Genomic DNA, 55,091 nt, shown 5'->3' on the forward strand with positions numbered 1-55,091 from the left:
GCGGCGTTCGACAGCGACGGTGCCGAGGTCGGCGCCGACGCCTTCCTCGGCCGCCTCGGCCTCACCGCCGTCGCCTCAGACCGCTTCTCCCTCGGAGCGTCCTACCAGGCCGAAATCCGCGACAACCTAACCGCCCACACCTTCGCCGCACAGGCTAGCTTCCGGTTCTGACGGCGGGGGGGCGGCGACCTCGCGCCCACCGCTTGCTGGGCGCGCAACGGAATGCGGGGATCGGCTGAATCGCCGACCGGCGGTCAGCCGCCAATCGCATCGAAGGCGGTTGCCGCGCGCATGGTCTCGATGAAGTCCCGGGCGAGCCGGGTCGGCATCCAGTCGATCCGCGCCGTCATGCCGACGGGCCGAAACGCGCGGTCAGGCGCCCGTTGGCACGATAGAGGGCCAGGGCGTGCAGGAGGGTGTTGTCCGGCACCCGTTGCCGGATCGTCGCGAAAGCGCGAGCGTTCCCGATGAGGTCGGGGTGACGTGGCGAGGAGCCGCTTGCGGTCCGCCGCGAATTCGTCCGGCAGTCGTATAAACCGGTTTGTCGTCCGGACTTTTTATTCTCTTTTCAAAACCTTGATCGATGGGCGCCCGTTGATGGTGGAGCGAAGCATATCGCACCAGCCTCGGTCCCAAACTGTCATTGGCGCGCCGTTCTGGCCGTTTGCACCATTCGCGACCGGACGCGAAATTTATAGACCAGTTGACCGGATTAATTATTGACCGACGCGTCGGTTTAAGAATAGCATCTGGTTCGATCTGATCCGGAAGCAGCAAAGAACAATCGTGCCGGATCCAGCCCTGGGAGGGACTATGACCAATTTGCGTGCTGCCGGCTGGGTGCTGGCCACTTCGATCGCGGCAGCAATGATGCCGGCGACGGTTCAGGCGCAGGACGTCACCCTAAGAATGTCCAACTGGCTTCCGGAGGGGCAGACGCTGCGGGTCCAGGCGATCGAGCCGTGGATCGCAGAAGTCGAGAAAGTCACCGAAGGGCGGGTGAAGATCGACGTGCCGCCGAAGGTGATCGGTTCGGTGCCCGCGCAGTTTGACGTGGTCAGCGATGGCCAGGCGGACCTCGCCCTTTGGGTGAATGGCTACACCCCGGGCCGCTTTGTGATTTCCGAGATTTTCGAGCTTCCGTTCATCAATGATGATCCCGAAGAATATTCGGCCGTCATGTACAAATTCTATCAGGATAAGATTGCCCAATACGATGAGTATGCGGGCACGCATGTTCTGATGCTCTTCTCGCCGGGCTCAGGGCCGATCTTCAACACGGTTCGACCGGTCGAGAAGGTGGCGGATCTCGAAGGCCTGAAGCTGCGCAGTCCGCAGCCGGTGGTGACCGAGGCGCTCCAGATCCTTGGCGCGGTGCCGATCTCCAAGCCGGTCTCCGAGCTCTATGAGCTGATCTCCTCGAAGGTCGTCGACGGAACCGTTCTGCCGATGGAATCGGTCGTCGCCTTCAAGCTCAACGATCTCCTTTCCTACGGGACGGGAATTCCCGGCGGTCTCTACAACACGGTGCTGGTGCTCGGTATCAACGTGGATAGCTGGGACCGGATCTCCGAGGCTGATCAGAAGGCGATCACGGCTATCTCCGGAGAGAAATTCGCCCGCGCCGCCGGCGGTGCCTACAAGCACAGCAGTGAGGCGGCGAAACAGAAGATGGTCGCCGAAGGCATGAACTTCATCACCGCCGATGACGCGTTCGTCGCTGACCTGAAGCAGAAGCTCGCGCCGATCGAGCAGTCGTGGATCGATCATGCCAAGGAGCGAGGCGTCGAAGACCCCGCCGCCCTGCTTGCCGAGTTGCGCAAGGTCGCGGGCGGCAAAGCCGACTGACGCCGAGACGCCGGTCTCGTGCCGCGCGTCGACGGGAGAAATGGCGTGATCGTTCAGCGTGTGCTCGCAGCCCTCGCCAGTTGCTGCCTGGTGGCCTTGATGACGGTGGTGGTCGTCGACGTCGTCGGGCGCAATCTGCTCTCTCATCCCCTGCTCGGCGCGACCGAGATCCAGGAGATCCTGATCGGTGGGGTCGTGTTTCTCGGGTATCCGATCCTCGCGCTCCGTGAGAAGCACATTACGGTCGATCTGGTCTCGGCCGGCCCGGTGCTCCGTCTGGTCCAGCGTCTCCTGACGGCTCTCCTGGGAACCGCGCTGTTCGCCCTGATTGCCTGGCGACTCTGGATCCAGGCCGGACGGGTGGCGCGCTACGGCGAGACCATGGGTGTTCTGGCGGTGCCGATGTGGATTGTCCTGACCGGCGTCAGCGTGCTCGCCGCGGTCACCGCGGTCTTTTTCCTCCTCTCCATCGCAACGGCGGTTCGAGAGTCTGCCGCAGCGGGCGGCTTCGAGTAAGCGGCGCAGGCAGATGGAAATCGCAGTTCTCGGATTCGTCTGCGTCTTCGCGTTGATCTTCTTCCAGATCCCGATCGCCCTCGCCCTCGCGACGGTTGGGATCGTCGGCTACGGTGCAGTGGTGGGGGTCAAGCCGACCCTCGGCATGATCGCCACCACCACCCAGGACAACACGCTCGTCTATTCGCTGACCGTCCTGCCCCTGTTTATCCTGATGGGCAACGTCGTCGCCGGCGCCCGGATCTCCAACGATCTCTATCGGGCGGCTCAGGTGCTGGTCGGCCGGCGCCGCGGTGCGCTGGCGCTTGCGACGGTCGTTTCCTGCGGCGGCTTCGGGGCGGTGACCGGATCGAGCACGGCCACCGCCGCGACCATGGGGCAGGTCGCGATCCCGTCCATGCGCGAGTGCGGCTACGCCGATTCCCTATCGGCCGCGTCCGTGGCCGCCGGCGGAACGCTCGGCATCCTGATCCCGCCGTCCATCATTCTCGTCATCTACGGCGTCGCCACCCAGACCCATATCGGCGAGCTCTTCGCCGCCGGGCTGATCCCCGGTCTTGTGGGCGTGGTCGGCTACATGCTCGCCGTCGTCTGGACGGTCTGGCGGGATCCCTCGAAAGCGCCGCTCGCTCCGGCGATCGCCCGCACCGAGATGGGGCCGCTCTTCAAGGGGATCATGCCGGTCGTCTTCCTGTTCGCCCTGGTGATGGGCGGCATCTATTCCGGTCTCTTCACGGCAACCGAGGCCGCCGGCATCGGGGCACTCGGAGCGTTGTTCCTCGCCGTCGTCCGCCGGAGCCTCACCCTCCGTGATTTCTGGCGCATCCTTGCTCAGACGGTGGAGGTCACCTGCTCGCTGTTTGCGATCATCCTCGGGGCGGCCTTCTTCGCCGAGTTCATCAACCTCTCCGGCATCCACGAGGGGCTTCGGGAGTTCATCGGCCACAGCGGCCTTCCACCCGCCGCCGTGGTGGCCGTGATCATCCTCGTCTACATCTTTCTCGGCTGCGTGTTGGAAAGCCTGTCGATCATCCTCCTCACCATTCCGATCTTCTTTCCAGTCATCGTTTCGCTCGGATACGATCCGGTCTGGTTCGGCATTCTCGTCGTGGTGGTCACGGAGATCGGGCTGATCACGCCGCCGATCGGGGTCAACCTCTTCATCATCCGTGCGGTCTTTCCCGACATCCCGATGCGATCGGTCATCTCCGGCGTGATGCCGTTCATCGTCGCGGACCTCTTCCGCGTAACCCTCATCGCGGCGCTTCCGGTGCTGTCACTCTGGCTGCCGACATTGCTGTTCCGATAGGAACGGACCGAGGACCATGTTGCAGACGAAGACCCCCCAATCCTGGCGCACCGACGCTCTCGCCGACCGGCTTGCGGATTTCATCGCGACCGAGGGTGGCAGGGAAGTTCGGGTCTCCAATCTGAAGCGCTTCACGGCCGGGTTCTCGTGGGTGACGATCCGCTTTGCGGCGACCTTTGAGGACGGCGAGACGCTGGACCTGATCCTCCGGATAGGCGACCCGAATGGACTGCTGGCTCCCTACAAGGCACGGCCGGAATATCTTCTCCTGCGGTCCCTTTATGGAACCCCGCAACTGCCCGTCGCGAAGCCGTACTGGTACACCGAGGATGCCACCATCATCGGAGCGCCGTTCCTGATCAGCGCGTGCGTAAGGGGGGAGACGCCGCTTCCTGTCTGGACCAGCGACGTCGAGGCCGACGCCAGGGGAGATCGCACGGCGCTCCTCGACGACTTCGTCGACGCGCTGGTCGCGATACACGCCTTTTCCTGGCGGGATAGCCCGTTGAAGGAGCTCGCCCGCGACCTGGAGGACAGCGCCGCCACCGCGTCGGAGGTGGAGCGGTGGGCGACCTTCGCTGCGTCCCCGGTGGACGATCCGAAGGGCCTTGCCATGCATTTTGCCAGCGAATGGCTGAAGGCGCACGCGCGCCCGGCCGCAACTGTCGGCCTCGCGCATGGCGACTACCGGGTCGGCAACTTCATGGCCGAGGGTGGTCGCATCACGGCGATCCTCGACTGGGAGCTCGCGCACATCGGCGATCCGCACGAGGATCTCGCCTGGGTCGGCATGCGGACGTTCGGGGGCACCGACAAGCTGATCGGCGGGCTGTTCGACAGGGCGGAGTTCTACCGCCGCTATCAGGAACGTTCGGGTCGGACGATCGACTGGGAGGCGATCCGGTATTTCGAGGTGCTCGCCCAGTTCAAGATGTCCGCGATCCTCGTCGGCGCGGAGCGGCGGCTGAAGGAAGGGGCCGTCCACGACGTGCGGCTCGGGGTCATGAGCCTGCAGATGTCGCGCACCCTGATGGGGCTCATGAGCATGATCAAGGCGGCCGGGTGATGCGGAAGATCTCCGAATATACCGAGGCCATCCGCGCTGCCCTGCAGCGGGATGTGCTGGGCGAGCTTTCCAGCGAGCATGCCCGTTCCCAGCTCCTCGGGGCGATCGACGTTCTCGACAAGCTCGAGGGCCTCGTCGAGTGGTCGCCGGAGATGCTCGACGAGCAGATTGCGGCGCTCAGCGCAGGCTCGGCACGGCTTTCTGCGCAGACACACGGTCTTCCCGGGCCGCGCCCGGCAGGCAAGGGCGCCGTCGACCCGGGCAGTCCGGAGGCGCGTCTCGGCGTCGAGGCAGGCCTGGTTCGCGACTGGGTTGACTGGCTCTATGCGCACCGCGCCGAGCTCGATCCGGAAACCTCCAGGGCGCTGGAACGGGTCATCCGCGACGTCATCCAGGCCACGCTGGCGGCCGAACGGCGACGCATCCAGGCGTCGAACTACTCGTCGATGACGTAAGAAGCCAAAAAGCAATTCAAGAGGAAACGCGATGCTTTCCCCGCAGGACGACTTTATCGGTCACCAGCTCCCCACGACCTTCAACCACGTGGCCACCAGCGATGACCGCTGGACGGAACGCTACTGGTATTCCGGGATGCCGATCGCGACTGGCGATGTGCTGCTCGACATGGGGCTCGGCTTCTATCCCAACAAGAACGTCATGGACGCCTTCGCCGGCCTCACGGTCGACAACGTCCAGCACACTTACCGGGCCTCGCGCCGGCTTGGCCGGACGCCGCTCGATACCAGCGTCGGTGCGGTGCGGTTCGAGATCGTCGAAGGCCTCAAGCGCCACCGGGTGACCCTGGCGGAGAACCCGAGCGGACTGACCTTCGATCTGGAATTTCTCGCCAGCTTTCCCGGGACCCAGGAAGGTCAGAGTTTCCGGCGCAGGCACGGCCGCGTCGAGGAGGATCTCACCCGGATGGCCCAGTTCGGTCGCTGGCAGGGCTGGATCTCGCTCGGCGAGAGGCGCTGGGAGATCGATCCGGAGGCGTGGTGGGCCCAGCGCGACCATTCCTGGGGTGTCCGATCGGTCCACCAGACCGACATCGACAGCCATCTTCCGGTGCAACGGCATTCGAACTTCTTCTGGTTCTGGCTGACCTATCAGTTCGAAGATTTCGGACTGGCGCTGTTCCTGAAGGAACGCAGCCCCGACAAGCAGATGTACTTCTCGGGCATCGAGATCGGCCGGGACGGTAAGGAGCGCCACGTCGAGCGGGTGGAGCACGACATGGAATGGCGCGATGATCCGCTCGGCCAGACCTGGAAGGGCGGCAAGCTGCGCCTCCACTACGAGGACGGGGCGACTCGTGAGCTCACCGTCGAAGGTCTTCCGGGGCGGTTCTATCTGAAGGCCGGCGGCTATGGAGGCTTCGAGGGCTGGAATCACGGCGACGACAAAGGGGACCTCTTCCAGACGGCCTACCGTTGGGACCTCACCGATCCGGACACCCGCTCCAGGGCGCGTACCCTCGGCGATCACGCCACCCGCGTCACCACCGACGACGGCCAGGTCGGCTTCGGCATGAGCGAATACGGGGTCGCCGCCGGATACCCGAAGTATCAGGCCGTCCAGTGTCATCCCGCCCTCTGACCGATCGGACCAGCCGGGTGGAGACGAGACGATGCAACTGACCCAGGCCTTGAACCGCGCCGTGCAGACGCGGGGCCCCTTCACCGCAACCATCTTCGGCGAGCGCCGGCGCACCTGGAGGGAGGTTGGCGATCGCGTGCCCCGCGCCGCCGCTGTGCTGCGCAAGCTCGGCGTGGCCCCGGGCGACCGGATCGCCATCCTTGCTCTCAACAGCGACACCTATGTGGAGCTCTTCTTTGCCATCGCCTGGGCGGGTGCTGTTTCCACTCCCCTGAACACGCGATGGGCGGCGGCGGAGCACGTCTACGCGCTGAACGACTGTGGAGCGCGCCTTCTTCTCGTCGACGAGACCTTTGCATTTCTGATCCCGGCCCTCATCGGCAAGACTGGCGTGGAGCGGGTCGTCTATATCGGCGAGGGTCAGGCTCCCGGTGGCGCAGAGGACTACGAGGCGTTGCTGGCGGGCTCCGAGCCGATGGGCGACGGAAGTGGCTTCGGCAACGATCTCTGCTCGATCTGCTACACCGGCGGCACCACCGGGATGCCGAAGGGGGTGATGCTCTCGCACACCAATCTGGTCTTCGCGTCGGTGAACTGGATTGCCTCGCTGCACTTCTCCGAGGACATCACGTTCCTGCATTCGGCCGGCTTCTTCCACCTGGCCGGCTCGATCCCGGCGTTCGCGCTGACGATGGCGGCGGGGACCCATGTCTGCCTGCCGAAGTTCGACGCCGAATTGGCCATGAAGACCATCCAGAAGCACCGGGTGAACTACTGCCTGTTCGTGCCGACGATGATCAACATGATGCTGCACCATCCAAAAGTCGGCGAATACGACTTGTCGAGCCTTCGCTACATCGAATACGGCGCATCGCCGATCTCGGAAAGCCTGGTCGATGCCATCCTGAAACGGCTGCCCGGCTGCGAGTTCATCCAGGGCTACGGGATGACGGAGACCACGGCGCTGACGGTGTCGCTGCCGTGGAAGTACCACTTCGAGCAGGAGGGCTTTCCGAGCAAGCGTACGGCCACCGGCCGCGCGGCCTACGGTATCGACGTGCGAATCGTCGATCCGATGGGCAACGAGCTGCCCCGAGGCCAGCACGGAGAGATCGCCATCCGCGGTCCCCAGGTGATGCTCGGCTACTGGAACAATCCGGAGGAAACCAGGGCGGTGCTCCGCGACGGCTGGATCTTCAGTGGCGACGGCGCCTGCATGGACGAGGATGGGTTCGTCTACATTCTCGATCGCGTGAAGGACATGATCGTCAGCGGGGGCGAGAACATCTACTCCCGCGAGGTGGAGAACGCGATCCAGAGCCATCCCTCGGTCCGCGACGTCGCGGTTATCGCGATTCCCTCGGAGGAGTGGGGCGAGGCGGTGCACGCTGTCGTCGTGTTCAAGGAGGGTCGTTCGGCGACATTCGAGGAGATCCATGCGCATTGCCGGAGCCTCATCGCCGGATACAAGTGCCCGAGAAGCATGGAATTCCGCGACGAGTTGCCGATCTCTGCCGCGGGCAAGTTGCTGAAGGGGGAGCTTCGCAAGCCCTATTGGGAGGGCAGGAGCCGCTCGGTCGGCTGATGGAGGGACTGAGGCGGCTGGCCGCGAGGCAGCACGGCTGCTCCGCATCGCCAGAGCGCCGCATATCCCGCTGGAACCGAGAGGGTCGGATCGAACCAATCGCCGAGCCAGACGACGCCACAGCCATTTCGGAGCGACGGGGCGCGGCTGCCGGATCGGAGAGCGCTTTCGATGAGGAGGAGAAATGCCAAGGGTTCGGGCGCTGGACTACGACGACAAGCTGGAAGCCGTCTGCGACGCGGCCGCCCGGCTCTTCGCCGCCTCAGGCTACCCGACGGCGAAAATGGCGGAGATCGCGGCGGCGTGCGGCGTGTCGAAGTCGATGCTCTACCACTACTTCCCCACCAAGGACGATCTTCTGTTTCACATGATTCAGGAGCATTTGCTCCAGGTGATCGAGGACCTGGAGCAGACCGCGGTCGCAGGAGAGGCTCGGCCGGAAGAGCGGCTCGTTGCCTTCATCCAGACCTTCGTGCGCCGCTCCGCCGGGGCGCGCCAGCGCAATCTGGTCGCGATGAACGATGCCAAGTTTCTGGCGCCGGCTCACCGCAGCGAAATTCGCGTTCTGGAGAGGCGGATCATCGATCTGATCGCGCGTCATCTTCGCAACCTGAACCCTCAGTGCTCCGACAAGCTGCTGAAGATTTTCACCTTCTTTCTGCTCGGGATTCTGAACTGGAGCGATGGCTGGTACGATCCCGAAGGAGAAATCAATCCGGACGAGCTCGCCACCTATATTTCGGAGCTCTATCTACGCGGCTTCTCCCAGATTGTTCTGACCCGCCCGGATACAACGACGTTGCTGTGCGACGACCCATCGTCCTGAGCAAGATCTTCTGCGGCCAGAAGCGGGATTCGAGATGGGGCGGTGCGGGTCGTGCCCCCTTCGCCGGAGAGGCGAAGTGCGGAGATGGCCTGACCGTCCAGCGGTCTTTGTGGTTTCAGATACAAGGAGAGCGGCATGGCGCTTCCGAAGGCGACAGATCGCCAGCCGAGCCACCATCGGGTGATCGACTATCGGAGCTTTCGACGTGCGGACGGCCTCTGGGACATCGAGGCGACCGTCCAGGACACCAAGGCCTACGACTACTACGATCTTGAAAGGGGAACGCTCGCCCCGGGGGACTTCGTCCACGACATCTCAGTGCGGGTCACATTCAAGGATGACATGACCGTCGTCGATGTTGCCGCGAGCATGGATACGGTGCCGTTTTCCTATTGCCTCGGCGGCGCGGACGGGCTTCCGGCGCTGATCGGAGGCAATTTCGGCAAGGGTTGGCGCAAACGGCTGGAAGCGGCGCTGGGCCGGACGCTCGGCTGCACCCATCTGCGCGAGATCCTGTTCGGTGCGGCGACGGTCGCTTTCCAGACGCTTTCGGCAGAGCGCGAACGCCGCGTTGGCACGGTGGATCCCGATCCGGGCAAGATCTCGGACAAGCCGTTTTACCTCGGCGGTTGCCACTCCTTGGCCGAGGGCTCCGCCGTCGTTTTAAAATTCTATCCGCAGTTTTTCGAGGCTGACAGTAACCAGGAAGAATAGGGATCAGGAATGCCGTCGGTGCCGCAAACGCATTCGGGAGGAGGTCGCGCAGGCTCGTCTGCGGCGGGTCCCGAACGCGCCATCACCGATCCGGGTGATCGGACGAGGCTTGCCCAGCACGAAGGACGGGCAGACTGTCGTTCTGGCCGTGCAGATGGCATCCCGCGTCGCGCAGGAAATCCAATAACATCAATGATGGAAGCAGGGTTTGGTGCCGGTTGAGGGACTCGAACCCCCGACCTTCGGTTTACAAAACCGCTGCTCTACCAGCTGAGCTAAACCGGCCGCCGCACGGCACCTATCACAGGCCGTGCGCGTTTGCACCTGGAAGGTGCGGTCATTGCGCGTCGAGCAGCCGGCTGCCGGCATAGAGCGCCAGCACGCAGGCGTTCGACACGTTGAGGGACTTGATCGGCCCCGGCACATCGAGGCGCACGACCTGGTCGCAGGCCGCCTTGACGCCCGGTCGCACGCCCTTGCCCTCCGCGCCGAGCACGAGGGCCAGCCGGTCCGCCCGGTGGGCGGCCTCGATGGGCACCTCGCCGTCGGAGTCGAGCGCCAGCCGCAGAAAGCCATCCTTGCCGAGGCTCTCCAGGGCGCGGGCGAGGTTGACCACGGTGAGCACCTTGATCAGGTCGAGTGCGCCGGAGGCCGCCTTCGCCATCACGCCGCTTTCGGTGGGGCTGTGGCGGGTCGTCGTGATCACCGCGTCGGCGCCGAGCGCGGTGGCCGAGCGCAGGATCGCGCCCACGTTGTGCGGATCGGTGATCTGGTCGAGCAGCACCACCAGCCGCGCGTCGCCGAGGTCCTCGATGTCGCCCGGCGGAAGCGGGTCGGTGTACAGCGCCACGCCCTGGTGGACGGCGTCGCCGCCGACGATCTTGCCGATGCCGCGGGGATCGAGAATCTCGGCCTCGCCGACCGCTCCGCCGATCTCGGCCTCGAGCCGGGCGAGCGCATTGCGGGTGACCAGCAGGCGGCGCCGGGAGCGCGCCGGATTGGCGAGCGCCGCCGCGACCGTATGAAAGCCGTAGATCCAGACCGGCCCCGTGCTGGGCGCGCCGGAACGGGGCGGATAGGCGGATCGGCTGGACTTCTGGCTCATGTCGCTCGGGCTGGGCGGGTTGGCGGGTCGAACGCGGGCGGCCCTCTGCCGGGGTGCCTCGGGCGGGCGTCGCGGCCGGGGATCGCTTGTCTCGCCCGCGCAAGGCCCGTGGCCGGGGGCCAGACACTGCGGTACCGGCTAACCCGCCGCCGTTCAAGCCCGACGCCGTCGCGCGCCCGCCCGCGGCGGGCCGATTCGCCATGCCGCGCGGCTGTCCGGCGCCCGGGCCGCGACGGAATTCCGGCGAGAAGGCAAGCCGTCCGGTGGCCGTCTCCGGCGGGCTGGCAGGGCCGCCGATCCCACGCGACGGGCCGTTGGGGGAGGTGGCACGAACCCGCCTGTGCACGCCGTGCCCGCGGACCGTTGACACGGCGGGGCGGCCTCGCCATAACACCGCCCTCGACGAGGACGCGACGCGTTCCCGTCGCTGGCCGTCAGGCCGGATAGGGCGACACGATCCCCTGGAGGGGTGCCCGAGTGGTTAAAGGGGGCGGACTGTAAATCCGCTGGCTTAGCCTACGTTGGTTCAAATCCAACCCCCTCCACCATTCTCTCCTGATCCTCACATCCTCAGATCTGCCAGACCGCTGCCGGGACCATCCGGCCGGCGCCGCCGCGCGAGGGTGGTCGAGCGGTGCTCAGAGCGGGCAAACGGCCGGCGGAAGGCCATCCCGGTCCGGCTCAGGTCTCGCTCCACACCGCGAGCTCGTTGCCGGCGGGGTCGGTGAAATGGAACCGGCGGCCGCCCGGAAACGCGAAGGCCGGCCTGACGATGGTGCCGCCCGCCTGCGTCACGGCGGACGCGGCGGCGTCCAGATCCTCGGCGTAGATCACCGGCAGCGGCGCCCGGGCCGCATCCGGACTGCCGTCGAAACCGCCGTCCAGCCCTTCGCTGAAGGCCGCGTAGCCAGGTCCGTAGTCGGTGAACGACCATCCGAAGGCCCGGGCGTAGAATGCCTTGACGCTTCCGATCGTCCCGCTTGGGGCACCCAGTTCCAGATAGTCGAGCTTGCCTGTCTTCCGCATGAGCAGACCTCCGTGTCTGATATTTGTTCTACATATGTTCTATAACCGGGATGGGCAGGCGGCAAGGGGCGGCGGGCGGATGGCGGCACAAGCCGGGAGGGGCGCGAGACTCTTTGCTGCGGCGGATTGTCAAGCGGTCGGAATTTCGCTATCTGCGCCCCACGCGACCAGCGGGTGTAGCTCAATGGTAGAGCAGCAGCCTTCCAAGCTGACGACGAGGGTTCGATTCCCTTCACCCGCTCCAATCAACCCGCGGCGGTCCGCCCGTGATCGGCGACGCGCCGGATCTTGATGAGATCGCCGTACCGGCTCACGCGTTTCGCGACCGTTTCTCGCACAAGATCAGACCGATAAGCAGGGGCATCGCCGATGGCGAAGGAAAAGTTTGCTCGCACGAAGCCGCACGTGAACATTGGAACGATCGGTCACGTTGACCACGGCAAGACGTCTCTGACGGCGGCGATCACCAAGGTTCTGGCCGAGACGGGCGGGGCGACGTACAAGGCGTACGATCAGATCGATGCGGCACCGGAAGAGAAGGCGCGCGGCATCACGATCTCGACGGCGCACGTTGAGTACGAGACGGAGAACCGTCACTACGCGCACGTCGACTGCCCGGGCCACGCCGACTACGTGAAGAACATGATCACGGGTGCGGCGCAGATGGACGGCGCGATCCTGGTGTGTTCGGCCGCCGACGGCCCGATGCCGCAGACCCGCGAGCACATCCTGCTCGCCCGTCAGGTCGGCGTTCCGGCGATCGTGGTGTTCCTGAACAAGTGCGACATGGTCGACGACGAGGAGCTCCTGGAGCTTGTCGAGCTCGAGGTTCGCGAGCTGCTGTCGTCCTACGACTTCCCGGGCGACGACATTCCGATCGTGAAGGGGTCCGCGCTGGTGGCGCTCGAGAATGGCGATGCCAAGCTCGGCCACGACGCGATCCTGGAGCTGATGAAGGAAGTCGACGCCTACATCCCGACGCCCGAGCGTCCGATCGACGGCGCGTTCCTGATGCCGATCGAGGACGTGTTCTCGATCTCCGGCCGCGGCACGGTGGTGACCGGCCGCGTCGAGCGCGGCATCGTGAAGGTGGGTGAGGAAGTCGAGATCGTCGGCATCACCGACACCAAGAAGACCACGGTGACCGGCGTCGAGATGTTCCGCAAGCTGCTGGACCAGGGCCAGGCGGGCGACAACATCGGCGCGCTGCTGCGCGGCATCGACCGGGAGAACGTCGAGCGCGGCCAGGTGCTGTGCAAGCCGGGCTCGGTGACGCCGCACAAGAAGTTCAAGGCCGAGGCGTACATCCTGACGAAGGAAGAAGGCGGCCGTCACACGCCGTTCTTCACCAACTACCGGCCGCAGTTCTACTTCCGCACGACGGACGTGACCGGCGTTGTAACGCTGCCGGAGGGCACCGAGATGGTGATGCCGGGCGACAACGTGGAGATCAACGTCGAGCTGATCGTGCCGATCGCGATGGAAGAGAAGCTGCGCTTCGCCATCCGCGAAGGCGGCCGCACCGTGGGCGCCGGCGTCGTCGCCGCCATCCTCGAGTAGACCAAGCGGCATCGTGCCGTGAGACACAGAGGCGCCGGACCGCTCCCGCGGTTCGGCGCCTTTTGCGTTCCGGGGTCACCATGAGGCGGCCCCGCCGACCGGAACGGACCGGCAAGCCGCGGCGGCTCCCGCGGCAACGGAGGGGGAGGGACCATGGAAACGCTTGTCGACACGGTGCAGGGCACGCCCTGGTGGGTGTGGCTGCTGCTCGCCTATCTGATCTTCGTGGGCTGGCTGCGGTCGAAGACCCGGGTGGCGCCGCTGTGGAAGATCTTCATCCTGCCGGCGGTCATCCTGGTGCTCGAGTTCGGCTCGGTTCAGCACCTGATGGACGGCCAGGCGGTGCGCATCCTCGCCTGGGTCGGCGGCCTCGCCGTGGGCATCCTGGTCGGACTGCTGGTGGTGCGGACCATCCGGATCCGGGCCGACCGGCCGCGCGGCCTGGTGGAGGTCCCGGGCAGCTGGAGCTACCTCGCCGCGCTGTTGCTGATCTTCGCGATCAAATATTACTTCGGCTACCGGATGGCGGTCGATCCCGACAGCATGGCCCGGACGGGCTGGGTGATGACCCAGCTGGCCATCACCGGGGCGCTCGCCGGGTGGCTGGTCGGCAGGGCGGGCGGAATCCTGTGGAAATATCTGCGCGCGCCGCACAGCGATCTGGCGGCCCCGGCCACGGCGCCGCGGGTGCCGTGAGGCCTGGGGCGCGGCGGCGGCCGAGGCCCGCGCGCCGTCGTCCGGCCGAGGCGGGTTAGGTCTTGCGCTCGGGATTGAATTGTGGGAATTGCCGAGCGCTGACGCGTGTTCGTCCCCGATCGCGGGGGCGGAACGTTTCCGCGGACTTAGAGTTAGGGGTGTAGCTCAGTTGGTAGAGCGGCGGTCTCCAAAACCGCAGGCCGTGGGTTCGAGTCCCTCCGCCCCTGCCATTTTTCCGAAAGCGGTGATAGACTGTCGCTTCCGGAAAAGCCTGCACCAAGGTGTGGGCAGGCCCCCTGTTCCGCGGATCGCGCGAACTCGGGCGAACGGCCTCTTGTGTTCCGTGGAACCACACGCTAAATAGTTACCGACGGGAAGGCGCGCGGCTGAGCCAGCGCGCCTCTATGTTCTTGTCAAGGCCCGATTCATGGCGAAAACCAATCCGATGCAATTCCTCCAGCAAGTGCGCTCGGAGGTCGGGAAAGTAACATGGCCGACGCGCCGCGAGACGGTGATCACCACGATCATGGTGTTCATCATGGTGGCGTTCGCATCCGTGTTCTTTCTCCTGGTGGACCAGCTGTTGAGCTGGGGCATCGGATTCATTTTTGGTATCGGGCGCTGAGCCCTTTGGGGCGGCGTCGGTCCGACTTCGCCCGCTCCGCAAGACTGGATTGGTGAACGATGGCGAAGCGCTGGTACATCGTCCACGCCTATTCGAATTTCGAAAAGAAGGTTGCCGAAGCGATCCGTGAAAAGGCGCAGGCGACCGGGCTGGATGAACTGTTTGACGAAATCCTCGTCCCCACCGAAAAGGTGGTGGAGGTGCGCCGCGGTCGCCGGGTGGACGCAGAGCGGAAGTTCTTTCCCGGTTACGTTCTCGTGAAGTGCGAGCTGTCGGATCAAGTCTACCATTTGATCAAGAATACCCCTAAGGTCACCGGTTTCCTGGGGGCCGACCTGCGTCCGATGCCGATCTCGGATGCCGAAGCCGATCGGATCCTGCAGCAGGTGTCCGAGGGCGTGGAACGGCCCAAGCCGACGATTTCGTTCGAGGTGGGCGAGCAGGTGCGCGTTTCGGACGGGCCGTTCGCCTCGTTCAGCGGACAGATCGAGGAAGTCGACGAGGAGCGCGCGCGCCTGAAGGTTGCGGTGTCGATCTTCGGTCGACCGACGCCGGTCGAACTCGAGTACGCGCAGGTCGAGAAGCTTTGAGACGGGCGGCCTGAGGGCCGCGCGTCTGTGTGAGAGGGTGGGAGGCGAGAGCCCCGGTTTCGCCGCCGGAGTATCGAACCGCACCACCGCCCGGAGTGACCGGAGGGCGCATGTCGCGATCCGGTCGTCGTGTTTCGGAGAAGGATTGAATGGCGAAGAAGATCGACGGTTACATCAAGCTGCAGGTGCCTGCGGGGTCGGCCACGCCGTCGCCGCCGATCGGCCCGGCGCTGGGTCAGCGCGGCTTGAACATCATGATGTTCTGCAAGGAGTTCAACGCGCGCACCCAGGAGCTGGAGAAATCCGCTCCGTGCCCGACGGTGATCACCTATTTCTCGGACAAGTCGTTCACCTTCGAGGTGAAGCAGCCGCCGGTGTCGCACTTCCTCAAGAAGGCGGCGAAGATCGGTTCCGGGTCGAAGACCCCCGGCCGCTCCTCGGTGGGCTCGGTGACGACTGCCCAGGTCCGCGAGATCGCGGAAGCGAAAATGAAAGACCTGAACGCGCTCGACGTCGACGCGGCCATGAAGATGGTCGAAGGGTCGGCGCAGTCGATGGGTCTGCAGGTGAAGGGCTGATACGATGGCGAAGATCGGAAAGCGTACCCGTTCCGGCCGCGAAGGCATCGACCCGGAAAACCTCTATTCCCTCGAGGACGCGCTGAAGCTGGTGAAGGATCGGGCCAAGGCCAAGTTCGACGAGACCGTCGAATTCGTGATCAATCTCGGCGTCGACCCGCGCCACGCCGACCAGATGGTCCGTGGCGTCTGCGTGCTGCCGAACGGCACCGGCAAGTCCGTCCGCGTCGCCGTGTTCGCCCGTGGCGACAAGGCCGACGAGGCGAAGGCCGCTGGCGCCGACGTGGTCGGTGCGGAGGAACTCGTCGAGCAGGTCCAGTCCGGCACGATCGATTTCGACCGATGCATCGCGACCCCGGACATGATGCCGCTGGTCGGCCGCCTGGGTAAGATCCTCGGCCCGCGCGGCATGATGCCGAACCCGAAGGTCGGCACGGTGACCCAGGACGTGGCGTCCGCGGTCAGCGACGCCAAGGGCGGCGCCGTCGAGTTCCGCGTCGAGAAGGCCGGCATCGTGCATGGCGGCATCGGCAAGGCCTCGTTCGACGAGGCATTGCTTGCCGCCAACATTCGCGCCTTCACCGACGCCGTCATCAAGGCGAAGCCGGCTGGCGCGAAGGGCTCCTACATCAAGCGGATGGCGCTGTCCTCGACCATGGGTCCGGGTGTGCGCGTGGATCCGTCCTCGGTGCTTCAGGCCTGAGACGACTGAGCTTCCCGGCCGGGGCAACCGGCCGGGCGGATCGGCGATCTCCCGACGCTGTCGGGTTATCGTCGGAAACCCTGTCCGAGACTGCAGGTGCCGGTTCGCCGGTCTAAGCCATTTGGGCCTGCACAGACGGGAACGATCCGAGCAATTCCGGCCCGTGTGGCCGGCTTGGGTCGAACCGTTGCGCCTTCGCCCGCGGGTTCGTGGATGAGGGGACAGGTAAACCCTGAGTGTCGTCCGCGGCGCTCGAAGGGACCCGGACATGGTCCGGACCTGTCACCTTCGAGCGTTCCGAACGGCGAAAGGCAACCGGCGACCGGCACGTCTGGTCGCCAACCGGAGATGGCAAGTGGAAAGAGCGGAGAAGCACGAGTTCGTCTCGACGCTCAACACGGTGTTTTCGAACACCGGCGTTGTCGTGGTGGCGCACTATTCGGGCCTCTCGGTATCGCAAATGACGGCTCTGCGCGCGCAGGTCCGTCAGGCGGGCGGGGCCGTTAAGGTCGCGAAGAACCGTCTTGCGAAGCTTGCTCTTCGTGGCACGGAGCTTGAGCACATCACCGAGCTGTTCGAGGGGCCGACCGTGATCGTCTATTCCGACGATCCCGTGGCGGCGCCGAAGGCGGCGGTGGAATTCGCCAAGAAGAACGAGAAGCTCGTTCTCCTCGGCGGCGCGCTTGGCTCCACGAACCTGGATGCGGACGGTGTGAAGGCTCTCGCCACACTGCCGTCGCTCGACGAGCTGCGGGCCAAGCTGGTGGGTATGATTCAGACCCCCGGCACCCGCATCGCGCAGGTTCTCAACGCACCGGCCGGGCAGCTCGCCCGGGTGTTTGGTGCGTACGCCAAGAAGGACGAGGCCGCGTAAGGCGACCGAGATCTCGATAGATAACCATCAGCGGTTCGAACCGGAAGGACTATTGAACTATGGCCGATATGACCAAGCTTGTTGAAGAACTGTCCGCCCTCACCGTCCTCGAGGCGTCCGAGCTTTCGAAGCTCCTCGAGGAAAAGTGGGGCGTCTCTGCGGCTGCTCCGGTGGCTGTCGCCGCCGCTGGCGGTGGTGGCGAAGCCGCCGTCGTCGAAGAGCAGACCGAGTTTGACGTGATCCTCGCCGCCGCCGGCGAGAAGAAGATCAACGTCATCAAGGAAGTCCGCACGATCACCGGTCTTGGCCTGAAAGAGGCCAAGGATCTCGTCGAGGGCGCGCCGAAGCCTGTGAAGGAAGGCGTTTCCAAGGACGAAGCCGAGGAGATCAAGAAGAAGCTCGAAGAAGCGGGCGCCAAGGTCGAACTTAAGTAGGACCTGGTTGCCAAGCCCGACGGGCCGCCTCGGCGCCCCGTCGGTCGGGTGAAAGATTGCGATCTCGGACCGGTCGACGCAGGGCGCCGACCGGTCCGAGATCGAACGCGCTTAGAGCGCGGTTTTCCGGCCAGCGCCGCATCTGGTGGCGTCCGGAAGGCAGAAGACGGGTGAAGTTCTGTGGGATCCGACCTCGGGTGGGCCGGGTTTGAAACGAAACGAGGTGCCTGTCCCGATCAGTGTCGGGCGGGCGGTCCGGCCAGTGCCGGCCTCATGACGTGATGCCGCCGAGGCCGGTGACAGCGTCGGCAGCGATACGAGGAGCGACAATGACGCAGGCGTTCAACGGTCGCAAGCGGGTCCGGAAATTCTTCGGTTCGATCCGCGAAGTGGTGAACATGCCGAATCTCATCGAGGTTCAGAAGGCATCCTACGACCAGTTCCTGATGATGGAAAGCGCCGACGGCGAGCGCCCGAACGAGGGTTTGCAGGCTGTCTTCAAGTCGGTTTTTCCCATCTCCGATTTCTCTGGAGGCTCGCTCCTCGAGTTCGTCGACTACGAGTTCGAGCAGCCGAAATATGATGTGGACGAGTGCCGTCAGCGCGGCATGACCTTCGCCGCGCCGCTGAAGGTCAAGCTTCGGCTGATCGTGTTCGACATCGACGAGGACACCGGCGCGAAGTCCGTCAAGGACATCAAGGAGCAGGAAGTCTACATGGGCGACATGCCGCTCATGACGGACAACGGCACCTTCATCGTCAACGGCACCGAGCGGGTGATCGTCTCCCAGATGCACCGCTCGCCGGGCGTCTTCTTCGATCACGACAAGGGCAAGACCCATTCGTCGGGCAAGCTGCTGTTCGCGGCGCGCATCATTCCCTATCGCGGCTCCTGGCTCGACATCGAGTTCGACGCGAAGGACATCGTGCACGCGCGCATCGACCGTCGCCGCAAGATCCCGGTGACGTCGCTGCTGCTGGCGCTCGGGCTCACCGGCGAAGAGATCCTGAACACCTTCTACAAGCAGGTCGTCTACACCCGCGACGGCGAGGACTGGCGCGTTCCGTTCGACGTCACCCGTCTGCGCGGCATGAAGTCCAACGCCGACATGGTGGATGCCGATTCCGGCGAGGTTCTCCTGGAAGAGGGCCGCAAGCTCACGGCGCGGACGGCGCGGCAGCTGGCCGACAAGGGCGTCAAGGCGCTGAAGGTGACCAACGACCAGCTGTACGGCCACTATCTGGCCGAAGACCTGGTCAATCCGTCGAGCGGCGAGATCTACGCCGAAGCCGGCGACGAGATCACCGACAAGATCCTCGAGGGGCTCATCGAGGCGGGCTTCGACACGATTCCCCTCCTCGATATCGACCACGTCACCACCGGTGCGTACATCCGCAACACGCTTGCGGCGGACAAGAACGTCTCCCGCGAGGAAGCGCTGTTCGACATCTACCGGGTGATGCGCCCGGGCGAGCCGCCGACCATCGAATCCGGCGAAGCGATGTTCCAGTCGCTGTTCTTCGATTCCGAGCGCTACGACCTCTCGGCCGTCGGCCGGGTGAAGATGAACATGCGTCTCGACCTGCAGTGCGAGGACACGGTCCGCGTGCTGCGCCGCGAGGACATCCTCGAGGTCATCCGCACGCTGCTCAACCTGCGCGACGGCCGCGGCGAGATCGACGACATCGACAACCTCGGCAACCGCCGGGTGCGCTCGGTCGGCGAGCTCATGGAGAACCAGTACCGCGTCGGTCTGCTGCGCATGGAGCGGGCGATCAAGGAGCGCATGTCGTCGGTCGAGATCGACACCGTCATGCCGCAGGACCTGATCAACGCCAAGCCGGCGGCGGCCGCCGTGCGGGAGTTCTTCGGCTCCTCGCAGCTGTCGCAGTTCATGGACCAGACCAACCCGCTGTCGGAAGTCACCCACAAGCGCCGCCTGTCGGCGCTTGGCCCGGGCGGTCTGACCCGCGAGCGGGCGGGCTTCGAGGTTCGCGACGTGCATCCGACCCACTACGGTCGCATCTGCCCGATCGAGACCCCGGAAGGTCCGAACATCGGCCTGATCAACTCGCTGGCGACCTTCGCGCGCGTCAACAAGTACGGCTTCATCGAGGCGCCGTACCGCAAGGTGATCGACGGCAAGGTCACCGACGACGTCTTCTATCTGTCGGCGATGGAGGAATCCAAATACCACGTCGCCCAGGCGAACGCGCCGCTGACGGCGGAGAGCACGTTCGAGGAAGAGCTGACCATTTGCCGCCACGCCGGCGAAGTGATGATGGTCGCCCGCGACCGCGTCGACTACATGGACGTGTCGCCGAAGCAGCTGGTGTCGGTCGCGGCCGCGCTCATCCCGTTCCTGGAGAACGATGACGCGAACCGCGCGCTGATGGGCTCGAACATGCAGCGTCAGGCCGTGCCGCTGGTGCGCGCCGAGGCGCCGTTCGTCGGCACCGGTATGGAAGCGGTCGTCGCCCGGGACTCCGGTGCGGCGATCTCGGCCCGCCGGGCCGGCGTCATCGACCAGGTGGACGCCACGCGTATCGTCGTGCGCGCCATCTCCGATCTCGATCCGACCAAGTCGGGCGTCGACATCTACCGGCTGATGAAGTTCCAGCGGTCCAACCAGAACACCTGCATCAACCAGCGTCCGCTGGTGCGCGTCGGTGACGTGGTTGAAAAGGGCGACATCATCGCCGACGGTCCCTCGACCGATCTGGGCGATCTCGCGCTCGGCCGCAACGTGCTCGTCGCGTTCATGCCGTGGAACGGCTACAACTTCGAGGACTCCATCCTGCTCTCCGAGCGGATCGTGTCGGACGACGTCTTCACCTCGATCCACATCGAGGAATTCGAGGTGATGGCGCGCGACACCAAGCTCGGACCGGAGGAAATCACGCGCGACATTCCGAACGTGTCGGAAGAAGCGCTGAAGAACCTCGACGAAGCCGGCATCACCTACATCGGCGCGGAAGTGAACGCCGGCGACATCCTCGTCGGCAAGATCACGCCGAAGGGCGAAAGCCCGATGACGCCGGAAGAGAAGCTCCTCCGGGCGATCTTCGGCGAGAAGGCCTCCGACGTGCGCGACACCTCGCTGCGGGTGCCGCCGGGCGTCCAGGGCACGGTCGTCGAAGTGCGCGTGTTCAACCGTCACGGCGTCGAGAAAGACGAACGCGCCATGGCGATCGAGCGCGAGGAGATCGAGCGTCTCGCCAAGGACCGCGACGACGAGCAGGCGATCCTGGACCGCAACGTCTACGGCCGTCTGGTCGAGGTGCTGTCCGGCAAGGAGGCCACCGCCGGGCCGAAGGGCTTCCGCAAGGGAGACGTCATCACCCGCGAAGGGCTCGATGCGCATCCGCGGAGCCAGTGGTGGCAGTTCGCCGTCGGCGACGACGCCGTGATGACCGAGATCGAGGCGACCCAGAAGCAGTACGACGAGAGCCGCAAGCGCCTCGAAGGCCGCTTCATCGACAAGGTCGAGAAGCTGCAGCGCGGCGACGAGCTGCCGCCGGGCGTCATGAAGATGGTCAAGGTCTTCGTGGCGGTGAAGCGCAAGATCCAGCCGGGCGACAAGATGGCCGGCCGTCACGGCAACAAGGGTGTCGTGTCGCGGATCGTGCCGGTCGAGGACATGCCGTTCCACGAGGACGGCACCCACGTCGACATCGTGCTCAATCCGCTGGGCGTGCCGAGCCGTATGAACGTCGGGCAGATCCTTGAGACCCATCTGGGCTGGGCCTGTGCCGGCCTCGGTCGCAAGATCGGCGAACTGGTCCGTCAGGCGCAAGCGGCCCACAACACGAGCGAGCTGAAGAGCACGCTGCTGGAGATCTTCGACGGCGGCACGACCGAACCGATCGCCGACTACGACGACGATTCGCTCCTGAAGCTCGGTCGCCAGCTGTCCACCGGCGTGCCGATCGCGACGCCGGTCTTCGACGGTGCCCGCGAGCCGGACATCGTGGAGATGCTGGCGCAGGCGGGTCTCGATTCCTCTGGCCAGGTGACGCTCTACGACGGGCGCTCGGGCGAGGCGTTCGACCGCAAGGTGACGGTGGGCTATATCTATATGCTCAAGCTGCACCATCTGGTGGACGACAAGATCCACGCCCGTTCGATCGGCCCGTACTCGCTGGTCACCCAGCAGCCGCTCGGCGGCAAGGCCCAGTTCGGCGGACAGCGCTTTGGCGAAATGGAGGTCTGGGCGCTCGAGGCGTATGGCGCGGCCTATACGCTGCAGGAAATGCTGACGGTGAAGTCGGACGACGTGGCCGGCCGCACCAAGGTCTACGAGGCGATCGTCCGTGGCGACGACACCTTCGAGGCCGGCATCCCGGAGAGCTTCAACGTGCTCGTGAAGGAAATGCGGTCGCTCGGCCTCAACGTCGAACTGGTCGACGGCGAGAAGCGCCTCAAGGCGCAGGCCGAGGCGGACAAGGCGGACGCCTCCGAATAATCAACCCTCGCGCCGGCGGGCTTCCCCACGGGGAGGCTTGCCGGCGCGCCTGACGACAGGCCAGCCGGAGGCGCGGTGCCGGCGGTCTGCGGACTGAACGCGAATAGACGGACGTCCCTGCGGTTGGTCGCAGACGTCCGGATGCGGGACGGACGGCGTGCGAAGCGCCGGGGTCCTGCGGCCATATTGAGAGATTGCGGGCGTTACCGTCCGGAGAAGTGGGCCCACTTTTCCCCGGCCATGCCCTGAGCCCTTCGCGGCGAAGGAGAGAGCTTATGAATCAAGAAGTCATGAACCTGTTCAACACGCAGGCGCAGACTCAAGATTTCGATCGGATTCGCATCTCGATCGCCAGCCCGGAGAAGATCCTCTCCTGGTCGTTCGGCGAGATCAAAAAGCCTGAGACGATCAACTACCGGACCTTCAAGCCGGAGCGCGACGGCCTGTTCTGCGCCCGCATCTTCGGTCCGGTGAAGGACTACGAGTGCTTGTGCGGCAAGTACAAGCGCATGAAGTACAAGGGCGTCATCTGCGAGAAGTGCGGCGTCGAGGTGACCCTCCAGCGGGTGCGCCGCGAGCGGATGGGCCATATCGAGCTCGCCGCCCCGGTCGCGCACATCTGGTTCCTGAAGTCGCTGCCGTCGCGCATCGGCCTCCTGCTCGACATGACCCTGAAGGACCTGGAGCGGATCCAGTACTTCGAGAACTACGTCGTGCTGGAGCCGGGCCTGACGCCGCTGAAGCCGCTGCAGCTCCTCTCCGAAGAGGACTATCTGCGCGCCCAGGACGAGTACGGCGAGGACGCCTTCACGGCGATGATCGGCGCGGAAGCCATCCGCGAGATGCTGATGAAGCTCGACCTCGTCCGCGAGAGCGAGCTGCTGCGTCAGGGCATCGCCGAGGCGACCACCGAGCTGAAGCCGAAGAAGCTCGCCAAGCGGCTGAAGATCGTCGAGGCGTTCATCGAGTCCGGCAACAAGCCGGAGTGGATGATCCTGACGCACGTTCCGGTCATTCCGCCGGATCTGCGCCCGCTGGTGCCGCTGGACGGCGGCCGCTTCGCGACGTCGGACCTGAACGACCTCTACCGCCGCGTCATCAACCGCAACAACCGCCTGAAGCGGCTGATCGAGCTGCGCGCGCCGGACATCATCATCCGCAACGAGAAGCGGATGCTGCAGGAGTCCGTCGACGCCCTGTTCGACAACGGCCGCCGCGGCCGCGTCATCACGGGCGCCAACAAGCGCCCGCTGAAGTCGCTCAGCGACATGCTGAAGGGCAAGCAGGGCCGGTTCCGCCAGAACCTGCTCGGCAAGCGCGTCGACTATTCCGGCCGCTCGGTCATCGTGGTGGGCCCGGAACTGAAGCTGCACCAGTGCGGCCTGCCGAAGAAGATGGCGCTCGAGCTGTTCAAGCCGTTCATCTACTCGCGCCTCGATGCGAAGGGCTACTCGTCGACCGTCAAGCAGGCAAAGAAGCTGGTCGAGAAGGAGAAGCCGGAAGTCTGGGACATCCTGGACGAGGTGATCCGCGAGCATCCGATCCTGCTCAACCGTGCGCCGACGCTGCATCGCCTGGGCATCCAGGCGTTCGAGCCGGTGCTCATCGAGGGCAAGGCGATCCAGCTGCACCCGCTCGTCTGCGCGGCGTTCAACGCCGACTTCGACGGCGACCAGATGGCGGTGCACGTGCCGCTGTCGCTTGAGGCGCAGCTCGAAGCCCGCGTGCTGATGATGTCGACCAACAACATCCTGCACCCGGCAAACGGCCAGCCGATCATCGTGCCGTCCCAGGACATCGTTCTGGGGCTCTACTACCTGTCGATGATGGCCGACGGCGAGCCCGGCGAAGGCATGATGTTCGGCAACATGGCCGAGCTGCACCATGCCCTCGAGGCGAAAGCGATCACCGTCCACACCAAGATCCGCGGACGGGTGAGCGGCGTCGACGCCGAGGGCAACCAGAGCACCTCGATCGTCGAGACCACCCCTGGCCGCATGATGATCGGCGAACTGCTGCCGATGCATGCCGGCGTTCCGTTCGACACCTGCAATCGTCTGATGACGAAGAAGGAAGTCTCGCGGATGATCGACACCGTCTACCGCTCCTGCGGTCAGAAGGAGACGGTCATCTTCTGCGACCGGATCATGTCGCTGGGCTTCACCAACGCGTTCAAGGCCGGCATCTCGTTCGGCAAGGACGACATGGTGATCCCCGAGACCAAGCAAAAGCTGGTCGAGGAAACCCAGGACCTGGTGAAGGAATACGAGCAGCAGTACAACGACGGCCTGATCACCCAGGGTGAGAAGTACAACAAGGTCGTCGATGCCTGGGCGAAGTGCACCGACAAGGTCGCCGACGAGATGATGAAGCGCATTCAGGCGGTTCATCGCGACGAGGCGACCGGCCGCCAGAAGCCGATCAACTCGATCTACATGATGAGCCACTCCGGTGCCCGTGGGTCGCCGGCCCAGATGAAGCAGCTCGCCGGCATGCGCGGCCTCATGGCCAAGCCGTCGGGTGAGATCATCGAGACGCCGATCATCTCGAACTTCAAGGAAGGCCTGTCGGTGCTCGAGTACTTCAACTCGACCCATGGCGCCCGCAAGGGCCTCGCCGACACCGCGCTGAAGACCGCGAACTCGGGCTACCTGACCCGCCGTCTCGTCGACGTCGCGCAGGACTCGATCGTGACCGAGCCGGACTGCGGGTCCAAGCGCGGCATCACCATGGAGGCGATCGTCGATGCCGGCCAGGTGGTGGCGACGCTCGGCATGCGCATCCTCGGCCGTACGGCCGGTGAGGACATCACCGATCCGTCGACCGGCGAGATGCTGGTGCCGGCGGGTGAGCTGATCTCGGAGAAGGACGTCGAGGTGATCGAGGCGGCCGGCATCCAGTCGATCAAGATCCGCTCGGTGCTGACCTGCGAGACCAAGGCGGGCGTTTGCGGCAGCTGCTACGGACGCGACCTGGCCCGCGGCACGCCGGTCAACCTCGGCGAAGCCGTCGGCGTCATCGCCGCCCAGTCGATCGGCGAGCCGGGAACCCAGCTCACCATGCGTACCTTCCACATCGGCGGGACGGCGCAGGTGGTCGACTCCTCGTTCCTGGAATCGACCTTCGACGGCAAGATCTCCATCCGCAACCGCAACGTCGTGCGGGACTCGGAAGGCAAGCTCGTCGTCATGGGCCGCAACATGCAGGTGGCGATCGTCGACAAGGACGGTTCGGACCGGGTGGTCCACAAGATCATCTACGGCTCGCGCCTGCACATCGACGACGGCGATGAGATCAAGCGCGGCCAGCGTATCGCCGAATGGGATCCGTACACCCGCCCGATCCTCACCGAGGTGGACGGCAAGGTCGATCTGGAGGATCTGGTGGAAGGCGTCTCGGTGTCGGAATCGACCGACGAGGCGACCGGCATCACCAAGCGTTCGGTCATCGACTGGCGCTCGCACACCCGCGGTCAGGAACTGAAGCCCGCCATTGTCATCAAGAACGACAAGGGTGAGCTGATCAAGGTCGCGCGCGGCGGCGACGCCCGCTATCTCCTGTCGGTCGACACCATCCTGTCGGTCGACCGGGGCGCCTCGGTCTCGGCCGGCGACGTGCTGGCGCGTATTCCGCTGGAGAGCGCGAAGACCCGTGACATCACCGGCGGTCTGCCGCGGGTGGCGGAGCTCTTCGAGGCGCGGCGTCCGAAGGATCACGCCGTCATCGCGGAGATCACCGGCACCGTGCGGTTCGGCAAGGACTACAAGAACAAGCGCCGGATCATCATCGAGCCCGAGGACGAGAGCCTCGAGCCGACCGAGTACCTGATCCCGAAGGGCAAGCACATCCACCTGCAGGATGGCGACCTCATCGAGAAGGGCGACTACGTGCTCGACGGCAACCCGGCGCCGCACGACATCCTGGCGATCAACGGCGTCGAGGCGCTTGCCGCCTACCTCGTCAACGAGATCCAGGAGGTCTACCGGCTCCAGGGCGTGACCATCAACGACAAGCACATCGAGGTGATCGTTCGCCAGATGCTGCAGAAGGTCGAGATCGACGACGCCGGCGAGACCGAGCTGCTCCACGCCGAGCAGATCGACCGGGTCGAGCTGGATGCGATCAACGAGGCGGCGGTCGCCGACGGGCGCAAGCCGGCAACGGCGACGCCGGTGCTGCTCGGCATCACCAAGGCGAGCCTGCAGACGCGGTCGTTCATCTCGGCGGCCTCGTTCCAGGAGACGACCCGGGTGCTCACCGAGGCAGCCGTCAACGGCAAGGCGGACATGCTTGAGGGCCTCAAGGAGAACGTCATCGTCGGACGTCTCATCCCGGCCGGTACCGGCGGAACGATGACCCGCATCCGGGAAATCGCCGCCCGTCGCGACGAGCTCATCCTGGAAGAGCGCCGCAAGGAGCAGGCGAAGTTCGACCGGGGCCTGCTCGAGGAGCGCGCTGCCGCGGCGAACGAGTAGCGCCGCTCTCGCGTCTGGAGCAGTTCCCGTTCAGATCGAAGCGATCTGAACGAAAAGGAATGGCTCAGGGCTTTGCTTCTGGAGCCATTTCGTATCGATCAGGTGTCACCACCTGATCGGAAAAGGCTCTAGCGCGCTTCCAGCACCGTTCTATCAAGGCCGCGGCAGGCACCTGCCGCGGCCTTTTTTCTTGCCGATCGGCTCTCCAGCCCTCCGGACCGCCCGCCCCTCCGCGCCAGCGCGCCCATTCGACGCTCGCGGCTGATGGCCATTTTATAGAAGACTCGACCCAGACGAGGATTTCGGATTGGCATTTTTGCTGTCTTCATGATTTCATGACCTCCCATAAACCCCCGAAGAGCTTAGAAGCGAGCGGGGGCTGGTGTAGAGAAGTCGATAGTTGCTCTAGATTCATTGGAGGTTGGGATGGAATTTGGAAATTTTTCTGTCATTCGCAAGGTTTCTTTCATTTTTGCGATCCTCGTGACATTGCCGGCTGCGGCTGCCGGAGCCGACGGCACCTTCGTCGCAGTCGTCTACAGCCCGTCTACAGGCGACGTCGCCTTCGCGCAGGGCGACAGCGACATGGCCGCGCGCACCGTGGCGATGTCGGAGTGCCAGGGGAGGGGCGTCAGCGACTGCAAGCTCGCCTTCGGGGGCACCGACATGTGCGTGGCGCTTGCCCGTTCGGCAGACGAGAAGTCGTTCGGCATCGGCGCGGGGTCGTCCAGGGACCGCGCGCACAGCAGGGCCCTCGACGAGTGCGCGTCGCACGGCGCCGTCGGTTGCAATCTGCACGACACCTACTGCGGCCCGGCCTCGCTCCAGTAGCCCGGGCGGTCTGCGCGCCGGCGGCCGGCCGGCACCTCGGCCGGCCAGGGCGCCGGACGACGATGAGGCCCCGCGGGCGAATCGCCGTGTTGGGTGGCTGCCGATCGGCGGGCGGAAGGCCGGCCCGTTTCGGCGGCACGCGCGCCTGCTGTGCAGAATCCGGGGCCTTGATCCCCTTCGCCGGCTTCGTCGGCCCGCCGGCTGCTCCCGGCACCGGGAAAGCGCGACAAACGGCGCCATTTCGGCGGAGGAGGGGTTGACTGCCCCCGCCGAAGTGACTAGGTATCGCGCACTCCACGGCAGGCGGTAAGCCTTTTCCTTTCTTGCGGTCGACGCGAGAACATCGGCTTAAACGCTGTCGGGTCCATGAGCGACACAAAGCTCGGTACCATGACTAGCCAGTCACACGCTGGGTAGTCCTCTGGATGCGCGCGCCGTCCGCACCTCGTGAGAGCGAGTGGCGGGGCCGGCGTTTTTGTTGTCATGGCCGGACGTGGACGAGAGTTCTCGGGTTCGGGCACAACGGAACGGATAAGTATGCCGACCATCAACCAGTTGATCCGCAAGCCTCGTAAGGCGCCGACCAAGCGCAACAAGGTTCCGGCGATGGAAGCGTGCCCGCAGAAGCGTGGCGTCTGCACGCGCGTCTACACGACGACGCCGAAGAAGCCGAACTCCGCACTGCGTAAGGTCGCGAAGGTTCGCCTGACCAACCAGTACGAAGTCATCGGGTACATCCCGGGCGAGGGCCATAACCTGCAGGAGCATTCGGTCGTGATGATCCGCGGCGGCCGCGTCAAGGATCTTCCGGGCGTGCGCTACCACATCCTGCGCGGTGTTCTCGACACGCAGGGCGTCAAGGATCGCAAGCAGCGCCGGTCGAAGTACGGCGCCAAGCGGCCTAAGTAAGGTTTTCTGCCCCGGCGCGACGAGCGCGGCCGGGGAGAGCACAGGGTTTCGGAGAGAGACTGGGACATGTCACGTCGTCATAGCGCGGAAAAGCGCGAGATCATGCCGGACCCCAAGTACGGCGACATCGTGATCACCAAGTTCATGAACTCGGTGATGTACGACGGCAAGAAGTCGGCCGCCGAGGGCATCGTGTACGGCGCCCTCGACGTGATCGAGGGCAAGACCCGCCAGGATCCGGTGGGCGTGTTCCACGAGGCCCTGAACAACGTCATGCCGACGGTCGAAGTCCGGTCGCGGCGTGTCGGTGGCGCCACCTACCAGGTGCCGGTCGAGGTTCGCCCCGAGCGCCGTCAGGCGCTGGCGATCCGCTGGCTGATCACCGCTGCGCGCAAGCGTAACGACAAGACCATGGTCGACCGCCTGTCGGGCGAGCTGCTCGATGCGTCGAACAACCGTGGCACTGCAGTCAAAAAGCGCGAAGACACGCACAAGATGGCCGAGGCCAACCGCGCGTTCTCGCACTACCGCTGGTAATCGGTCGAAGTCAGGAAGGCGCGCGTCATGTCTCGCACCCACAAGATGGAAGACTACCGTAATTTCGGCATCATGGCCCACATCGATGCCGGGAAGACGACGACGACCGAGCGGATTCTGTTCTACACGGGTCGCAGCCACAAGATTGGCGAAGTCCATGACGGCGCCGCGACGATGGACTGGATGGAGCAGGAGCAGGAGCGCGGCATCACGATCACGTCCGCCGCGACGACCGCTTACTGGCAGGACAAGCGCCTGAACATCATCGACACGCCCGGCCACGTCGACTTCACCATCGAGGTCGAGCGCTCGCTGCGCGTCCTCGACGGTGCGATCGCGCTTCTCGACGCCAATGCGGGTGTCGAGCCGCAGACCGAGACCGTGTGGCGCCAGGCCGACAAGTACGCCGTGCCGCGGATGATGTTCGTCAACAAGATGGACAAGATCGGCGCCGACTTCTTCCGGTGCATCAAGATGATCGAGGACCGCCTCGGTGCGATTCCGCTCGTCATGCAGCTGCCGATCGGCGCCGAGAACGATTTCGCCGGCGTCATCGACTTGCTCGAGATGCAGGCGATCGTCTGGGAAGACGAGAGCCTCGGCGCGAAGTTCAACCGCCAGGACATCCCGGCCGATCTCCTCGATCAGGCGAAGGAATATCGCGAGAAGCTCATCGAGGTTGCCGTCGAAGCCGACGACGACGCGATGGAGGCGTACCTGAACGGTGAAGAGCCGGACGTGGAGACCCTCAAGAAGGTCATCCGCAAGGGCACGATCGCCAACGCCTACGTTCCGATCTTCTGCGGTTCGGCCTTCAAGAACAAGGGCGTGCAGCCGCTCCTCGACGCCGTCGTGGATTATCTGCCGAGCCCGATCGACGTGGAATCGATCAAGGGCATCGACGTGAAGACGGGCGAAGACGTGAAGCGCCGGTCCTCCGACGAGGCGCCGCTGGCGATGCTCGCCTTCAAGGTGATGAACGACCCGTTCGTGGGCACGCTCACCTTCTGCCGGATCTACTCGGGCAAGCTCGAGCAGGGCGCGAACGTCCTGAACACGGTGAAGGAAAAGCGCGAGCGCGTCGGCCGGATGCTGCAGATGCATTCGAACCATCGCGACGAGATCAAGGAAGCCTTCGCGGGCGACATCGTGGCGCTGGCCGGTCTCAAGGAGACCACCACCGGCGACACCCTGTCGGATCCGAGCGCGCCGGTGATCCTGGAGCGCATGGAGTTCCCCGAGCCGGTCATCGAGATCGCCATCGAGCCGAAGACCAAGTCGGACCAGGAGAAGATGGGCCTCGCGCTCAACCGCCTGGCCGCCGAGGACCCGTCCTTCCGCGTCAAGACCGACGAGGAATCCGGCCAGACGATCATCGCCGGCATGGGCGAGCTTCATCTCGACATCCTCGTCGACCGCATGAAGCGCGAGTTCAAGGTCGAGGCGAACATCGGTGCGCCGCAGGTGGCCTACCGCGAGACGATCACGAAGCTGACCGAGATCGACTACACGCATAAGAAGCAGACCGGCGGTACCGGCCAGTTCGCCCGCGTGAAGATCGTCATCGAGCCGAGCGAGCCGGGTTCGGGCTTCTCGTTCGAATCGAAGGTCGTCGGCGGATCGGTGCCGAAGGAATACGTCCCCGGCGTCCAGAAGGGCATCGCCAGCGTGATGACCTCGGGCCCGATCGCCGGCTTCCCGATGGTCGACATCAAGGCCGAGCTGATCGACGGCGCCTACCATGACGTGGACTCCAGCGTGCTGGCGTTCGAAATCGCTTCGCGGGCCGCGTTCCGCGAAGCCATCCAGAAGGCCGGACCGAAGCTGCTCGAGCCGATCATGAAGGTCGAAGTCGTCACCCCGGAAGAGTTCGCCGGCACGGTGATGGGCGATCTGAATTCCCGGCGCGGGCAGATCCAGGGCACCGAGTCGCGCGGCATCGCTGCCGTCGTCAACGCCTTCGTGCCGCTTGCGAATATGTTCGGGTACGTCTCGAACCTGCGGTCGATGACCCAGGGCCGGGCCCAGTACACGATGCAGTTCGACCACTATGAACAGGTTCCTCAGAACGTCGCCGACGAGGTTCAGGCGAAGTTCGCCTGATCGAAGCGCCTTTCTTGAAGATCCGGTTGCAACAGATTTAGACCGAACGGAGTACGCCGATGGCGAAGGAAAAGTTTGCTCGCACGAAGCCGCACGTGAACATTGGAACGATCGGTCACGTTGACCACGGCAAGACGTCTCTGACGGCGGCGATCACCAAGGTTCTGGCCGAGACGGGCGGGGCGACGTACAAGGCGTACGATCAGATCGACGCGGCACCGGAAGAGAAGGCGCGCGGCATCACGATCTCGACGGCGCACGTCGAGTACGAGACGGAGAACCGTCACTACGCGCACGTCGACTGCCCGGGCCATGCCGACTACGTGAAGAACATGATCACGGGTGCGGCGCAGATGGACGGCGCGATCCTGGTGTGTTCGGCCGCCGACGGCCCGATGCCGCAGACCCGCGAGCACATCCTGCTCGCCCGTCAGGTCGGCGTTCCGGCGATCGTGGTGTTCCTGAACAAGTGCGACATGGTCGACGACGAGGAGCTGCTGGAGCTCGTCGAGCTCGAGGTTCGTGAGCTGCTGTCGTCCTACGACTTCCCGGGCGACGACATTCCGATCGTGAAGGGATCCGCGCTGGTGGCGCTCGAGAATGGCGACGCCAAGCTCGGCCACGACGCGATCCTTGAGCTGATGAAGGAAGTGGACGCCTACATCCCGACGCCCGAGCGTCCGATCGACGGCGCCTTCCTGATGCCGATCGAGGACGTGTTCTCGATCTCCGGCCGCGGCACCGTGGTGACCGGCCGCGTCGAGCGCGGCATCGTGAAGGTGGGCGAGGAAGTCGAGATCGTCGGCATCACCGACACCAAGAAGACCACGGTGACCGGCGTCGAGATGTTCCGCAAGCTGCTGGACCAGGGCCAGGCTGGCGACAACATCGGCGCGCTTCTGCGCGGCATCGACCGCGAGAACGTCGAGCGCGGCCAGGTGCTGTGCAAGCCGGGCTCGGTGACGCCGCACAAGAAGTTCAAGGCCGAGGCGTACATCCTGACGAAGGAAGAAGGCGGCCGTCACACGCCGTTCTTCACCAACTACCGGCCGCAGTTCTACTTCCGCACGACGGACGTGACCGGCGTTGTGACGCTGCCGGAGGGCACCGAGATGGTGATGCCGGGCGACAACGTGGAGATCAACGTCGAGCTGATCGTGCCGATCGCGATGGAAGAGAAGCTGCGCTTCGCCATCCGCGAAGGCGGCCGCACCGTGGGCGCCGGCGTCGTCGCCGCCATCCTCGAGTAGACCAAGCAATTTCCTTGCGGGCGCGCCGCATGTTGGTGGCGCGCCCGCTTCATTTCCCGATGCCGGGCTAACAGGCGCGAAAGATTATGAACGGCCAGAACATTCGCATCCGTTTGAAAGCGTTCGATCACCGGGTGCTCGATTCTTCCACCAAGGAGATCGTGCACACCGCGAAGCGGACGGGCGCCCAGGTGCGCGGCCCGGTGCCGCTTCCCACCCGGATCGAGAAATATACGGTCAACCGCTCGCCGCACATCGACAAGAAGAGCCGGGAGCAGTTCGAAATCCGCACACACAAGCGGCTTTTGGACATCATCGATCCCACCCCGCAGACGGTCGACGCTTTGATGAAGCTCGACCTGGCTGCCGGTGTGGATGTCGAGATCAAGCTCTAAGCGACGACGAGCCAGAGGGACGAGAGGCGCGGCTATGCGCTCTGCAGTAATTGCTCAGAAGGTCGGGATGACCCGGATCTACACGGAGGCAGGTGAACACTTGCCCGTCACCGTGTTGCGGGTGGAGTCGTGCCAGGTTGTGGCACACCGGACCGAAGAAAAAGACGGCTACACCGCTCTCCAGCTCGGTGCGGGCTTCGCCAAGGCGAAGAACACGACCCGGGCGATGCGGGGGCACTTTGCGGTGGCCAAAGTGGAACCGAAGCGGACAGTGGTGGAGTGCCGGGTCTCCCCGGACAACGTCATTGCCGTGGGTGCCGAGTTGACTGCCGACCACTTCGTGGCCGGACAGTTCGTCGACGTCAGCGGGACGTCGATCGGTAAGGGCTTCGCCGGCGCGATGAAGCGGCACAACTTCGGTGGTCTCCGGGCCACCCATGGTGTCTCGCTGTCGCACCGCTCGCACGGCTCCACCGGTCAGAATCAGGATCCGGGTCGCGTCTTCAAGAACAAGAAGATGGCCGGTCACATGGGCGATGTCCGCGTGACCACCCAGAACCTGAAGGTCGTCCGCACGGATGTCGAACGCGGCCTCATCATGGTGCAGGGCGCGGTGCCCGGCGCCAAGGGTGGCTGGATCCTGATCCGCGACGCCGTCAAGAAGAAACTGCCGGACGAGGTTCCGACCCCGGGCGCATTCCGCCTGCCGTCCGACCTCGATGGCGCTGAGACCGAAGCGGCGGTTCCGCCGGCTGAGGTGATCGACGCCGCTCCGGCCGAGACCGGTGCCGAAGACACCGCGGGCAAGGAGAACGGGTGATGGATTTCGACGTCAAGACGCTCGAGGGCGGGACGGACGGAACGATCTCCGTTTCCGACGCGATCTTCGGCCTGGAGCCGCGCCAGGATCTGGTGCAGCGGGTCGTTCGCTGGCAGCTCGCCAAGCGGCAGTCCGGCACGCACAAGGCGAAGAACCGCTCCGAGATCACCACCTCGGGCAAGAAGATGTACAAGCAGAAGGGCACCGGTCGTGCCCGCCACTCCGACAAGGGTGCGCCTCAGTTCCGCGGCGGCGGCAAGGCCTTCGGGCCGGTCCCGCGCAGCCATGCCCACGACCTTCCCAAGAAGGTCCGGGTGCTCGGCCTGAAGCATGCGCTGTCGGCAAAGGCGCGTGACGGCAAGATCGTGGTGATCTCGTCGGCGACGGCAGACGAAGCCAAGACCAAGATCCTGCGTGAGAAGCTGGCCGGCATCGGCCTAGTCAATGCGCTGGTGGTCGATGGCCCGGAGCGGAACGAGGCGTTCACGAAGGCGGCTAAGAACATTCCGCACCTCGATCTGATCGCGGTCGCCGGCATCAACGTCTACGACATCCTGCGCCGGGACACGCTGGTCCTGACGAAGGCGGCCGTCGAGAGCCTCGAGGAGCGTTTCAAATGACGGACCTTAAGCATTTCGACGTGATCCGCAGCCCGATCATCACCGAGAAGTCGACCATGCTCTCCGAGCACAACCAGGTCGTCTTCCGGGTGGCGCGCACGGCGACGAAGCCGCAGATCAAGGCGGCGGTCGAAGCCCTGTTCAAGGTCAAGGTGACCGGGGTCAATACCCAGATTCGCAAGGGCAAGACCAAGCGCTTCAAGGGCATCATCGGACATCAGTCCGACGTGAAGCGCGCGATCGTGACGCTGGCCGAAGGCCAGTCGATCGACGTGTCGACCGGCCTCTGAGACGGGAAGGGCAAACGTTATGGCATTGAAGACCTACCGTCCCACCTCCCCGGGCCAGCGCCAGCTCGTCATCGTCGAGCGGTCGGCCCTGTGGAAGGGCAAGCCGGTCAAGACCCTGACCGAGGGCCTGACGAAGTCGGGCGGCCGCAACAATGCGGGCCGCAAGACGTCGCGTCACCGCGGTGGCGGCCACAAGCGGACCTACCGCGTGGTCGACTTCAAGCGGCAGAAGTTCGACATTCCGGCGACGGTTCAGCGCCTCGAGTACGACCCCAACCGGTCGGCCTTCCTGGCTCTGATCAAGTACGAGGATGGCGAGCTCGCCTACATCCTGGCGCCGCAGCGCCTGGGCGAAGGCGACACGGTGATCGCCGGCCAGCAGGTCGACGTGAAGCCGGGCAACGCGATGCCGATCCAGTCGATCCCGGTCGGGACGATCGTGCACAACGTCGAGCTGAAGCCGAAGAAGGGTGGACAGCTGGCCCGTTCGGCTGGCAACTACGCCCAGATCGTCGGTCGCGACCAGGGTTACACGGTCATCCGGCTCTCCTCCGGCGAACAGCGCCGGGTGCTGGGCACGGTGATGGCGACCGTCGGTGCGGTGTCGAACCCGGACCATTCGAATATCAACCTGTCTAAGGCGGGCCGCTCACGCTGGCTTGGCCGCCGCCCGCAGACGCGTGGCGTGGCCATGAACCCGGTCGACCATCCGCACGGTGGTGGTGAAGGTCGCACGTCGGGCGGCCGTCATCCGGTCACCCCGTGGGGCAAGCCGACCAAGGGCAAGCGTACGCGGCACAACAAGGCGACGGACAAGTATATCGTCCGGAGCCGTCACGCCCGTAAGAAGTAAGAGGACGAGATCGTGGCGCGCTCTGTATGGAAAGGCCCCTTCGTTGACGGCTACCTTCTGAAGAAGGCGGACAAGTCGCGTTCTTCGGGCCGTAACGAAGTGATCAAGATCTGGTCGCGTCGGTCGACCATTTTGCCTCAGTTCGTGGGCCTGACATTCGGGGTCTACAACGGGCAGAAGCACATTCCGGTCCTGGTGAGCGAGGACATGGTGGGTCACAAGTTCGGCGAGTTCTCGCCGAGCCGGACCTACTATGGCCACGGGGCCGACAAGAAGGCGAAGAGGAAATAACGATGGGCAAGCCCTCCCGGGAACGGGTGCTCGGCGAAACCGAGGCGCGTGCAGTCGTGCGACGGCTCAAGGTCAGCCCTCAGAAGCTGAACCTCGTCGCGCAGCTGATCCGTGGCAAGAAGGCCGCGACCGCGCTCGCCGATCTGGAATTTTCGCGCAAGCGGATCGCCAAGGACGTGCGCAAGGCGCTGGAGTCCGCGATCGCGAACGCCGAGAACAACCACGACCTCGACGTCGATGCGCTGATCGTGTCGGAAGCCTATGTCGGCAAGGCGCTGGTGATGAAGCGGTTTCATGCTCGCGGACGTGGTCGCGCGGGTCGGGTCGAGAAGACCTTTTCGCACCTGACCATCGTCGTGCGTGAAGTCGAGGAGGCTGCCTGATGGGTAATAAAGTCAATCCGATCGGCCTGCGTCTCGGCATCAACCGGACCTGGGATTCGCGCTGGTTCGCCGATCGCGCCGACTACGGAATGCTGCTGCACGAGGATCTGAAGATCCGCAACTTCCTGCTGAAGGAACTGAAGCAGGCTGCGGTGTCGAAGATCGTCATCGAGCGGCCCCACAAGAAGTGCCGTGTCACCCTCCACTCGGCCCGTCCGGGGGTGGTGATCGGCAAGAAGGGCGCCGACATCGATCGTCTGCGCAAGAAGATCGGCGAGATGACCGCCTCGGAAGTGCACATCAACATCGTTGAAGTGCGCAAGCCCGAGATCGACGCGACCCTCGTCGCCATGTCGATCGCCCAGCAGCTCGAGCGGCGCGTCGCGTTCCGCCGGGCGATGAAGCGGGCGGTCCAGTCGGCGATGCGGCTTGGCGCGGAAGGCATCCGGATCAACTGCGGTGGCCGTCTCGGCGGGGCGGAAATCGCCCGGACGGAATGGTATCGCGAAGGTCGGGTTCCGCTGCACACGCTGCGCGCGGACATCGACTATGGAACGGCCACGGCCAAGACGGCTTACGGCACCTGCGGCGTGAAGGTCTGGATCTTCAAGGGCGAGATCCTGGAGCACGATCCGATGGCGTCCGAACGCCGGCTGACCGAAGCCGCCGAGAGTGGCGGTGGTGGCGGCGGTCGTCGTCGCAACGACGGCTGATCCGCCGGCGGTTTTTGAGAGCACGAGAGCAGACAGATGCTGCAACCGAAACGAACCAAATTCCGCAAGCAGCACAAGGGCCGCATTCACGGCACGGCTAAGGGCGGAACGTCTCTGAACTTCGGTGCCTTCGGGCTGAAGGCTCAGGAACCCGAGCGCGTGACGGCGCGGCAGATCGAGGCGGCTCGCCGCGCGATCACCCGCCACATGAAGCGCCAGGGCCGGGTGTGGATCCGGATCTTCCCGGACGTGCCGGTGTCGCAGAAGCCGACCGAAGTGCGCATGGGTAAGGGTAAGGGTTCGCCGGAATACTGGGCGGCGCGGGTTCATCCGGGCCGGATCATGTTCGAGATCGACGGCGTGGCCGAAGACATCGCGCGCGAAGCGCTGCGGCTCGGTGCGGCAAAGCTGCCGATCAAGACGCGTTTCGTGCAGCGCATCGCCGAATAGCGGCGCAAGGCGCGAGGAGAATTGGGCATGAAGGCCTCGGACGTTAAGGCGAAGACCGCCGACGAGTTGCTGGACCAACTGGCCAAGCTGAAGAAGGAGCAGTTCAATCTGCGCTTCCAGCGGGCGACTGGCCAGCTTGAGAACACCGCGCGGGTTCGGCAGGTGCGCCGTGACATCGCCCGGATCAAGACGGTCCTTGGCGAGCGCCGCAAGGCGCCGGCGAGCTGACGGGAAAGACAAGAAGATGCCGAAACGAGTTATGCGGGGCGTCGTCGTTAGCGACAAGAACGACAAGACCGTCGTGGTGCGGGTTGAGCGTCGGTTCACCCATCCGCTCCTGAAGAAGACGGTCCGTCGCACGAAGCGCTACCACGCGCACGACGAGTTGAACGCCTTCAAGACGGGCGACCTGGTCGTGATCGAAGAGACGCGGCCGCTGTCGAAGAACAAGCGGTGGGCTGTGATTGGCGCTTTGACGCCTGCGGGCGAAGTCGTCACGGACTGACCTCGGGTCAGGCGGACGAAGTTGGCCAATTGGGCGCGGCGAATAGAGAGAAAATAGGCGGCGAAGCATGATTCAGATGCAGACCAACCTGGACGTGGCCGACAATTCCGGTGCGCGCCGTGTCATGTGCATCAAGGTGCTCGGCGGCTCGAAGCGGAAGTACGCTTCGGTCGGCGACATCATCGTCGTCTCCGTGAAGGAGGCGAGCCCGCGCGGTCGCGTGAAGAAGGGCGACGTCATGAAGGCGGTCGTCGTGCGCACGGCGAAGGACATCCGCCGCGCTGACGGAAGCGTGATCCGGTTCGACCGCAATGCGGCCGTCCTGATCAACAACAACAAGGAGCCGGTGGGCACGCGTATTTTCGGGCCGGTCCCGCGCGAGCTTCGGGCACGCAATCACATGAAGATCATTTCGCTCGCGCCGGAGGTGCTGTAATGGCCGCGCGCATCAAGAAGGGCGACTCCGTCGTGGTGATCGCCGGACGGGACAAGGGCAAGACCGGTGAGGTCGTCCGCGTTCTGCCCAAGGACAATCGCGCTGTCGTGCGCGGCGTCAATGTGGTGCAGAAGCACCAGAAACAGACGCCGGCGCAGGAAGGCGGGATCATCGCCAAGGAAGCGTCGATCCACCTGTCCAACATCTCGCACGCCGATCCGACCGACGGCAAGGCGACGCGAGTGGGCTTCCGGATCGAGAAGGATGGCACGAAGGTTCGCTTCGCCAAGCGCTCTGGAGACAAGATCGATGGCTGAGGCTCTCGAAGCGGCGGTTGAGCCGCGCACGAAGACGATCTACCGCGAGCAGGTTCGCGCCGTTCTGCAGGAGAAGTTCAACTACACGAACTCCATGCAGGTGCCGCGGCTCGACAAGGTGGTGATCAACATGGGAATCGGCGAAGCTGTCGCCGATTCCAAGAAGGTCCAGTCGGCGGTCAACGATCTGACGAAGATCGCGGGCCAGAAGCCGGTGATCACCAAGGCGAAGAACTCCATCGCGGGCTTCAAGCTGCGCGAGGAAATGCCGATCGGCTGCAAGGTCACCCTGCGCCGTGGGCACATGTACGAGTTCATCGACCGTCTGGTGACGATCGCGATGCCGCGCATCCGGGATTTTCGGGGCCTCAACCCGAAGAGCTTCGATGGGCGCGGCAACTTCGCGATGGGCCTGAAGGAGCACATCGTGTTCCCGGAGATCGAGTACGACAAGGTCGACCAGATCTGGGGCATGGACATTATCGTCTGCACGACGGCGCAAACGGATGACGAGGCGCGCGAGCTGCTGCGCGCTCTGAATTTCCCGTTCCGTACGTGACGGACGGAGCAAGGGACGAACGAGATGGCCAAAAAAGGTAAGATCGAGAACAACCAGAAGCGCATCCGGCTTGCCAAGCAGCTGGCCGGAAAGCGTGAGCGGTTGAAGACGATCGCGCGCGACCAGTCGCTCTCGATGGAAGAGCGGTTCGAGGCGCAGCTGAAGCTCGCCGAGATGCCGCGGAACTCCGCGCCGAGCCGCGTCGTCAACCGTTGCGAGATCACCGGCCGTCCGCGTGCCTACTATCGTAAGCTCAAGATGTCGCGCGTGGCGCTGCGCGAGCTTGGCGGCCAGGGTCAGATCCCGGGCCTCGTGAAGTCGAGCTGGTAAGGAGACGCCCCGATGGCGATGACCGATCCCCTGGGGGACATGATCACGCGCATTCGCAATGCGGCGATGCGCAAGAAGAACAGCCTTCAGACGCCGGGTTCGAGCCTGCGGATGAACGTGCTCGAGGTCCTTCAGAGCGAGGGCTATATCCGTGGCTACACCGTCACGGAACGCGAGAACGGTCGTTCGGAGATCGACATCGAGCTGAAGTATTTCGATGGGGAGCCGGCGATCAAGAAGATCGAACGGATCTCGAAGCCGGGACGTCGGGTCTATTCGTCCGTGGCAACGCTGCCGCGGGTCGCGAATGGTCTGGGCGTGTCCATTCTGTCCACGTCGCAGGGCGTCATGAGCGATCATGTGGCGCGTGAGCGTAACCTGGGCGGGGAGATCCTCTGCCAGGTCTTCTGACCGGTCGTTGACCGCGGAAGGCGAAGGGCGAGATCTCGAGGAGTTGTGGGATGTCACGTGTAGGTAAGAAGCCGGTCCCGATGCCGAAGGGCGTCACGGCGAAGATTGACGGCCAGACCGTCACCGTGAAAGGTCCGAAGGGCGAGCTGTCGTTCACGGTTCCGGACGTGGTCACGGTGTCCGAAGGCGAAGACGGCGTGAGCGTGATGCCGGTCGACGGCAGCAAGCGGGCGCGGTCGATGTGGGGTCTGTCCCGCTCGATGGTGGCGAACCTGGTGCAGGGCGTCACCGACGGGTTCGAGCGTCGGCTCGAGATCGCCGGCGTCGGCTATCGCGCGTCGATCCAGGGCAAGAACCTCCAGCTGGCACTCGGCTTTTCGCACGAAGTGCTCTATCCGATCCCGGATGGCATTCAGATCCAGTGTCCGAAGCCGACCGAGATCGTCATTGCGGGTATCGAGAAGCAGCGCGTCGGGCAGGTTGCCGCGGAGATCCGCGATTACCGGCCGCCGGAGCCCTACAAGGGCAAGGGCGTGAAGTACGCGGGCGAGCAGATCATCCGCAAAGAAGGCAAGAAGAAGTAAGGACGACGACGATGGCCAAGGGTCTGAGCCGGACGAACCGCCGTACGATGCGGGTTCGTCGTACTATCCGGGCGGTTGCCAACGGGCGGCCTCGGCTGAGCGTTTTTCGGTCGTCCAAGCACATCTACGTGCAGGTGATCGACGACGCCGCCGGCGGCACCGTCGCCGCGGCATCGACGCTCGACAAGGACCTTCGCGGGTCCATCAAGACGGGCGCCGATACGGCGGCCGCTGCCGAGGTCGGGCGTCTGATCGCCGAGCGCGCCAAGAAGGCGGGCGTGACCAAGGTCGTGTTCGACCGCGGGGGCTACATCTATCACGGCCGGGTCAAGGCCCTGGCCGACGCCGCCCGCGAAGGCGGGCTGGATTTCTAGTTATCCGCGCAAGTCGGACCAACTGACGGAAGGATGAAGAACATGGCGCGGGATCGGGATGATCGCGACAGCGAGTTCGTCGACAAGCTCGTTCACATCAATCGCGTGGCGAAGGTGGTGAAGGGCGGTCGGCGGTTCGGCTTTGCTGCCCTCGTCGTCGTCGGCGATCAGAAGGGCCGGGTCGGATTCGGTCACGGCAAGGCGCGCGAAGTGCCGGAAGCGATCCGCAAGGCGACGGAAGCCGCCAAGCGGAGCATGATCCGGGTGCCGCTGCGCGAAGGCCGGACCCTGCACCACGACGTGAACGGGCGCTGGGGCGCCGGTCGCGTGGTGATGCGGGCCGCGCCGGCCGGTACCGGCATCATCGCCGGCGGTCCGATGCGCGCCGTGTTCGAGACGCTGGGCGTGCAGGACGTCGTCGCCAAGTCGCTGGGGTCGTCCAACCCCTACAACATGGTGCGCGCCGCGTTCGAGGGTCTGAAGACCGAGGACAGCCCGCGCTCCGTTGCCGCCCGTCGCGGCATGAAGGTCGCCGCGCTGCAGGCCCGCCGTCGCGACGTGGATGCGGACGCGACAGCGGACGCCTGAGGGCACCGTCAGGAATAGGGATCGCCGCAGGGCTGAGAAGCGCGGCATACGGTCCGTTGGAGAGTTGAATGGCAAAGGCACCGAAGACCACCGACGAGGCGGAAGCCGCCGAGGCAACGCCGAAGGCTGCGCCCGCTGCCGCCAAGAAGCCCGCGGCCAAGAAGCCTGCGGTGAAGAAGGCCGCGCCGAAGAAAGCCGCCGCCAACAAGGCTGCTCCGAAGGCGAAGAAGACGCCCGCCGGCGCGACCGTCACGGTCGAGCAGACGGGCAGCCCGATCCGCCGCCCCGCCGATCAGCGGGCGACGCTCGTTGGACTCGGCCTCAACAAGATGCACCGTCGCCGCACGCTGGAAGACACTCCGGCCGTGCGCGGCATGATTGCCAAGGTGAGCCACCTCGTTCGCGTCGTCGAATAGGGGCTCATAGGAACTGGATAGTGCGCGGTCGGCGGGCCATATGTGCCATGCCCAGGCGCGCTCAAGGAGACTGCCATGAAGCTGAATGAGATCAGCGACAAGCCCGGTGCCACGACGTCGCGCAAGCGCGTGGGCAGGGGCATCGGTTCTGGCATCGGCAAGACCGCGGGTCGCGGCGTCAAGGGTCAGAAGTCGCGTACGGGTGTTGCGATCAAGGGCTTCGAAGGCGGTCAGATGCCGTTGCATCGGCGTCTGCCGAAGCGCGGCTTCGTGAACATCTTCGCGAAGAAGTGGAACGAGGTCTGCGTCGGCCGCGTGCAGATCGCCATCGACGCCGGCAAGCTCGATCCGAAGGCGCCGATCGACATCGCCGCCCTCGTGGCGGCTGGCGTTTGCCGTCGCAAGCTCGACGGTGTCCGGCTGCTTTCCGACGGTGAACTGAAGGCTGGCGTCACCCTCGTGGTGGACGGAGCGTCGCAGGCTGCCATCAAGGCGGTTGAAAAAGCCGGCGGGAAGGTCGAGATCAAGTCGCGGGATAAAGCGTCGGCCTGAGGGCCTTCGCCTCCTTTCCGTCCGCGCCCTCTCTTGAACCGGAACGCTCCATGGTCTCGGCTGCCGAACAACTCGCGTCCAATCTGAATTTCTCCGCCTTCGCGAAGGCGGAGGAACTGAAGAAGCGGATCTGGTTCACCCTCGGCGCATTGATTGTCTACCGGGCCGGCACCTACGTCCCGCTTCCCGGCATCGACCCTGCCGCGTTGGCCCAGGCCTTCAACCAGGCGCAGTCCGGCCTGCTCGGCATGTTCAACATGTTCGCAGGCGGCGCCGTGGGCCGCATGGCGATCTTCGCCCTCGGCATCATGCCGTACATCTCCGCCTCGATCATCATTCAGCTCCTCACCACGGTCGTGCCGCGGCTCGAGGCGCTGAAGAAGGAAGGCGAGCAGGGCCGCAAGGTCATCAACCAGTACACCCGCTACGCCACGGTGGTGCTGGCGACGTTCCAGGCCTACGGAATCGCCGTCGGGCTGGAGGGCGCCGGATCGATCGTGACAGATCCAGGCTGGTTCTTCCGCGCGACGACGGTGGTGACGCTGGTCGGCGGCACCATGTTCCTGATGTGGCTCGGCGAGCAGATCACCGCACGCGGCGTCGGCAACGGCATCTCGCTGATCATCTTCTCCGGCATCGTCGCGGGCATTCCGACGGCGCTGGCCGGCATGCTGGAGCTTGGCCGCGAAGGTGCTCTGCCCACCGCGGTCATCCTGGGCGTGTTCGTCCTGGCCGCAGTCGTGATCGCCTTCATCGTCTACGTGGAGCGCGCCCAGAGGCGCCTCCTCATACAATATCCCAAGCGACAGGTCGGCAACCGGGTGTTCCAGGGCGAGTCCTCGCACCTGCCCTTGAAGCTGAACACGTCGGGCGTCATCCCGCCGATCTTCGCCTCGTCGCTGCTGCTGGTTCCTGCCACGCTCACGAGCTTTTCGAGCGGCCAGGGCGGTGGCTGGGTCACCACGATCACGACGCTGCTCGGCCACGGCCAGCCGCTGTTCATGGCGATCTATGCTGCGCTGATCATATTTTTCGCCTTCTTCTACACGGCGATCGTGTTCAATCCGGCCGACACGGCCGACAACCTGAAGAAACATGGCGGCTACGTCCCGGGCATCCGTCCCGGCGAACGCACCGCCGACTACATCGACTATGTGCTGACGCGGATCACGGCGGTCGGGGCGATCTATCTGGTGATCGTCTGTCTTCTGCCCGAATTCCTGATCTCGGCGTCGGCGTTGCCCTTCTACTTCGGCGGCACGTCGCTCCTGATCGTGGTGAGCGTGACGATGGATACCGTCGCGCAGGTCCAGGGACATCTGCTGGCGCACCAGTACGAAGGGCTCGTGAAGAAATCGAAGCTAAGGGGCAGGCGGCGATGAGACTGATCCTTCTGGGGCCTCCGGGGGCCGGTAAGGGAACCCAGGCCCAGAAGCTGGTCGAGCGACACCACATCGTTCAGCTTTCGACCGGTGACATGCTGCGCGCGGCCGTGAAGGCGGAAACGCCGGTGGGGCTCAAGGCCAAGGGACTCATGGACCGCGGCGAGCTCGTTCCGGACGACGTGGTCATCCAGATCGTCTCTGAACGCCTCGACGAGCCCGACTGCCGCAATGGCTTCATCCTCGATGGTTTTCCGCGTACCGTCCCCCAGGCGGAGGCGCTCGAGGATCTGCTGGAGCGCAAGCAGCTGCAGCTGGACATGGTCGTCGAGCTGGTCGTCGACGAGGCCGCGCTTCTCGAACGGGTCGAGAAGCGGGCAGCGGAGAGCGGTGACAACGTCCGTTCCGACGACAACGCCGACGCGCTGAAGAAACGACTTGATGTTTACCGGGCGCAGACAGCCCCCCTGGCAGAATTCTATAGCCGGAAGGGATTGTTGAAGCAGGTCAACGGGATGGCGCCCATCGAAGAGGTCTCGGCCGAGGTCGACCGGATCTTCGCGGGCGTATCGGGGTAGACGGCAACGTGGAGTGGCGGATGACGCCGCTTGACGGGACCGTTACCCATCCGCTACTAAGCCGGTCCAATCGGATATCCGTGATGGATCGGCGCCGGGAACCGGAAGGTGACCTGAGCGGCGGTCTTTTGCATTCGGCCCACCGATGCGGGGCCCAAGTCCGGCTTTGATATGTAAGGTCGGGTTTTAGCGAGACATCTCGAGCCGGGACCTCGAGTACGAAGGAGAGACCAGAGTGGCCCGCATTGCAGGCGTCAATATTCCGACCAACAAGCGCGTTGTCATCGCGCTTCAGTACATTCACGGCATTGGTGCGGCCAAGGCTCGCGAGATCGCGGAGAAGGTCAATGTCGCGCCCGAGCGTCGGGTCAACGAGCTGTCCGACGCCGAAGTGCTGCACATGCGCGAAGTCATCGACCGCGACTATCTCGTCGAGGGCGACCTGCGGCGCGATACCGCGATGAACATCAAGCGGCTGATGGATCTGGGTTGCTACCGCGGCCTGCGTCATCGCCGCGGTCTGCCGGTTCGTGGCCAGCGGACCCACACCAATGCGCGCACGCGCAAGGGTCCGGCCAAGGCCATCGCGGGCAAGAAGAAATAAACAGCTGATGTCGGCGCGGGTGCCGGGCCGGTTTCGGGCCCGGTGCCGCCGATACGGTGGAGCCGCCGGCATTACGGCGGTGTCGAGATCGAACAAGGAAGAATGAAATGGCGAAGGACACGACCCGGGTACGCCGGCGTGAACGCAAGAACATCACCTCCGGCGTGGCGCACGTGAACGCATCGTTCAACAACACGATGATCACGATCACCGACGCTCAGGGCAACACGATTTCCTGGTCGTCGGCCGGTACGATGGGTTTCAAGGGGTCGCGCAAGTCGACGCCTTACGCCGCCCAGGTGGCTGCCGAGGATGCGGCCCGCAAGGCGAGCGAGCACGGCATGCGGACCCTCGAGGTCGAGGTGACCGGGCCCGGCTCTGGTCGCGAGTCCGCGCTGCGTGCCCTGCAGTCGGTCGGGTTCACGATCACGTCGATCCGTGACGTGACGCCGATCCCGCATAATGGCTGCCGCCCGCGCAAGCGTCGGCGCGTTTGAGCCTCGCCATGGGTATCGGGCGTATCGTCGCCCGACCCGACCAGTTTCCCGCTTCGGTGGGCATGACGGTCCTGTTGCAACGGGATCGTCATCGGACAAGCGAAAAGGTGCGACGGTGATCATTCAAAAGAATTGGCAGGAGCTCATCAAGCCGAACAAGCTTGAGGTGAAGGCGGGCTACGAGCCCGGCCGCACGGCCACGCTCGTGGCAGAGCCGCTCGAGCGCGGTTTCGGCCTGACGCTGGGCAATGCGCTCCGCCGCGTGCTGTTGTCGTCCCTGCAGGGCGCTGCGGTGACCGCGGTGCAGATCGACGGCGTTCTGCACGAGTTCTCCTCGATCTCGGGCGTCCGCGAGGACGTGACCGACATCGTGCTGAACATCAAGGAAATCGCCGTCAAGATGCAGGGCGAGGGTCCGAAGCGCATGGTCGTGCGCAAGCAGGGCCCGGGCGTCGTGACCGCTGGCGACATCCAGACGGTGGGCGACATCGAGGTGCTGAACCCCGACCACGTGCTGTGCACCCTCGACGAGGGCACGGACATCCGCATGGAGTTCACGGTGAACACCGGCAAGGGCTACGTCCCGGCGGATCGCAACCGCCCCGAGGACGCGCCGATCGGCCTGATTCCGGTCGACAGCCTGTACTCGCCGGTGAAGAAGGTCTCCTACAAGGTCGAGAACACCCGCGAGGGCCAGGTTCTGGACTATGACAAGCTGACCCTGTCGGTCGAGACGGACGGCTCGCTGTCCCCGGAAGACTCCGTCGCCTACGCGGCGCGCATCCTGCAGGACCAGCTGGCCATCTTCGTGAACTTCGAGGAGCCCCAGAAGGCCGAGATCCGCGAAGACGTTCCGGAGCTGGCGTTCAATCCGGCGCTGCTGAAGAAGGTCGACGAGCTCGAGCTGTCGGTGCGCTCGGCAAACTGCCTGAAGAACGACAACATCGTCTACATCGGTGACCTGATCCAGAAGACCGAGGCGGAGATGCTCCGGACCCCGAACTTCGGACGCAAGTCGCTGAACGAGATCAAGGAAGTCCTTGCGCAGATGGGTCTCCACCTGGGCATGGAAGTCACGAACTGGCCGCCGGAGAACATCGAAGAACTGGCGAAGCGCTACGAAGATCATCACTATTGAGAGCGGGTTGATGGCCCTGAAGGGGTCGCCGATCGCCTTGAATAACCGCGCGAGGAGTTAGCCGATGCGCCATGGCAAAAGTGGCCGCAAGCTCAATCGGACGTCCAGTCATCGGAAGGCGATGTTCGCCAACATGGCTGCATCGTTGATTGAGCACGAGCAGATCATCACAACCCTTCCGAAGGCGAAGGAGCTGCGTCCGGTGGTGGAGCGTCTGGTGACGCTTGCCAAGCGGGGCGACCTTCATGCCCGTCGGCAGGCCATCAGCCAGATCCGCGACACCGCGGCCGTGGCGAAGCTGTTCGAGACGCTCGGTCCGCGCATGGCCGCCCGTCCCGGCGGCTACCTGCGCATCATGCGCGCCGGGTTCCGCTACGGCGACAACGCGGCGGTTGCCGTGATCGAGTTCGTGGACCGGGATCCGGAGGCGCGCGGCGCCGTCGACCGTGCCCGTCTCGCTGCTGAAGAAGCCGCGTAGATCGATTGCCGGTATCCGACCGCCAGGTCCGGATATAGGATGACAATTCGAGCGCCCCGCATGTTTGTCATGCGGGGCGCTCGTGTTTGTGGCCGGGCCGGTGCCTTTGCCACGTCACTGCCCGGTTTCCGCCCTAGAGCTCGTCTCGTTCAGATTGTTTCGACGACATCATCGTGATCTCGTTCCATGAAGCGCCACCCGCTTCCAGCCGGGGCGATGCCGTCGAATCGTCGGTGGCTTCGGGGGGCTCCAGTGAATGTGATGATGACCATCGGCTCCCGGCATGCCCGTTCGAACCGGTCTGCCTGTAGGTTCATGAAGGCCGAGGCGCCCCCGACCGGTCACGCGCACGAGGTGCGGCAGCCGGCCCGGCCTGGCGTTTTGGCGGCCGACGCGGAAAGGTGACCCCGTTGCAGACACGCGTTTCCCTGATTTCGAGCCTGGCCCGTCGTTCGGGCCGTCCCCAGCCGATGCGGCTCCCAGGGCTTGCTGCGGCCGCGCTGGCCTTTGCCGCGCTGGCGTGCGCGGCCCCGCCGGTCGCTGCCCAGGAGAAGGCCGTTCCGTCGAGCGCGGCCGACATCCAGCTCTCCTTCGCTCCGGTGGTGAAGCGCGTCGCACCCGCCGTGGTCAACATCTACGCCTCGCGCCGGGTGCGGGCAGCCCCACCGTCGGCGCTCTTCGACGATCCGCTGTTCCGCCACTTCTTCGGCGACCCGCGCGGGAATTCCGCGCCGGATCGGATGCAGAAGTCGCTCGGCTCCGGCGTGATCGTGTCCACCGACGGGGTGGTGATCACCAACAACCACGTCATTCGCGATGCGGACGAGATCCGGGTCTCGCTGTCGGACCGGCGCGAGTTCGACGCCGAGCTCATTCTCAAGGACGAGCGCACCGATCTTGCGGTGCTGCGCCTGAAGGCCGACGGCCAGACGTTTCCGACCGTGCCGTTCGCCGATTCCGACGGCCTGGAAGTCGGTGATCTGGTGCTCGCCATCGGCGATCCGTTCGGCGTCGGCCAGACGGTGACCCAGGGCATCGTCTCGGCGCTGGCGCGCACCCAGGTCGGCATCTCCGACTACCGATTCTTCATCCAGACCGATGCGGCGATCAATCCCGGCAATTCGGGCGGCGCGCTGATCGACATGAGCGGCCGGCTCGTGGGCATCAACTCGGCGATCTATTCGCGCTCCGGCGGGTCGCTCGGCATCGGCTTCGCCATCCCCGCGAACATGGCGCGCCTCGTCGTCGAATCCGCCGTCTCCAACGGAACGCTCGAGCGGCCGTGGTTCGGCGCCTCCATGCAGGCGGTGACCAGCGACATCGCCGACGGTCTGGGGCTCGACCGGCCGCGCGGCGCACTGGTGACCCGGGTGATGGACGACAGCCCGGCGGAGGAGGCGGGGTTCCAGGCCGGCGATCTGGTCCTGTCGATTGCCGGACAGACGATCGACGACCCGGATGCCTTCGGCTACCGCTTTGTGACCAAGGGCGTCGGCGGTACCGTCGACGTTGCCGTTCTCCGCAATGGTCGGGAATTGACCATCAGCGTTCCGCTGGAAGCGCCGCCCGAGACGACGCCGCGGGAAACCAAGGTGATCAGAGGGTCGTCGCCATTCACCGGCGTGACCGTCATGAACCTGTCCCCGGCCGTCGCCGAGGAGATCGCAATCGACTACGGCAGCGAGGGCGTCGTCGTGGCGGGTGTCGAAGACGGCTCCACCTCGCAGCGGATCGGCTTGCGCAGGGGCGATATCATCGTCGAGATCAACGGCCAGACGATCGAGACCACGGACATGCTCGAAGAGGTCGTGGACGGGCGACCGCGGGTCTGGCGCATCAGCATCGAGCGCGATGGCCAGGTGCTGCAGATGGCGTTCCGGGGCTGATCGGCGGATCTGGAAGCAGCCATGTCCGACCTCTTCAGCTCCGCCGGTCTCGACCAGTCAGCTCCCCGGCCGCTTGCCGACCGGCTGCGGCCGAAGACGCTCGCCGAGGTGGTCGGCCAGCCGCATCTGGTCGGTCCCGACGGCACGCTGACCCGCATGCTCCGGTCGGGCCGGGTCGGGTCGATGATCTTCTGGGGCCCGCCGGGGACCGGCAAGACCACCCTCGCGCGCCTGCTCGCCGGTGCGACCGATCTGCATTTCGAACAGATCTCGGCGATCTTCTCCGGCGTCGCCGACCTGAAGAAGGTGTTCGAGGCCGCCCGCGGACGCCGGTCGATGGGCAAGGGCACACTGCTGTTCGTCGACGAGATCCACCGCTTCAACCGGGCCCAGCAGGATGCCTTCCTGCCGGTGATGGAGGACGGGACGGTCACCCTTGTTGGCGCCACCACGGAGAACCCGTCGTTCGAGCTCAACGCCGCACTTCTGTCGCGCGGCCAGGTGCTCACCTTCCGGGCGCTGGACGCCGACGCGATCGCCGCCCTCCTGGAGGCCGCGGAGCGGACCGAGGAGCGGTCGCTGCCGCTCGATCCGGCGGCGCGCGAGAGCCTCGTGCGCATGGCCGACGGGGACGGGCGCGCCGCGCTGTCGCTCGCCGAGGAGGTCTGGCGGTCGGCCAACGAGGGCGAGCAGCTGACGGCGGAAAGCCTGCAGGCGGTGCTGCAGCGCCGGGCGCCGATCTACGACAAGTCGCGCGACGGCCACTACAATCTCATCTCCGCGCTTCACAAGGCGGTGCGCGGCTCCGATCCGGACGCGGCCCTCTACTACCTCTGCCGGATGCTCGACGCCGGCGAGGATCCGCTGTTCCTCGGCCGCCGGCTGGTGCGGATGGCGGTGGAGGACATCGGGCTCGCCGATCCGCACGCCCTCACCGTCGCGAACGCCGCCAAGGACGCCTACGACTTCCTCGGCTCTCCGGAGGGGGAGCTGGCGCTCGCCCAGGCGACGGTCTACCTCGCCGCCGCGCCGAAATCGAATGCGGTCTACCGCGCCTACAAGGCCGCGATGAAGACGGCGCGGGAGGGCGGCTCGCTGCTGCCCCCCAAGCACATCCTGAACGCGCCCACCAAGCTCATGAAGAGCGAGGGCTATTCCACCGGCTACCAGTACGACCACGACGCGCCGGACGCCTTTTCCGGTCAGGACTACTTTCCCGAGGAGCTCGGGCGGCAATCCTTCTACCGGCCGACCGGCTACGGCGCGGAGGCCGGCATCGGCAAGCGCCTGGAGCATCTCGACGCGCTGCGCCGCCGTCGGCGCGGCGACGGATGAGGTGAGGCGCGGAGCGGGCGTTTGAATTTGGGCGCGGCTTGAGTATCGTGCGCGCAATCACGGTTCACTCCCCGTGCCGGTCCGCCGGATCCGCACCAACCACCATTCGCTGGATATCTAGGGAGCCTGGCAGACCATGCGCGAAGTCCTGCTGGTGATGCTCGGTGGCGGCCTTGGCGCAGGGCTGCGCCACATGGTCGGCGTGGTGACGATGCGCGTCATGGGGTTCGGGTTTCCATGGGGAACCTTCACCGTCAACGTGGTCGGCTCGCTCGCCATGGGCTTGCTGGTGGCGATCCTGGCGCGCTATGGGCCGGACGTCGGCGCCCGCGAGATCCGGCTGTTCGTCGGCGTGGGCGTGCTCGGCGGGTTCACGACGTTCTCGTCGTTCTCCCTCGATGCGGTCAATCTCTACGAGGCCGGGCATGGGTCGACGGCCGCGCTCTATATTGTCGGCTCGGTCGTCCTCGGCCTGACGGCGCTGTTCGCCGGCCTCGGGCTCGTTCGCTGGCTGGCTCCCTGAGCGCCCGGCGCGGAAAGTATGCAAACGGTATGGCAACAATCGAAACCAGGCTGGTCGACGGCGACGAAGACGGCATGCGCGTCGACCGCTGGTTCAAGGCCCATTATCCGGGTGTCGGCTTCGGGCAGTTGCAGAAGCTCCTGCGCACCGGTCAGGTTCGTGTCGACGGCGGCCGCGTGAAGCCGTCAACCCGGCTCGAATCCGGCCAGACTGTGCGCATTCCGCCGGCGGCAACCGCCGCGCCGACCACGCCGACCGTCCCCGGCGGTCCCTCGCGGGAAGGCCGCGCCGGGCTCGAGCAGTATCTGCTGCATGAGGATGCGGAGGTGCTGGTCTTCAACAAGCCGGCCGGCCTCGCGGTCCAGGGCGGGCCGGGCCTCACGCGCCATGTCGACGGCCTGCTGGAGGGCTGGCGCGACCGCAAGGGCCAGAAGCCGCGCCTCGTTCACCGCCTTGACCGGGACACCTCGGGCGTCCTGCTGGTGGCGAAGACTCGCAAGGCGGCTGCCGACCTGGCCGGCTCGTTCCGCTCGCGCACCACCCGCAAGCTCTACTGGGCGCTGGTCAAAGGCATCCCGAAGCCGCGGGAGGGCCGGATCTCGACCTATCTCGCCAAGGAGGGCCCGCGCGAGGCCGAGCGCATGGTGATCTCCCGCCACGGCGAGCCGGACGCCGTCCACGCGGTCACCCACTACGCCGTCGTCGAGCAGGCCGGACAGAACGTCTGCTGGCTGGTGATGCGGCCGGTGACCGGACGTACCCACCAGCTGCGCGCCCACGCCGCGCACATCGGCCATCCGATCGTCGGCGACCCGAAATATTTCGACATCGAGAACTGGGATCTGCCCGGCGGCATCCAGAACAAGCTGCACCTGCATGCCCATCGGCTGGTCATCCCGCATCCGGCGGGCGGTGTGCTCGACGTGTCGGCGCCGCTGTCGGCCCACATGCAGCAGTCCTGGAACCTGTACGGGTTCGACCCGGCGCGTGCCTTCGAGGTCGAGGACGAAGCGGCCGTGCTCCTCAATGCCAAGGCGGGCTGAGACGGGCATGGGAGAGGGCGGACGGGCTCGGGTCTCGGTGGCCGCTTTGCCGCGCGTCTACGATTGCTTCCTGTTCTTCCGGGAACTCGATCTCCTGGAGATCCGGCTGGCGGAGCTTTATGACGTGGTCGACGTCTTCGTGCTGGTGGAGTCGCGCTACGACTTCGCCGGCAACGAGAAGGCGCTTCACTACAAGGCGAACCGGAAGCGCTTCGCCGCCTTCGCCGACAAGATCCGCCACATCGAGGTGCTCGACGAGCCGGCCGAGGCGGGCCTGCGGTGGGCTCGCCAGCGCCACCAGCGCGGGCAAATCCTGGCCGGGCTCGCGGATGCCGCGCCCGACGACCTGGTTCTCCTGTCGGACATCGACGAGATCCCGTCGGAAGCCACCGTTGCGGCGATGGCCGCCGACGTCCGCCCGCACGCGGTTCACTTCCTCAACCAGCCGCTCCACCGCTTCTATCTCGACATCCGTGACACCGGCGGGCGCGGCTGGATCGGCACGCGCGCGGTGCGTGCGCGCCACATGATCGACCCGACGCGCCTGCGCAAGCTGAAGCCGGTGAATTACCCGAAGGCGCCGCGCGCCTACGAGGCGCTCTATTGGGGCTACCGCAGCCTTGCCGAGTTCCGGGCGCTCACCACCCGCGTGCTGCACCGGAATGCCGGCTGGCACTTCTCCTCGCTCGGCGACGCCGATTATCTGGCCGCAAAGGATGCCGCGATCATCTTCGATGAACGGAACCATGGCACCCAGATGACCGCCTCCGACTGGCAGCGCGAACGGGATCGCCTGGTGATGACGCTGGGAGCTGCGGAAGTGGTCGCGTCCCATCGGTCGCTGCCGAAGTCCGTCCGCGAGAACGCTTCGAAATACGGCGAGTATTTCTACAACAGGCCGTGGGAGTGATTGTCTCCTCGGGCGATTTGACCGCGGGCTCCGAGCCCGGGCCGCCTATTGGAAGCCGGCTAAATAATATCTCGACCTCGATCGTCCCGAGCGTCCGATCCGAAGGCGGGAACCGGTATCGGGAAAAATCCGATGCTGGAACAAGAAGCTAGGGCGCCGGGCGCTGTGAATTCCGCCAGAACGGCCGGGGCTCTAGCCTGTCATGGCAACTTCATTTGATTCCCCCGCCTCGTCGAGCCTCTATGCCAGCGGGCGCGTGTCGGCCGTTCGGCGGTCGTTGGGACTTGGGGGATCAGATGAGCGACGTGGGCATCGCCGGAGTGCATCCGGCAAGCACCTCTGATGTGGGGCCGGGCGGCAAGACGGTCCAGCAGTACATCGACGAGACTCCCCGCTGGGAGGATGGCACGATCGTCGCCATGACGCCGATGACCCGCATGCAGTGGCTGATCTGGGGTCTGGCGGCGGCCGGCAAGTTCTTCGAGGGCATGGTCGTCTTCATGACCGGCGTCGCCCTGCCGCTGATCAGCAAGGACTGGAACCTCGGCGATTTCGAGCACGGCATGGTGGCGGCTGCGAGCCTGCTCGGCATTCTGGTCGGCGCCACGCTGCTCGGCGGCCTCTCCGATCACTTCGGCCGCAAGCGCATGTTCATCGCGGAGATGGTGCTGTTCACCATCTTCCTGGTGCTGACGTGCCTGAGCCCGTCGTTCATCTGGTTCGTGATCTGCCTGTTGGGGCTCGGCGTCGCGCTCGGCTGCGACTACCCGACGGCGCACATGGTCATTTCGGAATCGATCCCGTCCCGCTCGCGCGGCCGCCTCGTGCTGTCGGCGTTCGGCTTCCAGGCGGTGGGGGCGCTGTTCGGAACGTTCGTCGGTTATCTGATCCTGGTGAACCATCCCCAGCTCGATGCCTGGCGCTACATGTACGCCGCGGCGATCATCCCCGCCGTCCTCGTTCTCATCGGCCGGTTCTACATCACCGAGAGCGTCCACTGGTTGTTCGCCAAGGGGCGGGTCGAAGAGGCCGAGCGGGAGGCGACGCGGCTTCTCAAGCGCACACCGGCCTATCCGACCAAGATCAAGCTGAAGCGGAAGAAGGTGCCGAAGGCCGGCGTTCCGGTGCACAAGCCGGAGACCCACTACGGCGTGCTGTTCAGCAAGAAGAACCGCCGGGCGACGATCCTCGCCTCCGTTCCGTGGTTCCTGCAGGACCTCGGCACCTACGGCATCGGCATCTTCACCCCGGTGATCCTGGCGGCGGCGGTCGGTCACAAGAAGGAACACGCCACCACGGTCGCCGACATCGTGCAGAACGACATTCTCGCGGCGCGGGGGGCTGCCACCATCGACGTGCTCCTCATCGTCGGCATCATCGTCGCGGTGCTGCTGGCCGATCGCGTCGGCCGCATTCGTCTGCAGATCCTCGGCTTCTTCGGCTGCGCCGCCGGCCTGCTGGTGGCGGCCCTGTCTGCCTATGTCGACCCGACCCTGGAGGTCCTGATGGTCTTCATCGGGTTCATGCTCTTCAACTTCATGACGAACATGGGACCGAACGCGCAGACCTATTTGATCGCAGGCGAAGTGTTCCCGACCGAGGTGCGCGGCAAGGGGGCGGGCTTCGCTGCCTCCTTCGCCAAGATCGGTGCGGTCCTGACGGCGTTTCTGTTCCCGGTGTTCCTCGCGGACTTCGGCACCACGGCCATTCTGCTGGCGCTGGTGGTGACCTCGCTGATCGGCGCCTGGGTGACCTGGCAGTTCCGCATCGAGACCGCCGGCCTCAACCTGGAGGAACTCGACGCGGACATCGACGCCGAGTACGCCCACGCTCCCGCCTGAGCGGGGTGGAACGATCCGCCCCGTCCGAGCTTGACACCGCGCGGGAGGGGCGCTCCCCTCCCGGACGGACGAGGTGGAAGAGATCGGGACCGAGATGAGTGACGGCGTCGAAGCGATCTTCGCGCGACTGGGGGCGTGTCGGGCGGGCTGGACCGGGCGCACGCTGCGCGGCGAATTCGAGGCAGATCCGGGCCGCTTCGACCGCTTCCATGCCGATTTCGACGATCTGCTCCTCGACTACTCCAAGACCCATGTCGACGCCGACACGCTGGCGCTGCTGATCGAGCTGGCGGAGGCGGCCGACCTCGCCGGCTGGCAGCAGCGGATGGTCGGCGGCGATGCGATCAACACCACCGAGCGGCGTGCCGTGCTGCATACGGCGCTGCGCGCCGGCCCGGAGCGTGCGGTCCATGTCGACGGGCAGGACGTGCCGGCCGACGTGGCCGACGTGCTGGCGCGGATGGAGGCGTTCACCGATGCGGTGCGCTCCGGCGCGATCCGCGGCGCCACCGGCGAGGCCTTCACCGACGTCGTCAACATCGGCATCGGCGGCTCCGACCTCGGCCCCCGCATGGCGACGCGGGCCCTGTCGCCCTACCGCGAGGGCGGGCCGCGGGTGCACTACGTCGCCAACGTCGACGGGGCGGACCTGGCGGACACGCTGACGACCCTCGACCCCGCCCGCACGCTTTTCCTGATCGCCTCGAAGACGTTCACCACCCTGGAGACGATGACCAACGCCGCGTCGGCCCGGGAGTGGCTCGCCT

Annotated in this window: 60 protein-coding genes and 4 tRNA genes (1 of these 64 running past the window's edge); 61 read left to right on the forward strand and 3 right to left on the reverse strand. The window is 65.3% G+C overall.

The window, feature by feature from the left end:
• Positions 1-813 precede the first annotated feature (813 nt).
• The 9 genes from ACSSVZ_RS11055 to ACSSVZ_RS11095 all read left to right on the forward strand — a co-directional run bounded on the left by ACSSVZ_RS11055 (position 814) and on the right by ACSSVZ_RS11095 (position 9,460).
• On the forward strand, positions 814-1,848 hold the full coding sequence (locus ACSSVZ_RS11055) for a TRAP transporter substrate-binding protein (RefSeq protein ID WP_453969988.1): 1,035 nt from the start codon (positions 814-816) through the stop codon (positions 1,846-1,848).
• 18 nt (positions 1,849-1,866) lie between these two features.
• Positions 1,867-2,364: a TRAP transporter small permease gene (locus ACSSVZ_RS11060; RefSeq protein ID WP_453969990.1), complete on the forward strand. Its 498-nt coding sequence runs from the start codon at positions 1,867-1,869 to the stop codon at positions 2,362-2,364.
• Between the two features lie 13 nt (positions 2,365-2,377).
• Positions 2,378-3,673, forward strand: a complete 1,296-nt coding sequence (locus ACSSVZ_RS11065) for a TRAP transporter large permease (RefSeq protein ID WP_453969992.1) — start codon at positions 2,378-2,380, stop codon at positions 3,671-3,673.
• Positions 3,674-3,689: 16 nt separating this feature from the next.
• On the forward strand, positions 3,690-4,739 hold the full coding sequence (locus ACSSVZ_RS11070; RefSeq protein ID WP_453969993.1) for a phosphotransferase family protein: 1,050 nt from the start codon (positions 3,690-3,692) through the stop codon (positions 4,737-4,739).
• Positions 4,739-5,194, forward strand: coding sequence for a hypothetical protein (locus tag ACSSVZ_RS11075; protein ID WP_453969995.1), 456 nt, complete (start codon positions 4,739-4,741; stop codon positions 5,192-5,194). Before ACSSVZ_RS11070 ends, ACSSVZ_RS11075 begins: the two co-directional genes overlap by 1 nt.
• A gap of 31 nt (positions 5,195-5,225) precedes the next feature.
• On the forward strand, positions 5,226-6,335 hold the full coding sequence (locus ACSSVZ_RS11080; protein ID WP_453969997.1) for a hypothetical protein: 1,110 nt from the start codon (positions 5,226-5,228) through the stop codon (positions 6,333-6,335).
• A gap of 31 nt (positions 6,336-6,366) precedes the next feature.
• Positions 6,367-7,920, forward strand: coding sequence for a long-chain-fatty-acid--CoA ligase (locus ACSSVZ_RS11085; RefSeq protein WP_453969998.1), 1,554 nt, complete (start codon positions 6,367-6,369; stop codon positions 7,918-7,920).
• A gap of 184 nt (positions 7,921-8,104) precedes the next feature.
• A complete protein-coding gene (locus tag ACSSVZ_RS11090) occupies positions 8,105-8,746 on the forward strand; it encodes a TetR/AcrR family transcriptional regulator (protein WP_453970000.1) in 642 nt (213 codons plus the stop codon).
• A 135-nt stretch (positions 8,747-8,881) separates the two neighbouring features.
• Complete coding sequence (locus ACSSVZ_RS11095) at positions 8,882-9,460, forward strand: DUF2889 domain-containing protein (RefSeq protein ID WP_453970001.1); 579 nt, start codon at positions 8,882-8,884, stop codon at positions 9,458-9,460.
• A 209-nt stretch (positions 9,461-9,669) separates the two neighbouring features.
• Here the strand turns inward: ACSSVZ_RS11095 and ACSSVZ_RS11100 are convergent.
• Positions 9,670-9,745: transfer RNA gene (locus tag ACSSVZ_RS11100), tRNA-Thr, on the reverse strand.
• Positions 9,746-9,797: 52 nt separating this feature from the next.
• Positions 9,798-10,565: a TrmH family RNA methyltransferase gene (locus tag ACSSVZ_RS11105; RefSeq protein ID WP_453970002.1), complete on the reverse strand. Its 768-nt coding sequence runs from the start codon at positions 10,563-10,565 to the stop codon at positions 9,798-9,800.
• Positions 10,566-11,028: 463 nt separating this feature from the next.
• On the opposite strand from ACSSVZ_RS11105, the gene ACSSVZ_RS11110 reads away from it, so the two are divergent.
• Positions 11,029-11,113: transfer RNA gene (locus ACSSVZ_RS11110), tRNA-Tyr, on the forward strand.
• Between the two features lie 133 nt (positions 11,114-11,246).
• Here ACSSVZ_RS11110 and ACSSVZ_RS11115 read toward each other — a convergent pair.
• Complete coding sequence (locus ACSSVZ_RS11115; RefSeq protein ID WP_453970004.1) at positions 11,247-11,591, reverse strand: VOC family protein; 345 nt, start codon at positions 11,589-11,591, stop codon at positions 11,247-11,249.
• Positions 11,592-11,761: 170 nt separating this feature from the next.
• On the opposite strand from ACSSVZ_RS11115, the gene ACSSVZ_RS11120 reads away from it, so the two are divergent.
• The 51 genes from ACSSVZ_RS11120 to pgi all read left to right on the forward strand — a co-directional run.
• Positions 11,762-11,835: transfer RNA gene (locus tag ACSSVZ_RS11120), tRNA-Gly, on the forward strand.
• A 125-nt stretch (positions 11,836-11,960) separates the two neighbouring features.
• Positions 11,961-13,151 (forward strand): elongation factor Tu, encoded by a 1,191-nt coding sequence (gene tuf / locus ACSSVZ_RS11125; RefSeq protein ID WP_453970006.1) that lies wholly within the window; start codon positions 11,961-11,963, stop codon positions 13,149-13,151.
• Between the two features lie 153 nt (positions 13,152-13,304).
• Positions 13,305-13,847, forward strand: a complete 543-nt coding sequence (locus tag ACSSVZ_RS11130; RefSeq protein WP_453970008.1) for a DUF6622 family protein — start codon at positions 13,305-13,307, stop codon at positions 13,845-13,847.
• 154 nt (positions 13,848-14,001) lie between these two features.
• Positions 14,002-14,077, forward strand: a tRNA-Trp gene (locus tag ACSSVZ_RS11135).
• Positions 14,078-14,274: 197 nt separating this feature from the next.
• The gene (secE, locus tag ACSSVZ_RS11140) at positions 14,275-14,472 is read left to right on the forward strand and encodes a preprotein translocase subunit SecE (protein WP_453970009.1); all 198 of its coding nucleotides are present in this window, start codon (positions 14,275-14,277) and stop codon (positions 14,470-14,472) included.
• Between the two features lie 59 nt (positions 14,473-14,531).
• Positions 14,532-15,062: a transcription termination/antitermination protein NusG gene (gene nusG, locus ACSSVZ_RS11145; RefSeq protein WP_453970011.1), complete on the forward strand. Its 531-nt coding sequence runs from the start codon at positions 14,532-14,534 to the stop codon at positions 15,060-15,062.
• A 149-nt stretch (positions 15,063-15,211) separates the two neighbouring features.
• Entirely contained in the window at positions 15,212-15,640 is a 429-nt protein-coding gene (gene rplK, locus ACSSVZ_RS11150; RefSeq protein WP_453970013.1) for a 50S ribosomal protein L11, read from the forward strand.
• A 4-nt stretch (positions 15,641-15,644) separates the two neighbouring features.
• On the forward strand, positions 15,645-16,343 hold the full coding sequence (gene rplA, locus ACSSVZ_RS11155) for a 50S ribosomal protein L1 (protein ID WP_453970015.1): 699 nt from the start codon (positions 15,645-15,647) through the stop codon (positions 16,341-16,343).
• Between the two features lie 355 nt (positions 16,344-16,698).
• Complete coding sequence (gene rplJ / locus ACSSVZ_RS11160) at positions 16,699-17,217, forward strand: 50S ribosomal protein L10 (RefSeq protein WP_453970016.1); 519 nt, start codon at positions 16,699-16,701, stop codon at positions 17,215-17,217.
• Positions 17,218-17,276: 59 nt separating this feature from the next.
• A complete protein-coding gene (gene rplL / locus ACSSVZ_RS11165; protein WP_453970018.1) occupies positions 17,277-17,651 on the forward strand; it encodes a 50S ribosomal protein L7/L12 in 375 nt (124 codons plus the stop codon).
• 329 nt (positions 17,652-17,980) lie between these two features.
• Positions 17,981-22,117: a DNA-directed RNA polymerase subunit beta gene (gene rpoB / locus ACSSVZ_RS11170; protein ID WP_453970020.1), complete on the forward strand. Its 4,137-nt coding sequence runs from the start codon at positions 17,981-17,983 to the stop codon at positions 22,115-22,117.
• Positions 22,118-22,392: 275 nt separating this feature from the next.
• Entirely contained in the window at positions 22,393-26,592 is a 4,200-nt protein-coding gene (rpoC, locus tag ACSSVZ_RS11175; RefSeq protein ID WP_453970021.1) for a DNA-directed RNA polymerase subunit beta', read from the forward strand.
• A gap of 483 nt (positions 26,593-27,075) precedes the next feature.
• Positions 27,076-27,423 (forward strand): DUF4189 domain-containing protein, encoded by a 348-nt coding sequence (locus ACSSVZ_RS11180; protein WP_453970024.1) that lies wholly within the window; start codon positions 27,076-27,078, stop codon positions 27,421-27,423.
• Between the two features lie 537 nt (positions 27,424-27,960).
• Entirely contained in the window at positions 27,961-28,332 is a 372-nt protein-coding gene (gene rpsL / locus ACSSVZ_RS11185; protein WP_018701463.1) for a 30S ribosomal protein S12, read from the forward strand.
• Between the two features lie 66 nt (positions 28,333-28,398).
• Positions 28,399-28,869: a 30S ribosomal protein S7 gene (gene rpsG / locus ACSSVZ_RS11190; RefSeq protein WP_453961121.1), complete on the forward strand. Its 471-nt coding sequence runs from the start codon at positions 28,399-28,401 to the stop codon at positions 28,867-28,869.
• A gap of 27 nt (positions 28,870-28,896) precedes the next feature.
• Positions 28,897-30,972, forward strand: a complete 2,076-nt coding sequence (gene fusA, locus ACSSVZ_RS11195; protein ID WP_453970026.1) for an elongation factor G — start codon at positions 28,897-28,899, stop codon at positions 30,970-30,972.
• Between the two features lie 59 nt (positions 30,973-31,031).
• Complete coding sequence (gene tuf, locus ACSSVZ_RS11200; RefSeq protein WP_453970006.1) at positions 31,032-32,222, forward strand: elongation factor Tu; 1,191 nt, start codon at positions 31,032-31,034, stop codon at positions 32,220-32,222.
• 86 nt (positions 32,223-32,308) lie between these two features.
• Positions 32,309-32,617 carry a 30S ribosomal protein S10 gene (gene rpsJ, locus ACSSVZ_RS11205; RefSeq protein WP_367198076.1) on the forward strand — a complete coding sequence of 103 codons (309 nt, stop codon included), beginning with the start codon at positions 32,309-32,311 and terminating at the stop codon, positions 32,615-32,617.
• Between the two features lie 34 nt (positions 32,618-32,651).
• Positions 32,652-33,437, forward strand: coding sequence for a 50S ribosomal protein L3 (gene rplC / locus ACSSVZ_RS11210; RefSeq protein WP_453970027.1), 786 nt, complete (start codon positions 32,652-32,654; stop codon positions 33,435-33,437).
• The gene (gene rplD, locus ACSSVZ_RS11215; protein ID WP_453970028.1) at positions 33,437-34,057 is read left to right on the forward strand and encodes a 50S ribosomal protein L4; all 621 of its coding nucleotides are present in this window, start codon (positions 33,437-33,439) and stop codon (positions 34,055-34,057) included. Before rplC ends, rplD begins: the two co-directional genes overlap by 1 nt.
• Positions 34,054-34,347: a 50S ribosomal protein L23 gene (locus ACSSVZ_RS11220; RefSeq protein ID WP_453961129.1), complete on the forward strand. Its 294-nt coding sequence runs from the start codon at positions 34,054-34,056 to the stop codon at positions 34,345-34,347. Before rplD ends, ACSSVZ_RS11220 begins: the two co-directional genes overlap by 4 nt.
• Before the next feature lie 19 nt (positions 34,348-34,366).
• The gene (rplB, locus tag ACSSVZ_RS11225) at positions 34,367-35,200 is read left to right on the forward strand and encodes a 50S ribosomal protein L2 (protein WP_453970029.1); all 834 of its coding nucleotides are present in this window, start codon (positions 34,367-34,369) and stop codon (positions 35,198-35,200) included.
• Between the two features lie 12 nt (positions 35,201-35,212).
• Entirely contained in the window at positions 35,213-35,491 is a 279-nt protein-coding gene (gene rpsS / locus ACSSVZ_RS11230) for a 30S ribosomal protein S19 (RefSeq protein WP_453970030.1), read from the forward strand.
• 2 nt (positions 35,492-35,493) lie between these two features.
• On the forward strand, positions 35,494-35,874 hold the full coding sequence (rplV, locus tag ACSSVZ_RS11235; protein ID WP_453961134.1) for a 50S ribosomal protein L22: 381 nt from the start codon (positions 35,494-35,496) through the stop codon (positions 35,872-35,874).
• The gene (gene rpsC, locus ACSSVZ_RS11240) at positions 35,874-36,587 is read left to right on the forward strand and encodes a 30S ribosomal protein S3 (RefSeq protein WP_453970032.1); all 714 of its coding nucleotides are present in this window, start codon (positions 35,874-35,876) and stop codon (positions 36,585-36,587) included. The genes rplV and rpsC overlap by 1 nt, the downstream gene beginning before the upstream one ends.
• 36 nt (positions 36,588-36,623) lie before the next feature.
• Complete coding sequence (gene rplP / locus ACSSVZ_RS11245; protein WP_453961138.1) at positions 36,624-37,037, forward strand: 50S ribosomal protein L16; 414 nt, start codon at positions 36,624-36,626, stop codon at positions 37,035-37,037.
• A gap of 27 nt (positions 37,038-37,064) precedes the next feature.
• Positions 37,065-37,265, forward strand: a complete 201-nt coding sequence (rpmC, locus tag ACSSVZ_RS11250) for a 50S ribosomal protein L29 (RefSeq protein ID WP_453970034.1) — start codon at positions 37,065-37,067, stop codon at positions 37,263-37,265.
• A gap of 16 nt (positions 37,266-37,281) precedes the next feature.
• Positions 37,282-37,542 carry a 30S ribosomal protein S17 gene (gene rpsQ, locus ACSSVZ_RS11255; RefSeq protein ID WP_453970036.1) on the forward strand — a complete coding sequence of 87 codons (261 nt, stop codon included), beginning with the start codon at positions 37,282-37,284 and terminating at the stop codon, positions 37,540-37,542.
• Positions 37,543-37,609: 67 nt separating this feature from the next.
• Positions 37,610-37,978 (forward strand): 50S ribosomal protein L14, encoded by a 369-nt coding sequence (gene rplN / locus ACSSVZ_RS11260; RefSeq protein ID WP_453970037.1) that lies wholly within the window; start codon positions 37,610-37,612, stop codon positions 37,976-37,978.
• Entirely contained in the window at positions 37,978-38,295 is a 318-nt protein-coding gene (rplX, locus tag ACSSVZ_RS11265) for a 50S ribosomal protein L24 (RefSeq protein ID WP_453970039.1), read from the forward strand. The genes rplN and rplX overlap by 1 nt, the downstream gene beginning before the upstream one ends.
• Positions 38,288-38,854, forward strand: coding sequence for a 50S ribosomal protein L5 (gene rplE / locus ACSSVZ_RS11270; protein WP_453970040.1), 567 nt, complete (start codon positions 38,288-38,290; stop codon positions 38,852-38,854). Before rplX ends, rplE begins: the two co-directional genes overlap by 8 nt.
• Positions 38,855-38,878: 24 nt before the next feature.
• Positions 38,879-39,184, forward strand: coding sequence for a 30S ribosomal protein S14 (gene rpsN / locus ACSSVZ_RS11275; protein ID WP_453961149.1), 306 nt, complete (start codon positions 38,879-38,881; stop codon positions 39,182-39,184).
• A gap of 12 nt (positions 39,185-39,196) precedes the next feature.
• Positions 39,197-39,595 carry a 30S ribosomal protein S8 gene (gene rpsH, locus ACSSVZ_RS11280; protein ID WP_453961151.1) on the forward strand — a complete coding sequence of 133 codons (399 nt, stop codon included), beginning with the start codon at positions 39,197-39,199 and terminating at the stop codon, positions 39,593-39,595.
• 50 nt (positions 39,596-39,645) lie between these two features.
• On the forward strand, positions 39,646-40,179 hold the full coding sequence (rplF, locus tag ACSSVZ_RS11285; protein ID WP_453970042.1) for a 50S ribosomal protein L6: 534 nt from the start codon (positions 39,646-39,648) through the stop codon (positions 40,177-40,179).
• A gap of 11 nt (positions 40,180-40,190) precedes the next feature.
• Positions 40,191-40,553, forward strand: a complete 363-nt coding sequence (rplR, locus tag ACSSVZ_RS11290) for a 50S ribosomal protein L18 (RefSeq protein ID WP_453970044.1) — start codon at positions 40,191-40,193, stop codon at positions 40,551-40,553.
• A gap of 33 nt (positions 40,554-40,586) precedes the next feature.
• Entirely contained in the window at positions 40,587-41,141 is a 555-nt protein-coding gene (gene rpsE, locus ACSSVZ_RS11295) for a 30S ribosomal protein S5 (protein WP_453961155.1), read from the forward strand.
• 170 nt (positions 41,142-41,311) lie between these two features.
• A complete protein-coding gene (gene rpmD / locus ACSSVZ_RS11300) occupies positions 41,312-41,557 on the forward strand; it encodes a 50S ribosomal protein L30 (protein WP_453970428.1) in 246 nt (81 codons plus the stop codon).
• A 75-nt stretch (positions 41,558-41,632) separates the two neighbouring features.
• Positions 41,633-42,109 carry a 50S ribosomal protein L15 gene (gene rplO / locus ACSSVZ_RS11305; RefSeq protein WP_453970046.1) on the forward strand — a complete coding sequence of 159 codons (477 nt, stop codon included), beginning with the start codon at positions 41,633-41,635 and terminating at the stop codon, positions 42,107-42,109.
• 50 nt (positions 42,110-42,159) lie between these two features.
• Positions 42,160-43,491, forward strand: a complete 1,332-nt coding sequence (secY, locus tag ACSSVZ_RS11310) for a preprotein translocase subunit SecY (protein ID WP_453970048.1) — start codon at positions 42,160-42,162, stop codon at positions 43,489-43,491.
• Positions 43,488-44,069 (forward strand): adenylate kinase, encoded by a 582-nt coding sequence (locus ACSSVZ_RS11315; protein ID WP_453970050.1) that lies wholly within the window; start codon positions 43,488-43,490, stop codon positions 44,067-44,069. The genes secY and ACSSVZ_RS11315 overlap by 4 nt, the downstream gene beginning before the upstream one ends.
• Positions 44,070-44,304: 235 nt before the next feature.
• Entirely contained in the window at positions 44,305-44,673 is a 369-nt protein-coding gene (rpsM, locus tag ACSSVZ_RS11320) for a 30S ribosomal protein S13 (protein WP_453961161.1), read from the forward strand.
• A gap of 107 nt (positions 44,674-44,780) precedes the next feature.
• Positions 44,781-45,170 carry a 30S ribosomal protein S11 gene (rpsK, locus tag ACSSVZ_RS11325; protein WP_453961162.1) on the forward strand — a complete coding sequence of 130 codons (390 nt, stop codon included), beginning with the start codon at positions 44,781-44,783 and terminating at the stop codon, positions 45,168-45,170.
• A gap of 115 nt (positions 45,171-45,285) precedes the next feature.
• The gene (locus ACSSVZ_RS11330; RefSeq protein ID WP_453970052.1) at positions 45,286-46,308 is read left to right on the forward strand and encodes a DNA-directed RNA polymerase subunit alpha; all 1,023 of its coding nucleotides are present in this window, start codon (positions 45,286-45,288) and stop codon (positions 46,306-46,308) included.
• A gap of 64 nt (positions 46,309-46,372) precedes the next feature.
• Positions 46,373-46,786 carry a 50S ribosomal protein L17 gene (gene rplQ, locus ACSSVZ_RS11335; RefSeq protein ID WP_453970054.1) on the forward strand — a complete coding sequence of 138 codons (414 nt, stop codon included), beginning with the start codon at positions 46,373-46,375 and terminating at the stop codon, positions 46,784-46,786.
• A gap of 470 nt (positions 46,787-47,256) precedes the next feature.
• Positions 47,257-48,672 carry a DegQ family serine endoprotease gene (locus tag ACSSVZ_RS11340; protein WP_453970056.1) on the forward strand — a complete coding sequence of 472 codons (1,416 nt, stop codon included), beginning with the start codon at positions 47,257-47,259 and terminating at the stop codon, positions 48,670-48,672.
• Positions 48,673-48,693: 21 nt separating this feature from the next.
• A complete protein-coding gene (locus tag ACSSVZ_RS11345; RefSeq protein WP_453970057.1) occupies positions 48,694-50,007 on the forward strand; it encodes a replication-associated recombination protein A in 1,314 nt (437 codons plus the stop codon).
• Positions 50,008-50,143: 136 nt separating this feature from the next.
• On the forward strand, positions 50,144-50,530 hold the full coding sequence (gene crcB / locus ACSSVZ_RS11350) for a fluoride efflux transporter CrcB (RefSeq protein WP_453970059.1): 387 nt from the start codon (positions 50,144-50,146) through the stop codon (positions 50,528-50,530).
• Positions 50,531-50,559: 29 nt separating this feature from the next.
• Positions 50,560-51,573, forward strand: a complete 1,014-nt coding sequence (locus ACSSVZ_RS11355) for an RluA family pseudouridine synthase (protein WP_453970060.1) — start codon at positions 50,560-50,562, stop codon at positions 51,571-51,573.
• Positions 51,574-51,580: 7 nt separating this feature from the next.
• The gene (locus ACSSVZ_RS11360) at positions 51,581-52,483 is read left to right on the forward strand and encodes a hypothetical protein (RefSeq protein WP_453970062.1); all 903 of its coding nucleotides are present in this window, start codon (positions 51,581-51,583) and stop codon (positions 52,481-52,483) included.
• A 296-nt stretch (positions 52,484-52,779) separates the two neighbouring features.
• A complete protein-coding gene (locus ACSSVZ_RS11365; RefSeq protein WP_453970063.1) occupies positions 52,780-54,324 on the forward strand; it encodes an MFS transporter in 1,545 nt (514 codons plus the stop codon).
• A gap of 94 nt (positions 54,325-54,418) precedes the next feature.
• A protein-coding gene (pgi, locus tag ACSSVZ_RS11370) for a glucose-6-phosphate isomerase (protein ID WP_453970065.1) crosses the window boundary here: on the forward strand, positions 54,419-55,091 show its start. Its footprint extends 971 nt past the window's final position; only the first 673 of its 1,644 coding nucleotides appear in the window; it begins with the start codon at positions 54,419-54,421; its stop codon lies beyond the right edge, outside the window.

Source organism: Amorphus sp. MBR-141, from assembly GCF_053628695.1.

What these genes read in the sequence shown, in the direction of transcription:
- rpsJ (WP_367198076.1), top strand. Translation starts at nt 32,309, where the DNA reads ATGAACGGCCAGAACATTCGCATCCGTTTGAAAGCGTTCGATCACCGG.
- ACSSVZ_RS11095 (WP_453970001.1), top strand. Translation starts at nt 8,882, where the DNA reads ATGGCGCTTCCGAAGGCGACAGATCGCCAGCCGAGCCACCATCGGGTG.
- fusA (WP_453970026.1), top strand. Translation starts at nt 28,897, where the DNA reads ATGTCTCGCACCCACAAGATGGAAGACTACCGTAATTTCGGCATCATG.
- rpsK (WP_453961162.1), top strand. Translation starts at nt 44,781, where the DNA reads ATGGCGAAGGACACGACCCGGGTACGCCGGCGTGAACGCAAGAACATC.
- ACSSVZ_RS11090 (WP_453970000.1), top strand. Translation starts at nt 8,105, where the DNA reads ATGCCAAGGGTTCGGGCGCTGGACTACGACGACAAGCTGGAAGCCGTC.
- ACSSVZ_RS11075 (WP_453969995.1), top strand. Translation starts at nt 4,739, where the DNA reads ATGCGGAAGATCTCCGAATATACCGAGGCCATCCGCGCTGCCCTGCAG.
- rplP (WP_453961138.1), top strand. Translation starts at nt 36,624, where the DNA reads ATGCTGCAACCGAAACGAACCAAATTCCGCAAGCAGCACAAGGGCCGC.
- rplE (WP_453970040.1), top strand. Translation starts at nt 38,288, where the DNA reads ATGGCTGAGGCTCTCGAAGCGGCGGTTGAGCCGCGCACGAAGACGATC.
- crcB (WP_453970059.1), top strand. Translation starts at nt 50,144, where the DNA reads ATGCGCGAAGTCCTGCTGGTGATGCTCGGTGGCGGCCTTGGCGCAGGG.
- ACSSVZ_RS11340 (WP_453970056.1), top strand. Translation starts at nt 47,257, where the DNA reads ATGCGGCTCCCAGGGCTTGCTGCGGCCGCGCTGGCCTTTGCCGCGCTG.
- rpsH (WP_453961151.1), top strand. Translation starts at nt 39,197, where the DNA reads ATGGCGATGACCGATCCCCTGGGGGACATGATCACGCGCATTCGCAAT.
- ACSSVZ_RS11085 (WP_453969998.1), top strand. Translation starts at nt 6,367, where the DNA reads ATGCAACTGACCCAGGCCTTGAACCGCGCCGTGCAGACGCGGGGCCCC.
- rplC (WP_453970027.1), top strand. Translation starts at nt 32,652, where the DNA reads ATGCGCTCTGCAGTAATTGCTCAGAAGGTCGGGATGACCCGGATCTAC.
- ACSSVZ_RS11365 (WP_453970063.1), top strand. Translation starts at nt 52,780, where the DNA reads ATGAGCGACGTGGGCATCGCCGGAGTGCATCCGGCAAGCACCTCTGAT.
- tuf (WP_453970006.1), top strand. Translation starts at nt 11,961, where the DNA reads ATGGCGAAGGAAAAGTTTGCTCGCACGAAGCCGCACGTGAACATTGGA.
- nusG (WP_453970011.1), top strand. Translation starts at nt 14,532, where the DNA reads ATGGCGAAGCGCTGGTACATCGTCCACGCCTATTCGAATTTCGAAAAG.
- rpsQ (WP_453970036.1), top strand. Translation starts at nt 37,282, where the DNA reads ATGCCGAAACGAGTTATGCGGGGCGTCGTCGTTAGCGACAAGAACGAC.
- rplR (WP_453970044.1), top strand. Translation starts at nt 40,191, where the DNA reads ATGGCCAAGGGTCTGAGCCGGACGAACCGCCGTACGATGCGGGTTCGT.
- rplK (WP_453970013.1), top strand. Translation starts at nt 15,212, where the DNA reads ATGGCGAAGAAGATCGACGGTTACATCAAGCTGCAGGTGCCTGCGGGG.
- rpmC (WP_453970034.1), top strand. Translation starts at nt 37,065, where the DNA reads ATGAAGGCCTCGGACGTTAAGGCGAAGACCGCCGACGAGTTGCTGGAC.
- ACSSVZ_RS11360 (WP_453970062.1), top strand. Translation starts at nt 51,581, where the DNA reads ATGGGAGAGGGCGGACGGGCTCGGGTCTCGGTGGCCGCTTTGCCGCGC.
- ACSSVZ_RS11105 (WP_453970002.1), bottom strand. Translation starts at nt 10,565, where the DNA reads ATGAGCCAGAAGTCCAGCCGATCCGCCTATCCGCCCCGTTCCGGCGCG.
- ACSSVZ_RS11070 (WP_453969993.1), top strand. Translation starts at nt 3,690, where the DNA reads ATGTTGCAGACGAAGACCCCCCAATCCTGGCGCACCGACGCTCTCGCC.
- rplA (WP_453970015.1), top strand. Translation starts at nt 15,645, where the DNA reads ATGGCGAAGATCGGAAAGCGTACCCGTTCCGGCCGCGAAGGCATCGAC.
- rplO (WP_453970046.1), top strand. Translation starts at nt 41,633, where the DNA reads ATGAAGCTGAATGAGATCAGCGACAAGCCCGGTGCCACGACGTCGCGC.
- ACSSVZ_RS11055 (WP_453969988.1), top strand. Translation starts at nt 814, where the DNA reads ATGACCAATTTGCGTGCTGCCGGCTGGGTGCTGGCCACTTCGATCGCG.
- rpsL (WP_018701463.1), top strand. Translation starts at nt 27,961, where the DNA reads ATGCCGACCATCAACCAGTTGATCCGCAAGCCTCGTAAGGCGCCGACC.
- rpsE (WP_453961155.1), top strand. Translation starts at nt 40,587, where the DNA reads ATGAAGAACATGGCGCGGGATCGGGATGATCGCGACAGCGAGTTCGTC.
- rplN (WP_453970037.1), top strand. Translation starts at nt 37,610, where the DNA reads ATGATTCAGATGCAGACCAACCTGGACGTGGCCGACAATTCCGGTGCG.
- rpoB (WP_453970020.1), top strand. Translation starts at nt 17,981, where the DNA reads ATGACGCAGGCGTTCAACGGTCGCAAGCGGGTCCGGAAATTCTTCGGT.
- rpsG (WP_453961121.1), top strand. Translation starts at nt 28,399, where the DNA reads ATGTCACGTCGTCATAGCGCGGAAAAGCGCGAGATCATGCCGGACCCC.
- secY (WP_453970048.1), top strand. Translation starts at nt 42,160, where the DNA reads ATGGTCTCGGCTGCCGAACAACTCGCGTCCAATCTGAATTTCTCCGCC.
- ACSSVZ_RS11130 (WP_453970008.1), top strand. Translation starts at nt 13,305, where the DNA reads ATGGAAACGCTTGTCGACACGGTGCAGGGCACGCCCTGGTGGGTGTGG.
- tuf (WP_453970006.1), top strand. Translation starts at nt 31,032, where the DNA reads ATGGCGAAGGAAAAGTTTGCTCGCACGAAGCCGCACGTGAACATTGGA.
- rplQ (WP_453970054.1), top strand. Translation starts at nt 46,373, where the DNA reads ATGCGCCATGGCAAAAGTGGCCGCAAGCTCAATCGGACGTCCAGTCAT.
- ACSSVZ_RS11355 (WP_453970060.1), top strand. Translation starts at nt 50,560, where the DNA reads ATGGCAACAATCGAAACCAGGCTGGTCGACGGCGACGAAGACGGCATG.
- rpsN (WP_453961149.1), top strand. Translation starts at nt 38,879, where the DNA reads ATGGCCAAAAAAGGTAAGATCGAGAACAACCAGAAGCGCATCCGGCTT.
- rplV (WP_453961134.1), top strand. Translation starts at nt 35,494, where the DNA reads ATGGGCAAGCCCTCCCGGGAACGGGTGCTCGGCGAAACCGAGGCGCGT.
- rplL (WP_453970018.1), top strand. Translation starts at nt 17,277, where the DNA reads ATGGCCGATATGACCAAGCTTGTTGAAGAACTGTCCGCCCTCACCGTC.
- ACSSVZ_RS11115 (WP_453970004.1), bottom strand. Translation starts at nt 11,591, where the DNA reads ATGCGGAAGACAGGCAAGCTCGACTATCTGGAACTGGGTGCCCCAAGC.
- rplD (WP_453970028.1), top strand. Translation starts at nt 33,437, where the DNA reads ATGGATTTCGACGTCAAGACGCTCGAGGGCGGGACGGACGGAACGATC.
- rpsC (WP_453970032.1), top strand. Translation starts at nt 35,874, where the DNA reads ATGGGTAATAAAGTCAATCCGATCGGCCTGCGTCTCGGCATCAACCGG.
- ACSSVZ_RS11080 (WP_453969997.1), top strand. Translation starts at nt 5,226, where the DNA reads ATGCTTTCCCCGCAGGACGACTTTATCGGTCACCAGCTCCCCACGACC.
- rplX (WP_453970039.1), top strand. Translation starts at nt 37,978, where the DNA reads ATGGCCGCGCGCATCAAGAAGGGCGACTCCGTCGTGGTGATCGCCGGA.
- rplF (WP_453970042.1), top strand. Translation starts at nt 39,646, where the DNA reads ATGTCACGTGTAGGTAAGAAGCCGGTCCCGATGCCGAAGGGCGTCACG.
- rplB (WP_453970029.1), top strand. Translation starts at nt 34,367, where the DNA reads ATGGCATTGAAGACCTACCGTCCCACCTCCCCGGGCCAGCGCCAGCTC.
- ACSSVZ_RS11315 (WP_453970050.1), top strand. Translation starts at nt 43,488, where the DNA reads ATGAGACTGATCCTTCTGGGGCCTCCGGGGGCCGGTAAGGGAACCCAG.
- ACSSVZ_RS11220 (WP_453961129.1), top strand. Translation starts at nt 34,054, where the DNA reads ATGACGGACCTTAAGCATTTCGACGTGATCCGCAGCCCGATCATCACC.
- ACSSVZ_RS11345 (WP_453970057.1), top strand. Translation starts at nt 48,694, where the DNA reads ATGTCCGACCTCTTCAGCTCCGCCGGTCTCGACCAGTCAGCTCCCCGG.
- rpoC (WP_453970021.1), top strand. Translation starts at nt 22,393, where the DNA reads ATGAATCAAGAAGTCATGAACCTGTTCAACACGCAGGCGCAGACTCAA.
- ACSSVZ_RS11065 (WP_453969992.1), top strand. Translation starts at nt 2,378, where the DNA reads ATGGAAATCGCAGTTCTCGGATTCGTCTGCGTCTTCGCGTTGATCTTC.
- secE (WP_453970009.1), top strand. Translation starts at nt 14,275, where the DNA reads ATGGCGAAAACCAATCCGATGCAATTCCTCCAGCAAGTGCGCTCGGAG.